We start from the raw sequence: 46,858 nt of genomic DNA on the forward strand, positions 1-46,858 counted from the left end.
GCTCCGTCATAGCCCTCGACCAAGCCATCGAAACGCTACTTCCTCAGATCACCGACCACAATGCCCAGGCTTGGTTCAGACTTCGATTCGGAAAGCCACAATAACTGTGAAAATGATCTAAGGAACTTGCGATCTGGCAACGGGCCATGGAGTCTGGACTGGCAATCTACAAGCTCACGGCGGCATTTCCGGACTCTGAACGGTTTGGATTGATCAATCAATTGCGCCGCGCCACAGTTTCTGTCCCAAGCAACATCGCAGAGGGTTATGGCCGCGCCACTAAAGGGGAATATCTCCAATTTCTTGGTGTGGCAAGGGGCTCCAATTGCGAAATTGAGACTCAGCTTGCCTTTGCGAGGCGCTTAGGCTTTGAGCGAAAGCAGGAATTGGATGAAGCCGAGGCGCTCTGCGATGAAGTAGGAAGAATGCTGACGGCAACCATACGCATCCTCCGCGTATAGTGTTGAGATCGTCCTTCGTCCCTCGTCCTTCGCCCCTATGCGATATAGTCAAAACAGCATGGCAAGCCCACAAACCACCTCTAACGCTGTCCCGAAATCCTCCGCGAATCAAGGCTTCGTGTATCTGCCGCTGATTGCCGGTTGGCTGGTTCCGGGCGCGGGGCATTTTCTGCTGGGGAAGTGGGGCCGGGGCGCGCTGCTGGCCGCTTCCGTGGTGGGCATGTTCGTCATCGGCCTGGCGATGCAGGGCCAGCTCTTCTCGAATGTGCATGACATTCTGGACCTGCTGGGTTTTGTAGGCGACCTGGGCAACGGTCTGCTGTTTCTGGTAGGCAGGGTCGCGGGGCTTGGCGCCGACCAGGTGCAGATTACGTCGCAGGACTGGGGCACGCGCTTTATCGAAGTTGCCGGCCTGTTGAATGTGATTGCCGCCGTGGATGCGCACAATATCCGCACCGGGAGAAAGGCAGCCTGATGCAGATCTCGCACTTTAGCGCGCTGGCGCTCTTCTCGCTTTTCGCTTCCACGGTCTTCGGCATCACCATGCGTGACACGCCAAAGAAGATGCTGCGTTACGGCATCTACTGCTTTGCGCTGTTTGTCGGGTCGGGGATTGTGGTGAGCTGGCTGATGTACTTCATTGCGCATTGAGCGCGCGAACTCTCAGCTTGAAAAAGCATCCCTCAGGGGCTAAAGCCCGGATGTTTTTGTTTCATTTTCGGCACGACTAAAGTCGTGCCCTGTTACAGAAACTTCAAACTAAGACGTTCCTTCCTTGTCCCTCTTCTCTTATCCCTAGCTTTTCTCCCACACGCCGGCGTCAAAGGTGTGCGCTACCTGGTATCCCTCGCGTCGATAAAGGTCGACCGCAGTCGAGTTGGCTTCGGTGACGGTGAGCGAGATCTCGCGGATATCGTGCTTCATGAAGCCCTGGGCGGCAATGGCCAGCAGCATCTTTCCAAGCCCGCGCCCGCGGTCCTGGGGCCGCACGCAGAGCTGGGTAATGTGGCCGCTGTGCGTGCTGACACGCGAGCCCAGCATGAGCGCCACCGGATCTCGGCTGTCATGCTCAAAGACCAGATGCGAGACGCTCGGCGAAAAGGTTCCGCAGCCGGAGAAGCGCACGATGTTCTGCAGGAACCGAAGCGATCCGATGGGCGTGCGGTATTGATCGTTGATACGGCTGTCAGGGTGGCCCGCGTAGCACTCGCTGATGAGGCGGCTGGCCGCCTGCATGTCATCGTCGCGCCAGGAGCGCATCTCGAAGCCTGCGGGCATCTCGATCCGCGCCCACTGGTCGAATCCGTCCAGGCTGCGGAGCATGAAGAGGCGGCGATAGAGATCAAAGCCCGCCGCGCGAAAGCTGGTCTCATGCCGCCCGGAGGGATGCACCAGCAATTGTGACTCAATGCGGTTGACGTGCGGAGAGTGCTGCAGGGTTTCGAGCAGATGGCGCAGCAGATTCTCTTCGATTTCAAGCGGCGACTGGCCTGCAAAGCTGGTTGCCGGCGGCTTCCAGTGTTCTATGTCTGGATCGGCAAAGACATCGCCCACTACAGCTTTGGTGTCTTCATAGACGCAGAAGGCGTAAGCTGCTACGCGCCCCGGGCCTGGTCCCGGCGCGCTGTCCACGGCGGCGTAGCCGGGCAGCATACGGCTATCGAGATATTGCAGCAGCAGCTTGGCGGAGGGGTGGTAATCCCAGTGCAGGCGCGCGGCCCACACTCGCTCCTCGGCCTCGAGCAGCGGCCGGAGCGCGCGGCCCATGAAATGCCGCAGATCGAGAACCTCGTAGGAAACCCCAGATGTCACGCCCACCACCACATTTCGCACGGCCCTTCCGGTTACTGTGCCATGACTGGATCGGGAGTGCAAGATTTCTAAGACGTAAATCCATTACGTGCTGCCGGACTACGGTTTCGAAAGGGGAAACTCAGGGCCCTGATTCTGTGGCGCGGCAGGCGATTTTGCCCCAGGCACCGCGTCCAGACGGGGACTTTCAGCTTCCCCTACAAGATAGACCTCAAGCCCTTGCTCGGGCCAGCTAAAGAGGGCTTCATAGTGGCGGCCCTCGAGAAATTCTTCCAGCGCGGCTCGGGTATGCAGATCGGCGTCGTGGCTTCCGGTGACGCGCGCCACCAGCAGATGCTGTCCAGCGGGGACGCCGCTCTCCTGATAGTTCACTACTTCATGATTGCGGTAGAAGCCGAGGCCATATTCCACATCGCGGCGCACCTGATAGACAGCCACGGTTTCGCTCTCCGGCGCATAGCCGGTCAGCTTTTCCGCCAGCGGGCGGGCGGAGTAGGTCCTGTCCAGTTCATGAATCACATGCTTGGTGCGCGCCCACGCGGGAATCACGACGAACGGACCGATGCCGTAGAAGAAGAGCAAAAGAACAACGAGCACGCACGAAGTGGCCAGCCGCAACCGCGCCACGCCGAAACCATTGACCACAATGACGATGAGCAACGCAGCGCCGATGGCGGCCAACAGCGCTACGATGAGCGGCCGCGATGGAGGCATCTCCGCACCATGCGCCACGAACCACGGCAACAAGAAACCGACGAAGGCGAGAAGTCCGGTGAGAGCGGCATGTCCGGCCAGCACCCATCGGTTCAGGCCCGGGCCGCGCCTCCGGAAGAGATAGTCGCCGGTGAGGATGGTAATGGGCGGAATCGAGGGAAGGACATAGCCTGGCAGCTTGGACCTTGAGAGCGAAAAGAAGACAACGGGGATGATGGCCCAGAGGACCAGGAACTCAGGGAAGCCGTCGCCGGGCCGCGAAACCTTCAGTTTGGGATTCTTTGAGTGCCGTAACCGCCACTCCGCCACGGAGGTCTGGATGCCATCGATAAACGCCCGCACGGAGATAACCGTCCAGGGCATGGTCGCAAGTATGACCACCGGCAGGTAATACCAGAAGGGCTGCATGTGCTGGTATTTATTGGTGGCAAAGCGCTGTAGGTTCTGTTCGAGGAAGAATTCCCGGAAGAAGGTCGGGTTCTGGTGCTGCACGGCAATGAACCACGGCAGCACAATGGCGAAGTACAGCCCCACGCCGGGCCACCAGAGGGATTTTCTCAGGATGGACCATTCTTTGCGCAGGAAGGCGAAGGCGGCGAGGATAACCAGCGCCAGAAACGGCGCTACCGGTCCCTTGGCCAGAGTGGCAACGCCGGTGAAGAAATAAATATCGAAGAGCCAGAATTTGGAGCCGGTCTCATACCAGGCGTACCAGCCGAGCAGCCCGATACAGAGCGGCGCGGCCATCTGCATGTCTGTCGAAGCGCCGCGGGCGAAGCTGATCACGCCAGCGCAGGCCACGGTAATGAGCGCGGCATCCAGATGGCCTCCGGCGCGGAAGCGGCGCATGTGCAGATAAATGAGCGCGGCCATGATGAAGGCGAAGCTCACCGAAGGCAGCCGCGCGCTCCAGTCATGCACGCCGAACTCCTGAAAGATGAACATGGCGCGCCAGTAATAGAGGGCAGGCTTTTCCAGCCACGGCTGGCCATACAGAAAGGGTGTGACGCAGGCGCTGAGGCGCTCCTTAATAGTGTGCGCGGCGTCAAAGCGGCCCAGCATCTCATGGGCTACCTGCGCATAGCGCGGCTCGTCGGCGCCCACAAGGCCCAGGCCGTCTCCGCCCAGCATGGGTGTGACGCCATAGAGCAGAAAAAAAACTGTAAACGCAAGAAAAACAGTTGCTTCGCAGACTGTGGACCACTTTGGGAGCCGCTTATGCAGCGGCTCGGGCTCCACAAGTTCATGCTCAACCGGGTCGGAGGGGTTCTGGAACGCTTCCACGTTCAGTAATTCTCCAGAAGTGCGGGGTTCTACAACGGACAAAATCGAGAACATCCTTGTTCACCGGGCTGGTCTTGCTGCGCGTCATTACGCGGAGCGCAGTCCAGACGGTATGTGTGCGGCAACCGGGGTGGGGGAGCCGTCCGAGGCCGCATCAGGGACAAGGCTAACATGCCAGCCCGGTTTCTCAAGCCCTGGGTAGTGGGTCAGTTTGAATCCACAGGGTTAAATCGGTAGTTTCCGGATTGGCGGTGATATAGCCAGAACCCAGAAATGTTCGCCTGGAGGCTCGATGAGCCCCTCGGCGATTTCCCGTTACGTTGTAGCATGATCATCGAGATGTTGCCGCCAGAACACCCGAAGCGCAGGGAGGGAAAAACGCGTCCGAAGGTCGTCGGCCAGCGAGGATGGTGCATGGTTTTGCCGTTTTCGAGTCCGAACGGGAAATTCCGGATTATGAGCCTGAAGGTCATGGCGGCGGTTCTGACCGCCGGTATCCTCGCAGCTCCCGGAGGCTCTTCAAAGGTGAATCCCAAGGATGGTCTGACCTACCAATGGATACCGCCCGGCAGCTACTTTACGGGTTGCCTGCCGGGAGACACGGAATGCTATGGCCTCGAACGGCACCGGGAGAAAATCATCGTTGCCAGCGGCTTTTGGATCGGCCGCACCGAGGTGACCCAGGCGGCATACATGCGGGTCATGAATGCCGATCCCTCGTACTACAAAGGCGCGGATCTTCCAGCGGAGCGGGTCGGCTGGACGGACGCGACAACCTACTGCAGTCGGATCGGCATGCGGCTGCCCACGGAGTCGGAGTGGGAATATGCCGCTTACGGAGGAACTGCAGAACTGCCGAAAGAGCCGCTGGCATCCCTGGCGTGGTATGACCCAAACAGCAAGGACAGTACGCATCCCGTGGCTACAAAGCTGCCCAACGGCTATGGACTGTGGGACATGCTGGGAAATGTCTGGGAATGGGTCCAGGATGCCGGCAAAGGGCCCGGCGAGCACATCCTGAAGGGCGGTTCGTTCTATAACATTTCGCGGGATGTGCGAGTCTCAGGCCGGCTCAGCGCGCCACCCGATCTTCGCCATCGCGATATTGGCTTCCGTTGCGCCTCATCCGCATGGCCGGAGGAGGAATCTGCAAGTCGTAGCGTGACGCGCCGATGAGGGCACCGCTTTTTCAATGCTGAATCAGGCCGGTATTGCGTAGCCGCAGCTACGCGGCCTGTGCTTTAACGGATGCGCTCATTGAGCGTTCCGCTGCCGTCCCATTTCCGGTCAGATTGTTCGCCTGCTCGGAAATTGACACGTCTCCAATTTTGATTTGATTTGTGGATTCAAACTGCCCACTACCCAGCGCTGTCGTTCCTGGCTTTCTCATCTGCAATGCGTAAGACGCCAAGAATCTGCTCGATAGCGCGATCCATGGGGCCATCGAGCGTGACGCCTGCGGCGTTCTCGTGGCCGCCGCCGCCGAGGCCGACGGCGATAGCGGCCACGCCGAGGCGGCCTTTGCTGCGAAGGCTGAGCCGGATGCGTCCTTCGGGCAATTCGCGGAGAAAGGCAGCCGCATCCACGCCGGCAATGCCGACAGCGTAGTTCACAATACCTTCGCAGTCTTCTTCTGTGGCTGCGGCCCGCACCATGTCTTCCTGTGTGACCCAAAGCCAGGCCAGCGGTCCCTCGCGGTGCAGCGTGCTCAGGGCCGTGCCCAGCAGGCGCAGCCGGGATTCAGCCGTGGAGAAGTAAATCTCGCGCGCTATCGCGATGGGATCCGCGCCGGCATGAGCCATCTCCGCTGCCAGCGTAAAGGTGGACTCCCGCACCGCGCCGAAGATGAAGCCGCCGGTATCCGTAAGTATGGTGGTGTAGAGGCAGCGAGCCATCTCCGGCGTAACCGTGGCTCCAACGGCTTTGACCAGCCGATGCACCAGCTCGCCCACGCTTGTGGCGTCGCGGTCAATCCAGTTAAGATGCGCAAAATTGCGGCCGGTGGAGTGGTGGTCGATATTGATGTGGAAGTACGGTTCGAGGCCACGAACCCGCGAGCGCTCCAGGCTGTCGCACTCCAGCAGGATGGCCGCGTCGTAAAGCCCGTGCATACGCAGTACATGCCGGATTTTATCCGCGCCGGGCAGGGAGCGGTAGATGGCGGGCACGCGGTCGGAGGCGACGAGATCGGCGCGCTTGCCCATCTGTTCGAGAAGCATTCCCATGGCCAGCATGGAGCCGACGGCGTCGCCGTCCGGCCGCGTGTGAGAGCAGACCAGGAATCGCTCGCCCTGCCGCAGCACGTCCAGAATGGCGGCAATCGGATCCTGCGGCGTGGAACCGACCGGATATGCGGCGGGATTAAAGCCCTCCCTGGGCTCCTGTCCGGTACCGGCTGCAGATGCCTGCTTGTGCGGGGCGTCATCCATGCGGGTTTATTGGGCCTGCGCCTTCTGCCGCTTGCGGCCACGGGTCATGAGCTCGTCAATGCGCGCGGTGAGGCGGCCGGAGCGGTCGGCCAGGAATGTCAGCTCCGGCACGTGGCGCTTGCCCATCCGCTCTTTGAGCTGAAAGCGAATGTAGCCCTTGGCAGCCTCAAGGCCTGCGACGGTCTCAATCTCGGCCTTGTCGATCTCCGGCGTGGTCTTGTCCAGTTCCACGTAGACGCGGGCCGATTTTCCGCCGGGATTGAGCACGACTTCGCTTATGTGGCAGGAGGCGATGCGGGGGTCAGTGAGCTCGCCGCCGATCATGGCGCCGATCTCCTCGCGCAGCGTTTCGGCTACGCGGTCCTGATGATGTTTTCTTGCCCTGTCCTCCGGCATCGGCTCGAACCTCCTCATCCCGCATCCGGTGCGGCTGGCGTTCTATGCACATGCCGCCGGGAGCGTGGGTAAACCACTTAGGATAGCAGGGCCGGCGCGGCCTGGCAGCGCGCAAATGTGGCTCTACCGCGCCAACGGGCGGACCATAAGAGTTAAGAACATGGAGAATTTGCAATGAAGGCGCCGTTCGCGGCATGTATAACGCCTGCTATGCTGAAAGTGAAGACCGTGGCACCCTCCAATAAAGCTGTTTTTTTTGTCTCCGCCGGGCTGATATTCAGCCTTGCTTTCTCCGCCTGCGGCAAGCAGGAGCAGGAGGTGGCGGGCGCTGCCGCCAATGCGGCGCACTCCGCGCAGCAGGCCGCTGTGCATGCCGCCCAAAGCGCTGAAACCCGGGCCCAGCTCGCCCGCGCGGCAGCCAGCGAGTCCGCTGGTGAGCGCACGGCGCTGGAGCACATTCCGCTGCCCACCAAGAGCCTCTATGTCAACGTGCATGAGCCGGCCGAGTGGAAAAATCCCTTCCTGACGGTGGCAGCAAACCAGATTGACCTGCGCGTCATCATGGTGGACGCCAATCCCAGCGAGGCGGGCACCGGTACGATGCTTCGCCCGGAGGCCGCCCGGAGGCAGGAGTTACAGATTCGTCCGGCCGATCTGCCGAAGGCGCTGATTGCGTTGCCCGAAGGCGCGTGGCGCTATGGCCGGGTGGTGGCGATTGCCGAGGCTCCGGAGGCCGCGCGCAAGGATCGCCCCGCGATTCGCCGCAACATGGAAGCAGCTATCCAGAAGCTCAACGACATGGGCGTCGTGGTCGAGGAATGGCCGACGCGGTAAGCGCGCACCGCCTGGGACTTTCAGCTTCTGGTAGCCGGTGAATTTGAGCATTGACACGAGATCGGGCGGCTCTGCGAACATTCGCTTTTGACCGTCCGGCGCAATCTGAAAATACTTACGGGGAGGGATACCCATGATGCGAGACATCCGGCTCGCCTTTCGCCTGTTCAGGCGAACTCCTGGTCCTACGGGGATTGCCCTCCTGTCGATCGCATTGAGCGTAGGAGCAACAGCGGTGGTCTTCACGGCGTTCAGAGCCGTGCTCCTTACGCCTTTGCCGTACGCTCATCCCTCTGAACTTGTACAGATCAGAACAGAGTTTCCCAAGTTTGGGCCGTCGCATTCCGACTGGGCCCTTTGGAGCGACGCTCAGGAGATCGCTCAACGAACCCGCACCCTTGCTTCGGTTGCTGTTTACCGCAACGAAATGTTCAACCTCGCAGGCAACGGTCCTACACCTCCCGAAGCCCTGTACGGCTTGCGCATAACCGCAAATCTCTTTCCCGCTCTGGGTGTCTCGCCGATGCTCGGGCGCAACATACTTCCAGATGAAGATCAGCCCGGCCATGCCAACGAGATCATCCTCAGCTATGGCCTTTGGGTTCGACGGTTTAATGCAGACCCATCGATTGTGGGACACAGCGTCTCGATTGACGGCCAGAGTTGCCTCATCCTCGGTGTCATGCCGCGCGGATTTGATTTCCCATTGCGTCGCGCAGCCGTTCACACTCCTTCTCCCTACGTTGACTTCTGGGCGCCGTATCGCAGCGGCAAGTCTCAAGCGCCGTACGCGGCAGTTGGCGTGGTGGCCAGATTGCAATCCGGTGTCTCGCTAAACGACGCTCAGCAAGACCTGGCAACGATCAGCGCCGATCTCAGCCGTGAGCTTCCGGCAACGAATCGAGACCACATCCTCCATATAGGGCTTCTGCGCGACCGGATGCTGGGAAACGCCAAAGATGCTCTTTGGGTCCTGATGGCGGCAGCCGTCATGTTTCTGCTTATCGGTTGTGCGAACGTCGCGAACCTTTTGCTGGCGCGTGGTCTGGCGCGCCAGCGGGAGATTACGGTTCGCATGGCGCTGGGCGCAAGCAGGTGGCGTATTATTCGCCAGTTGCTGACGGAGAGCTGTGTGCTCGCGGCGCTCGGCGGAGTGGGAGGCTATATTTTTACGGTCGTTGCCTGGAGAGCTTTGCCGGGCATCGCGCCGGTAAATGTTCCTCGCCTGGGCGCGGCACACGCCGACTGGCAGATTCTTGTTTTCTCGCTTGTTGTTGCACTCGCCAACGGTCTTTTGTTCGGGATGGTTCCCGCCATGAGAGCAGGTTGGACGCAAGCCAATGCGAATCAGGGCCTTCGCTCGCACGGTGGAATTGTCACAAGCAATCGAGTTCGCGGCGCTCTGGTTGCCATAGAGGTCGCGTTGGCGTTGGCTCTGGTTGTGGTCGGAGGGCAGCTTCTGGCAAGTTTTGCCACCCTGCTCAGAACCGATCCCGGCTTCGACGCGAAGCGCGTTACTGCGTTCATCATTGTTCGGGACTCTGTGCGGTACCAGACTCCTGAAGAGTGGGGAACGTTTTATCGCCGCGCCCTGGATTCGGTTCGTGCGCTTCCTGGCATCGAGAGCGCAGGAACGAACGATGCTCTGCCGTTTAGCGGAGAGAATACCGGCGGACTGGTCGGCAGAAACGCGGGCGGAGCGTCGCAAGGCGGCCAGATAGCTGCGGAAATCGATGACGTGAGCGCAGGCTATTTGCAGACTATGGGGATTCGATTACTGCAGGGGCGATTATTGAATGAAGAAGACATGAGTGACGCTAGTGACGCTGCCATAGTCAGTGACTTCGTTGCAAAGCGTCTCTGGCCTGGCGAGAGCGCAATCGGCAAACCCGTCTGCGTCTTTTGTTCCCCTGAAGATCCGAATCATTGGAAACGTGTCGTCGGTGTGGTATCGAGCAGCCGGCATGCGTCGATGGATGGTCCGCAGCAGCAGGCAACGGTCTATCTTGCCGCGAGCGCGTTGCCCAAGGCCGCATTCCTGGTGGTGAGAAGCGACCGGCCTGGGATCGAGGTCCAAAGGGCGGTTCGTCAGGCCATCGCCGGCATCGATTCCAATCAGCCGATCTTCCTGAGCGCAACGATGCAAGCCCTCATTGACGACTCCCTGGCGGACCGGCGGTTCATCATGCTCCTCCTGGCTCTGACCGGCTGCCTTGCCCTTGCAATGGCTGCCGCCGGCGTCTATGGGGTGGCAACGTATGTTACCTCGCGCCGCACGCAGGAAATCGGGATTCGCATTGCGTTGGGAGCCACGCGCGGCAGCGTTGAGGCGTTGATCTTTCGCCAGGGCTTTGTCACAGCCATGATTGGGCTGGCCTCCGGGCTCGGAATAACGCTCGCTCTGATGAGGATTCTGCGCGGGATGCTCCCGGGGCTCGAATCTGGACAGTCAGGCGGCGTCTGGATCGAGGTCGCACTGGTCGCTCTCACTGCGGCAGTCGGCTGTTGGCTTCCAGCTCGGCGCGCAGCGAAGATTGACCCGATGCTGGCCATCCGGCAGGAATGACTCGTACCGCCGCGGCATTCAAACTGACCCACTACTCAATTTCGGCGCTTATTGTCCCCGTCCCCTCCCCGTATCTATACTGGTTCCACGCCGATATTGAACGCCTGTTTTTCCACCGTTTACCGCGCTTTCACGTCGATTCTTGAAAATGAATGAGGATTAAGCGCTAGCAAATACTGGATTAAGGAGAAGAAATGGCCCAATCGACCGTTTCCTATCTTTGGCGTGACCGCAAGGCCGCCGATGGATACCGCGCAGGCGTTTCGCTGCACAGCCACACGAATCAATCTAAGGAAACGCTTGATTTTCTGGCGAACTTCGGCAATCAGTATCCGATCATCCGCCCAATTATTTCGGGCATGGAGCGCCGGTCGAAGGACAACCATAGCATGGCCGTCAATTACGCCGCCAGCTACTGGACTCCGCCGATGACCCCCAAGCTGGCCTTCGATCTGGAGAGCAAGCAGATCGAGGACCTGAATGTGGCGTCGATGGTCTCGATCTCCGACCACGACAACATCAAAGCGCCCATGCTGCTGCGCACTGTGGCCAGCGCGCGGCAGATTCCGGTCTCGGTGGAGTGGAGCGCGCCCTACGGCGGCGAGCAGGACTTCCACCTGGGCATTCACAACCTGCCCAGCGCCAGGGCCGCTGAGTGGATGGCGACGCTTGAGGATTACACGAAGCACCCCAGCGACGAGCGCCTTGGCGAGATTCTGGCCGCGCTCAACGATGAGCCGAATGTGCTCGTCGTCTTCAACCACCCGCTCTGGGATCTCTTCCTCATCGGTCGCGAGAAGCACAAGTTTCTGGTCAATGAGTTCCTGCTCAAGTACGGCAACTTTATGCACGCGCTGGAGCTGAACGGCCTGCGTAACTGGGAAGAGAATCGCGATGTGCGCCGTCTGGCTGAGAAGTGGAACATGCTGCTGATCTCCGGCGGCGATCGCCACGGTGTAGAGCCGAACGCGAACATCAACCTGACCAACGCCGCCAGCTTCACCGAGTTTGTGCATGAAATTCGCAAAGAGAAGCGCTCGGATGTGCTTTTTATGCCGCAGTATGCGAATCCCTGGAAGCACCGCATTTTGCAGTCGACGCTCGATGCGGTCCGCCACTATCCGGATTTTCCCGTAGGCTCACAACGTTGGGATGAGCGCGTCTACCATCCAGACGTCAAAGGAAATGCTCGTCCGCTATGCGAGTTGTGGCCGGATGGCTCCGCGCCGGCGGTGATGCGCTATGGCATTGCGCTGGTGCTGCTGATGGGCACCGCGCCTGTGTCCAAGAGCCTGCGCTTCGCCTGGAGCGAGTCGCGCCAGCTTCGCCTGGCACTGGGCGAACAGGAAGGCTAACTCGGAAGCGGGGCCGGCTTTTCCGGCCTTGCAAGGGATCATGATCGATTTCACGCCACGCATCGCGTATTTTCCCGACTCCTTCCATGAGATCAACGGAGTGGCGCACACCAGCCGTCATTTTGAGGCCTTTGCCCGCAGGCGAAACCTGCCGTTTCTCTGCGTGCGCGCCGGCGACCGCGAAGAGAATCTGATTCAGGATGGCAATGTCTGGACGCTGGAGCTGCCGCGCGGCATCTTGTCCTTCGGGCTTGAAAAAGACCTTCGCTTCGACCCGGCTTTTCCGCGTCACGTTCCGCTGATTGAGGAGACGCTGACGCGCTTTTCGCCGGACCTGATTCACATTACCGGCCCCAGCGAGGTAGGCATGCTGGGCGCGGGCCTTGCGCATCATCTTGGCCTGCCTCTGGCCGCAAGCTGGCATACCAACGTGCATGAGTATGCCGCGCGCCGCGCCGACTGGTTTCTGCGGATGCTGCCCAAGGAGCGCGCCGAAGCTACGGAACAGAAGATTGAAGAGCTGACGCTGACTGCGGCAGCCAAATTCTATTCCGTCGCTCGCATTCTTTTTGCGCCCAATCGTAATTTGTGCAAACTGCTTGAGCGCACCACGGGCCGCGAATGCCGCCTGATGCCCCGCGGTGTGGATGCGGAGCTCTTTCATCCGGCAAAACGCGGGCGGTGTGCAGATGACACTGAGTTTGTGCTTGGTTTTGTGGGCCGGCTTTCCATTGAGAAGAATGTTGCGCAGCTTGTTACCATTCAGGATGAGCTTGAGCGCATGGGCATTTCGAACTTCCGCTTCCTGATTGTGGGCCACGGCGCAGAGCAGAACTGGCTGCGCGAGCGGCTGCATCGCGCGGAGTTTCCAGGCGTGTTGCGCGGCGAGGCGCTTTCAGCCGCCTATGCGAGCATGGACCTGTTCGTGTTTCCGTCGCATACGGATACGTTCGGTAACGTGATTCTGGAGGCGATGGCCAGCGGCGTCCCCGCAGTCGTCACGCCGGATGGTGGACCGTGCACGATTGTGCGCGATGGCCAGACGGGGCGCATTGTTCCGGATGAGCGGTTTTCTGCGGCGGTGGCTGAGATTCTTATGGATCCGGCAAAGCACGAAGCGATGCGCAATGCTGCCCGCGCCTACGCGCTTACGGCAAGCTGGGATGCGGTCTTCGATGGTGTCTATGATGCGTATGAAACGCTGGTGCCGCAGGAAGTGCCGTTGAGCGCGTAAATTCAAAGTGCCTGAGCGCACGGTTTGTTCTAACGTTTCGTTGTAACAGCTGCTTTTCGGCTTCGCTTGAGTGACAAAGATCTATCAGACTTGCATGGAACGAGAAACAACTTTCCGTTTGCTTCTTTGAAATAGACTTTTGTTCCGGCAGTCAAACCATACATCCTGCGGAAAATGGCGGGAATCGTCACTTGACCCTTCGAGTTGACAATTGCGATGCGACGCATGGCTCTATGCTTTATCGGCAACCTCTTAGCCGTTCATTAAAACGTTCACGGATTGGTATTTCAATCTGTCTTGCCAAGCCCCAGCGTTGTGACTCCGCTTGAATCGCCATGAAGCAGCGAGGCAGGGCTACGATCAATCTCTCCAATTTCAGGAAACTTTCTAGCAATGGCATCGCGTATGGAGACAGCCTGTTCTCGGCTGATGCCTGGCAATACGCAGGTGCTTGACCAGCCGCGCCTCACATAGAGACCGCTCGGCTCATGTTCGCCTCCGACGGCATAGTCAATGGATTTCACTTCTGTAGTCAGAATTTTGATTTCGGAATCGAAGGTTTCATGAAGATTGCCGTCTGCGATGATTTGATTCGGAGTGACGCGCAGCCGCGTGGACGGATCTTGAACCCAGTTCACGATTAATGCTCACCCGCCGCAGAGACCACATAAAAATGCGAATAGTTGGTATCCTTGCACCCATGCCACGACCGCAATACCTATGCAGAGCGGCACCGCGAAATAATCAGCCCAGCCCCGTTGGCGAGTAACGATGAAGTTTAACTCGCCATCCGAGTCGAAGGTTTGAATTTCGGTCTGGCCGAGGATGCGCATGGCTTCGCCAATATCGTATCGCAGATCGTGCGCGCCTTCAGGAGCGAATTGGATTACCGGTCTTTACATCCAGCGCAAACTCTGTTTCCTTATCCGTCATCATCTGCCAGCCTGTGCCGCGCAGGATGCTGTCCTCGACGCCCGTAATCGTTACGCCCTCATCCGAGAGCTTGCCGCTCTGCCAGGCAAGGCCTTCGCTGCCCCACGCCAGAATGCTGTGATGCCCGGCGAAGAGCAATAAACCGGCCTCGAGCGCGGGCCACATCTGCATCACTGGCCGCAGCGGGAGCATTGTAAAGCGCTCGGGAGCGGTTGTGTCGATCAGGTAGGCATATCCGCCCGAGACTGCACAGATTTCATTTGGATTTGGCACGGACCACAAACCGGTTGGAACAGAAGGATCGCGAAATCCCAGCGCACACGTGGCCAGAAACGGCTGCGCGGCCTCACCGGCTGGCCGGATTAGAACTTCGAGCGCGCCGCGCTCTACCTCTTCGGCAGCCTGTGGATAGATATAAGTCCGCTGCGGCAAAATCAGCGGCCTCGCAGGCAAAATCTCCGCTACCCACGTATGCGGAAACAGGAGAATTGATTCCGGAGCTGGCGTATGGGCGCTCATGCAGTCGCCTCATAACGCAAGATCCATGCTGTTTGCTCAAACGTATCGGGTACGGGCACTCCACGTGCTTTCTCAATTGCCATGAGAGCAGCCTGCGGCCTCCAGCCAAGATGAATTAACGTACATGCGCCAGCGATTGTGGCTCTTCCGATACTGGCGCGGCAATGTATGCCAATGTGCTCACTGCTCTTCAGCCTCTCTGCAAGATTCGAAACGAATTCGCGGAACTCCGCCATGTTGGGAGGCAAATTGCGATCTGGAATGGGAAAGGAAACAAACTGTAAGCCCGCGCCGCGTGCCTTTTCGGCTTCTTCTGCAAGTCCTAGCGACGCGGCCTCCTGCGGTTCGATCATCGAGACAATAGTGTCGATGCCGTTCTGCTTCAATCGGCGCAATTCGTCTTCAAGCCAGTCCTCGCCACGTGGACGCAACACGATTGCTAACGGAGGAGCATCATCGCCGCCAATCCAGAAGACGTCTTGCACTGTGTTCACGCCCCCACAAATTGCTGCATTCGCTCCTGCACGCTCTGGATGCCGAGGCCTAGCGATGAACCCTCTTCAATCAGCGGCAGCAACTTGTCGAATTCAGGCCCCGAGTGCGCGCCGGTCAGAGCGATCCGCACCGGATGAAAGAGATCCTTGCCTTTGACGCCCGTTGCCGCCTTGATCTCGTTCATCCACTCCTTGAAAAGCTCCGGCGTGATTGGACCCATGTGCGCTCGCGTGCGGTGCGCAAACTCCGCCAGCACAATGCCGGCCGAGTCTGTATTCAGAAGCGACTCATTCTCAGGATTGGTGCGCGCGGCCTCGGCATCGTAATCAAAGATCGACGCGGCCTTGACGGGGAGCTGATCAAGATGATCCACGCTGGGCAGAATCATCGCCAGCAGACGCAGAAACCACGCCTCTGGCGGGGCTGTTGCCTGTGCAAGCCTTTCGGAAAAATACGGAAGTGCAAGCGCGGCGAGACGTTGCGGATCAGCCAACTTGATGTAATGCCGGTTGAGCCAATTCAGCTTGTCGAAGTCAAAGACCGCAGGAGAAGGCGTTACGCGTTCGAGCGAAAATATGTGCGTCAACTCGTCGAGTGTGAAGGTCTCCGTCTTGCCATCTTCCGCGCCCCAGCCAAGCAGCGCCAGATAATTTACCAGCGCCTCGGGCAAGTATCCCATCTCGCGGAAGCTGGCGATGGACGTAGCTCCGTGGCGCTTGGAGAGCCGCTCGCGGTCCGCGCCGAGAATCGTGGAGAGATGCGCGAACTCCGGCACCGGCCAGCCGAAGGCCTCATAAATGGCCACCTGCTTGGGCGTGTTCGAGATGTGGTCATCGCCGCGGATTACATGCGTGATGCCCATGAGCGCGTCATCGACGGTGACCACGTAGTTGTATACCGGAACACCCTGCGAAGCGCCGCCGATGGCGGAGCGAACAAGGATCGGGTCACTCACCGTCTCCGGCGCGAACTCCACTTCGCCGCGAACAAGGTCATGAAACTTCAGCGGATGATTCTCGATCCTGAGCCGCACAGCATAAGCCCTGCGGGCCGCAAGGTTTTGGTCAATGGTTTCTTGAGACAGGCAGCGGCACCTGCCGGAGTACACCTGCTGCCTGTGCTCCGCCGCAGCCTGCTTGCGCTCAGCCTCCAGCTCCTCCGGCGTGCAGAAGCAGCGGTAGGCTTTGCCCTCGGCCAGCAACTGCTCGGTGTGCTTTGCGTAAATCTCCAGCCGCTCGCTCTGCCTATACGGCCCAAAAGGACCCTCCGGAGCGTTGCCTGTCCGGCCAGGACCCTCATCCCAGTCCAGGCCCAGCCAGTGCAGGTCTTCAATGAGCTGCGTCTCGTAGCGAGCCTCGCTGCGCTCGAGATCGGTATCTTCAATACGCAGCAGAAACTCACCGCCTGTGCGGCGCGCAAAGAGCCAGTTGTAGAGCGCCGTCCGCGCATTACCCACATGCACCATTCCGGTTGGCGAGGGCGCAAAGCGCACGCGAATCTTCTTCTCGGTCGTCACAGCATTCATGATAGCCGCTTGGTATCATCCTCCTGCACGCGAAAATATGCGAGACGGGCAGCGAGACTGCCGCATCCGATGGCACGGGAGAAAGATCATGAAAGTTGTTCTGTTTGGAGCCTCCGGCATGATTGGCAGCCGGGTGTTACAGGAGCTTGTGAGCCGCGGACACACGGTTGTCGCAGCGGCGCGGAACCCGGAAAAGATTGCCAAGGGTGCCGGCATCACGGCGGTTGAGGCAGATGCGGACGATCCGCAGAGCGTGGCAGCCGCCGCCGATGGCGCGGACGCAGCCGTCTGCGCGCTAGCCCCACCTCAGGAAAATCCCGGCGCGCTTGCAGGCATCGTCTTATCGCTGATGGATGGGCTGGCGCGCGCCGGAGTGAAGCGGTTGATCGTGGTGGGCGGCGCGGGCAGTCTGGAGGTGGCAACCGGAATTCAGCTGGTGGATACACCCGAGTTTCCGGCCGAATGGCTTGCCATCGCGCGGGCGCACCGGGAGATTCTGCCGCTGCTGAAGGCTTCGCGGTTCGATTGGGGCTACTTCAGCCCAGCGGGACTAATCCAGCCCGGCGAGCGGACAGGGCAGTTCCGCATGGGCGGCAAGGAGTTTCTGACGGACGCAAACGGCGAAAGCCGGATTTCCGCCGAGGACTATGCCGTTGCGCTGGTGGATGAGCTGGAGCGGCCACGGCGGCTGAATCAGCAATTCACGATCGCGTACTAAGGGGCGAGACAGCTTGCGATTGCAGGTAAGGAGGGCTATCCTTACAGTAAGGAGCATAAGTAAGGATGCTGTCCGCCACCGTCACCAGCAAAGGCCAGATCACGCTGCCCATCGAGGTACGTCGCCGCCTTGGGCTTAAAAAAGGCGATAAGGTGGAGTTTGTCTATGACGAAGATGGCCGCACGATAGTGCGCCCGGAGATCACGGACGAAGACCCGCTGGCAAAAATGGTTGGAGCATTTCCCGCGTTCAAGACACACGAGGAAAATATTGCCTTCTGGCGCGAAATGCGCGGCCACGATGAACTGGATGCCAAGCTCTTCGGGTACGAGGACACGCCCTGATCACTGCCATCGATACAAATATCATCTCGGCGCTGTGGTCGAATGAGCCAACTGCACCGGTTCTGCATTCAAAGTTGAGCCGTGCCTTGCAGGACGGCCCGCTGCTCATAGGGCCAGCGGTTTTTGGAGAGTTACACGCTCATCCAAAAGTTATGCCTGCGGCCATCAGGGCAAATCTCCATGCAGCGGGAATTCTTATCGATTTCCATATCGAGGAACGTGCCTGGTCGCTTGCCGGGCAGCGCTATGCGGCGTATGCAAATGCACGCCGTGCGTCAGGCAGCGAATCTCCACGCCGCATATTGACCGACTTCCTCATAGGCGCGCATGCACTTATCCACGCGGATCGACTGGTGACGCAGGATGAAGGCATCTACCGGTGCTATTTTCCGGAACTGCGTCTGCTCTAGCTCAGGCAAAATGCTGCCAGCCGCGCGGGTGGATTGCTGTTTTGCCGGATGGTGCGCTTAAAGCCACCTGTGGCTTACCTGCGCTGCGCTTTACGATGTGGCCAATCCTCGTAATGCCTACGCCGGCGATGCTGCGGGGCAGCTTTGTGCCAGGTCTGGCGGTAAACAGCAGCTCATAGTCTTCGCCGCCGTGCAGTGCGTCGTCTACCGTCGCTCCCGGAGCTGCGGGGAGTGCAACTTCGTCGATCTCCGCGGCTACGCCGGATTCCTCGCAGAGCCGCGCCAGGTCGATGGAAAGTCCATCGCTCAGATCCATTGCAGCGGTCGCCGCGCCGTGACGAGCCAGCCAAAGCCCCTGTGCGATCCGCGGTTCAGGAAAAAGATGTGGTTTCAGCGTCTGTACCAGTCGTGCCGGGGCTTTTTTTCCGCCCAATGCCTCCAGCGCTCTCAACCCGACTGCCGCGCCGCCCAGCGCACCGGTCACATAGATTTCGTCGCCTGCGCGAGCTCCGGAGCGTAATAGCGCACGGCCCTGCCGCACCGCTCCTACGAGCACAATATCTGCCAGAACCTGCGGAAACTCGGCCAGGTCACCTCCGGCAAGCGGAACTCCGTGCTCTTCAGCCAGCGCAAGCAATCCATCGTAAAACCTATCTACCCAAGTGCTTACGCCGCGCCGCGCCGCGGCGAGCTTCTTTGGCGCGGCCAGCGAGAGAAACGCTGCCACGGGCCGCGCTCCCATTGCCGCCAGGTCGCTGAGCCCCCGCGCCAGCGCGCGATGTCCCACGGCCTCCGGCGCGTGCCAGTCCAGCCGGAAGTGCCGGCCCTCCAGGCTCAGGTCCGTGGTGACAACCATCTCCTCGCCGCGCCGGAGCCGCAGCACGGCGCAGTCGTCCCCAATGCCCACGCGCACGCCGCCCCGGCCAATTCCTGCCCCCATGCCCGCTGCACGGTGGCGAATCCACCTCAGCAGCTCCAATTCGCCGCTCCCGATTCCTGTCCCCGCTCCCGGTTTTTCTTTATCAGGCCGCATCTCAAGCAGGATAGCGTGGCAGGCCGATGCGGAAAGTCCGCTCCTGGCTGCCGCTTTCCTGTGGAAAACCTGATTTTTCGGCTTCTCTTTCATTGACCAGCCAAAAGCCCTTTGATAGCCTGAATTAGCGTCTCCAGAATGTCCTGGCTGCCATTGGGCGAAAACAATTCGCCACCATGTCTGGCGGCTCGACGTTTGACGCCGCAGTTTCGTCTTACATTCAGGACGGTAATTTGCAATTTTCCCCCGCGGGCAAGCTCAAAAGCGTACGGGAAGGATGTGTGGGTCAACGATGTTCGGTAAACGCTACTACATTCTCTTTGTTGCACGGGATGAAGATGGCCGGGTCCGCAAGATTCCGATCCCTCTGCACTATGCGTACGGGTTTGTAGCTGCGGCAGTCGTTGGCGCATTCACCATTGCCGGTCTCGCCGGGTCTTATACCCGCATGCTGCTCAAGACCGAGAGCTACAACCAGGTTCGCGAGGAACGCGAAACCCTCCGCAAAAATTACCAGCAGATGGCCCGCATTGCACACGACAAGGATGTGCAGGTAGCCTCGCTGGGCGCGCTTGCCAATGAAGTCACTGCGCTTTACGGCCTGCGCCAGAACCACGCTTCCGCACATGGGAATGCCGCCAAGGCCGCTGCCGCGCCGACGCCGGCCACGCTGGCCGTCTCAGAAGATCCAAGCCCGCAGAACGTCAAGCTTTCGATCGACCAGCTCTATGCGCTGCGCAACGACGCTATGAGCGGTCGCGTCTCCCGCGCGCTTTCAGGCGGTCTCACACCGAGCTTCGCCGGCGACTGGACGCAGTATTCCGATGCGCCCTCGCTCTGGCCCATTGAAGGCCGCGTGACTTCCGGCTTCGGCGAGCGCCAGGATCCGTTCAATGGTGAAGGCGCATTCCACGCCGGCATCGATATTGCAGCGGCGTACGGCACAGCCGTGCGTGCTGCTGCGGACGGTGACATCGACAAGGCTGGTTTCGGCACAGGCTACGGGCGCGAGATCACCATCGATCACGGCCATAGTCTTGAAACTCTCTACGGACATCTCTCCTCCATTGCCGTGGTAGAAGGCGAGCATGTTTCACGCGGCCAGATTATCGGTTACGTCGGCCAGTCAGGCCGCTCCACCGGCCCGCACCTCCACTACGAGGTACGTGTGCATGATGTGCCGGTGAATCCGCATAAGTACCTGCGCGATACCTTCGAGCAACTGGCCGATGCCGCCACGGCTGCTTCGTCCAAAGCTTCGGGCCGCTAGGTCGATAAACCCGGACTGCAGCGCAACGAATCGGCTCGGCATAGTATTGTTATTCCCGGATTCAATTCCTGTATTCGGGAGCCTTCCAGATGCGTTTTCTGCGCGCCTGTTGCGATTTTCGCGCCATTTTTTGCACTCTTCTCCTATTCGCCTCCCTGCCTGCATTTGCTCAAACCCGCGAAGCGGATGTGAAAACCGCTTTTGCGCGCGCGCAGCATCTCCGCCACGGAATTAACGCTTCGATATGGTTTGCGCAACATGCCTTCGACTATTCGGCGCACCACACCGACACGGAGACGACGCCCGAAGACATCGCCATCATGGCGAAGCTCGGCTTCGATAACGTGCGTGTCAGCGTGGATCCGGTGCCGCTTGAGCAATCGATGGAAGGCCACAGCGATTTTCTCGCGCGGCTCGATAGAGCTGTCGATACCATCCTGGCCAACGGCATGGCCGTGGAGCTCGATATTCATCCCGAGCCGCCTTTCAAGCAGGCTGTCAAGACCACCGGAGACGGCGTCGATCGCTTTGTGGCGGTCTGGCGTCAACTGGCCGCGCACTACGCTGACCGCGATCCCGAGCGCATTTTCTTTGAAGTGGAGAACGAACCCGAGGTCAGCGATACCTACCGCTGGGCCGGCATCCAGGCTCGCGTTGCAGCCGCCATCCGCGAGTCCGCGCCGAAGCAGACCATCATTGCCACCGGCGCCAACTGGAGCGACATCCAGGACCTGCTCGCCGTGGAGCCGCTGGCCGACGGCAACGTGATCTACAACTTCCACTACTACGATCCGCATGAGTTCACGCATCAGGGAGCAAGCTGGGGATCGGTTTACTGGACCTACGAGAAGAAGATTCCCTACCCGTCGGATGAGGCGGTCATGGAGAATCGCCTGAATCAGATTCCCGACGCCGTTTCGCGCTACAAGCTCAAGAGCTACTGGTACGAGCGCTGGGACGCGCACCACATCCGGCTCATGATTGACTCAGCAGGCGAGTGGGCGCGCGCCAATCACGTGCCGCTCATCTGCAATGAGTTCGGCGTCTACCGCCAAGTGGTGGAACCCGCAGACCGTCTGCGCTGGATTCACGACGTTCGCACCGCGCTTGAAGCGAACTCGATCGGCTGGACGATGTGGGATTACCACAACGGCTTCGGTGTCGCGACCAAGGATGCGAATGGGAAGTCGGTCGTCGATCCGGGAACAGTAGAGGCGCTGGGGCTGAAGAAGTAGTAAGCAACTGGCAATTCTTCCGTTCTCGCCGAAAAATACGGCAAAGATTGAGGGCTCCGATAGGCCGATCAATGATGGATTCAGAGCAAATTTGGTGGGCGATCCAGATACCGTAGAAACAGCGATTTGCTTCGTTGAAGTCCGACCATATTATTTCCGTTCGGGGTACATGTTTGAGGACATTCTGCGCAAACTAGAACGCGCCCCGCTCTCTTCCGAGCAAAGGGATTGTCTCAACTCGGTCCTGGAGCGTTTTGAAGAATGGCGTAAGCAAAAGAACAGAACCGAGGTATCATCGTAAGCATGGCGATGGTTCGCATCTCGGAAGACGAAGCAATCCGCGACATCGCGGGGCTGCTGGCTCGCGCTTATCGGGGCGAAGAGATCGTCATCGAAAAAGACTCCAATGCCGCCGTGGTGCTGCGCAAAGCCGCTGCGCGCCCCGTGCGGAAGCTCTCGGAATCGCTTCGGCTTGCAAGAGAGCATGGCTCCACGGTCACGCTGGACGATGAGTTTTCTCGCGATCTGGAAGCGATTGTCAACAGCCATCCTGAGCCACTCCACAATCCATGGGACTGATTCTCGACTCCAGCGTCGTCATCGCCGCCGAGCGACACGGAGATAGCGTTCAAAAGCTGATCGAACAGGTTATCGCCGAGACTGGCGATGAAGACGCGGCGCTTTCCTCGGTGGGTTTGACCGAGCTTGCGCATGGAATCTACCGGGCACGGACTACGGAGAGACGGTTGCGCCGGCAGGCCTTCATCGACGAGTTGCTACGTGATTTTCTGGTCTATCCCTACACGAAGGACACAGCCTTGCTTGCCGCGAAGGTCGACGGAGAGCAGCAGGCAAAGGGAGTGACAATCCCTTTTGATGATCTGTTGATTGGCGCTACTGCGCTGGAGCTTGGTTACGCAGTAGCCGCCATCAACATTCGCCATTTCCGGCTGATTCCCGATCTCCAGATTATCCAGCTCTGACCTCTGCTCCTGACGACAGGTTACTTACCCGTATACGTCACGTGCCAGATTGATCCCGAGCCGTCATCGGACACAAACAGCGAGCCATCCTTCGCCACCGTCACTCCTACGGGCCGGCCCCACACCGTGCCGTCAGCGTTCACAAAGCCGGTGAGAAAGTCCTCGTACTCGCCTGTGGCGTGGCCGTTTTTCATCGGCAGCCGGATCACCTCATACCCTGAGCGCTGCGCGCGGTTCCACGAGCCGTGTTCGGCTGCAAAACCATCCCCGCGATACTCCTTCGGGAACTGCTGTCCTTCGTAAAACAGCATCTCGAGAGACGCAAAGTGCGGGTTCACCAGAATATCCGGCGTGATCACCTTCGACTGCAGCTCCGGGTGCTTGCCGGGATGGCGCGGGTCCTGCACTCCGCCTCCAGCCTGGCCTGCGGTTCCGTGGAAGTAGAACCAGGGCCAGCCGTAAAAGCCGTCTTCCTGCACGTGCGTCACATAATCCGGCACAAGATTGTTGCCCAGGCCATCGCGCTCATTGGTGGAGCACCACAGCTCGCCGGTCGTGGGATTGATCGTCTCACCTACGCAGTTGCGCAGGCCGCTGGCATACACCTTTACAAAGTTGCCCGTCGGCGTAAACTCCAGCACATCGGCGCGATGAGTCTCCTCCGGATGCGTATCCATATCATCCACGTTGGAGTGCGATCCAACGGAGGCAAAGAGCTTCGTGCCATCCTTGGAAAAGACCACATCGCGTGTCCAGTGGCCGCCGCCGCGCAACCTGCCGCCGCCGGGCAGCTCGGCAATGTTCACCATCTCGCCCGTCGCCTTCAGATCGCCATTGTGATACGGAAAGCGCACAATCTGGTCGGTATCGCCAACGTAGAGATACTCCGGGTTCGGCCCCAACGGATAAAACGCAAGCCCGAAGGGCTGATGCAGCCCCGTGGCGAAGACGTTCATCGTCTTAGCCTTTCCGTCCGAGCCCACGCCGCGAAAGACCACGATCTTTCCCGTCTCGCTCTCGGCCAGAAAAATGTCGCCATTCGGCGCGGTGCGGATCAGCCGCGGATTGTCCAGGTCGGTAGCATAGAGCTCCACCTTAAAGCCCGCCGGAGCCTTGGGCCACGCATCACTGGGGCGCGGAACAATCTTCGGCCCATTGTCCACCGATTGTTCCGGCGCAGGTCCGGGCAGGTCCGCTGTGGTCAGGTGCCGGCGAATTCCGGGCGACTCATGCAGCGCATCCGTAAATGCGGCCTGGCCGGTAAGTACGGTCTGATTCTGAGCGGTTGCGCTGCCCGTGATCCCAATAACAGTTGCGGCAAGAGCAGAAAGCACACGATAGTGGCGCATGAAAAACCTCGCGACAGTTTTTGCCTACGTTGTAAGGACGAGTGGAGCTGCCAGGAAGTCAGAAAAAATTCTGTTACTTCGATGCGCTCCCTTGTGCCGGAGATGCCGCATCCTCTGCGGTAAAAGCCGACAGTGCGGATTGAGTCAGTGTTGCCTTTACCATCACGCGCGTTCGATCCTGGCTTATCTGCGCGGTTTTAAGCAGCTCCTTCAAGCCGTGGTTGGCCTGCGTCTCACCCAGAGGAGCGGTTAAGATGCGGGCCACATCCACAAGCTGCTTCAGATCCGCGTACTGTCTGGCCGCAACGGTCTCTGTCGGCGCAATCTCTTCCACGCGCAGATGCAGCAGTCCCGGCGAAATCGGCAGCCCCGGCGTCACGCTGGCAATAATCGTGGAGTCCGAGGCCAGCGGCAGCTCAAAGCCCAGCACATGAATTGCGCCGCTCTCGTTAAATGGCAGCCCAATCTGCCCCACGCCCCACGCCAGTGAGAGCAGCGGCACGTCATGGTAGTGCGCGGCCAGCAGCGTGGAATTGGCAAAAGGCAGCGCGGCTGTGCGGTGCCGGTCAATCATCGAGTGGATTTTCTCAGCCGTCGGATAATTCGACACCGCCATCGTGTCATAGCCAATCTGCGTTACGCGCACGGTGCGCCCGTCGGAAGGAATGCTGTAGATCGTGTGGCCGGCGTAGCTCTCCTGCGCCGCCGCGTGGCTCTCAAGCCAGCTTTTCAGCTTTGGCCCGGTGAGTTTGCCCACCAGCACCATGGAATACGCCACAGGGCCATTTGGACCGTGTGGATCTTCCATGCGGTGCAGAGCCACTGCGGCCTGGTCCAGATCCTGCTCCCAGTCAATGCCTGTTGCGTCAATGAACTGCTGATATTCGGGGTCGCGCGTCGGCGGTTTCAGCTCCGCGTGCCTGTCGCGGTGCAGAAAGGCGCGCATCGGCTGCAGATTCACATACACAATGCCGTCGGCCTCGGGCAGCAGCCGCGCAGCCTCCGGCGGAGCTTTGGAGCGCAGAAAGATGGCCAGGGCAAGCATAAGCAAGACCGCGGCCACTGCAACATTCGGGGCTCATTGCGCGGGGGCAAGACAAGTTCAGGGTTAATTGCTATTTCCCTTTTTCGATGTATTCTTTCAGATGTTTTGCACACGATTCGGCGATTGATTGCTGGCCCCGAGCGCCAAAAGTGCCGAAAAGCAAAGAGCCATGGCTATTTTTATGAACTTCATATGCCCAAATAACATCCTTTGATCCTGCATCAATCAGCATGATGCTGGCCTCAAGTCCGCGGGTCGAGCTTGCGGAAGCACCTGAAGCCGCTGTTCCCCCGCTTCGATTCCAGCTTGCTGATCCTCCGGCACCGAAAACAAAACCTTGCCATTCAGTATTAGTGGATACGACAAAATATTGCGCGGAAGTCTTGTCAAGGGTGAGAGTAATTGGCACCTGCTTCTCTCTAACTGCTGCTGCGAAGTAGGTCTCAAATCCTCCCATTGGAGCGATCACGATGCGGGCTCCGGCATGGATCGGTCCGAATGCTTTGACTGTTCCAGGATCCGCCTCGGGTACAGGTGCAGGAGGCACGGTGTTATTTGGCATTGCACTGGGACCCGGAGAGGTTGCTGGAGTTGCTGAGGACGGTGCAGAAGCCCCCGACGCTTTGGCTATAATCGCCGCGATCGCCTTGTCACTGGCACCCGCATTTTTCAGCGCAACGATTGCATCGGCGGATATGTCGTAGTTGCCGGGAGCGCCGTTAATAGTTGTGACGATTAGATCGTCGGACAATCCGGCCTTAATAAGCTTGATGACGCCATCGTTATTCAGCGCCTGCTGTGCGATGAGAACCGGGCAAAGAAATGCCAAACCAAGTTTCAAGAGGATATTGCGCATGACTTCTCCTTTGGACTTTCAGAGCTGAGGAATTGAGCCCAGTGAGTGTGTAGGAATGATTTAACGAATCAGTAATATTTGCAATGAATTTCTGGCGAATCCTTATCCCTGTCGCCCTCTGTATATAGCGTCTGAAGAGTCCATACCGTTGTCCCTGTTCTCTGCATTTGCTACCATGATCTTGACGATATGTCCCGCCTCTATCCATCCCGCGCGTGTTGTCGGTCGAATCACTTCGGCGGGTGGTCCCTCTAGTCTCCGATTCCCTCTGGAAGACAATTCCGGAACAATCGACTCCTGAAGAATGACGCCCGCGTAGCCGTCTGAGGCTGTGCGATTCTTCGTCCGCATCCAGCCTCCATCCATCCGCAAAACTTCATGGAGGCCCCAATGCCGGTCGCAGAACATCTCGTCTCATCACGTCTCGCCCCAACACATTCAGAAACCGTGCCGGGTCCGGTCACGTCCATCGAGCGCCAGGCGCACTGGCGCCATCGCGGCGGCGTGCTGGAATTGTCCGGTCCAGCCGCACTCATCCATGCCGTCGAGCGCTCGCTCCTGCTGGCGGGCGCGGCCACCGTGCGCATCGATCTGGACAGACTTGATCTGGACGGAGTTGATTTGAACAGCGGCGAGTTCGTCTTGCATCCGCAGCTTCTCGATACCATCGCCACGCTGCAGACCCGCTCCGGCCTGCTCACGCTGCTGGTCCGCACGCAGCAGGATGCCGCGCTCACCGCGCACACGGCAGATCAGTCCATCCTTCTCGACGTTTCTCAGCCGAACTTTGCGCCAGCCACCGCTGTCGCTGCCGTATATCGGCTCTTGTACGAGGCAAACATTCTCATCTCCCCGGAATGGCTGGGGGAAGGATCGGGCATCTGACGAGAGCAGCCACATTCTTAGACCGCGCTGTAATACCATGTCTTTCCTGCATCCGCGCGCGGCTCACAGCATCCAAGCAGCCATGGAATACCGTCTTCTTGGAGGCTCCGGCCTCAAGGTTTCAGTCCTAAGTTTCGGCGCTGCTACTTTTGGCGGCACCAATGAGTTCTTTCGCGCATGGGGCAACACAGACGTTGCCGAAGCTACGAAGATCGTCGATATCTGCCTCGAAGCCGGCATCAATCTCTTCGACACGGCCAACGGCTATTCGGACGGCGCATCGGAAACCATCCTCGGCAAGGCTCTTGAGGGCCGTCGCGATCAGGTTCTCATCTCCACGAAGGCCTTTTTCCCCACGGGCTCCGGACCGAACGACTCCGGCTCCTCGCGCTACCACCTGCGTCGCGCGCTCGAAGATTCGCTTCGCCGCCTCGGCACGGAAACCATCGACATCTACCACATGCACGGCTTTGACGCGCTCACGCCCATCGAAGAAGTGCAGGACACGCTGAACACATTTGTCCGCGAGGGCAAAGTTCGCTATATCGCAGCCTCCAACTTCACCGGCTGGCAGCTCATGAAGTCTCTCGCCACAGCGGAGAAATATGGTTGGACGCGTTTCGTCGCCCATCAGGTTTACTACTCGCTCGTCGGACGCGATTATGAGTGGGAGCTGATGCCGCTCGGCCTCGACGAGAAAGTCGGCGCGCTCATCTGGAGCCCGCTCGGCTGGGGTCGTCTCACCGGCAAGCTCCGCCGCGGCGCAAAGATTCCAGACGAGAGCCGCCTGCACAAGACCGCCCAGGCCGGTCCCACTATTGCCAACGAGTATCTCTACAAAGTTGTCGATGCCATCGATGAGGTCGCTAAGGAAACCGGGAAATCCGTTCCGCAGATCTCGCTTAACTGGCTTCTCCAGCGGCCCACGGTTAGCTCCATCATCCTCGGCGCGCGCAACGACGAGCAGCTCAAGCATAACCTCAGCGCAATCGGCTGGAATCTGACGCCGGAGCAGGTTGCCAGACTCGACGCCGCCTCCGCCGTGGAGCCTGCATACCCGTACTGGTGGCAGCGCAAGAGCAACGCCGAGCGCAACCCGCCTGCGGTGTAAAAGCCGGTATAAAAATATGGCCCGTCTGCAAGAGGCGGGCCTTTAGAGCATTTCTCCTCTTGCTGTAGAGCGACCTCTGGCCGCAAAAACAAATACACGGCGAGGGTGGGGCGCACGAACTTTATATCTTCGGGAGAGATGCTCTGATGTTGCGGCCTGGGGCTGCGGCGTCTGAGGATTTTTCCGGAACAACTTTCGCTTTTTGTTTTCCCTGTCGGGCTGTTTTCCGAGGGGTGGAAGATTATGGCTCTATGTGATTGTTTTTGTGTAATTTACCGTTGATTTATGGTGTTTACTAATTGATTATCATGAGTGGTTACTTTTGAGGGGACACCCTCGAAAAAAAAATTTCTGGGCTGCCTTGAAAGAACTACGGCCCGAATCCTTTTTTTGGGATTCGGGCCATGGCTCTTTCTTCTGCTGATTCTGAGTAAAGCATAAATGGGGTTAATTGCATGCAAAGTTTCTGAAGGATGTGGGGTTACGAAAGGGTGGTGGACTTTGGTAATGGGGAAAGAAAGGGAAAAGGGACAAGGGATATAGGGACAAGAGTATTTCTCCTCTTGCTGTGGAGCGATCCCTGCCTGGCCGCTAAAACAAATACGCGGCCAGGTGGGGCGTCCGAACTTTATACCTTCAGGAGAGATGCTCTAATTTTTCAATCAGTCTGGTTATATCGCTCCGTCCAGCGCGCCTTCCGCAGACGGGTCCACTGTTTTAAAGCCCTCGGTCCGCGCCGCTTCCAGCATCTGCGCGGAAGCCGACACAAACACAATCTCCGTGCCGGGAAACATCTCCCGCGCCACTTGCGCGGCTGCAATCTGCAGCGCATCGGGCCAGCGCAGAGCGCTTTTGTCCAGCAACTGCCGCGCCGCTTCCAACACGGCCGGGTTCAGAGGCTCCTGCACTGTCCGCGCAGCCTCTGTCCGCAGGCTTTCGAGCGCCGCGCCAGCGTCTTCGTGGCTGATGCCGCCGGCGCGCTCCCGCCGCCGAATAGCCGCATATACCTCCAGCGGCGTCGAGGCGGCGATCAGCTTGCGGTTATCCTCAACGGACTCCACCAGCCGGATCAGCGCTTCCGTGCCTGACTCCCGCACAAACAACTTGGCAAAGGCCGTGGCCTCCAGAAAATAGCAGGTCACAGTACCCCTCGTTCTTCATCCATCACCGCGGTCAGCGTCTCACCTTGTACTGAAACCGGATGGAAGCGGTGTGCCTCTTCCGGAATCCCTGCCTCGGAGCGGTTCAGCCGGATCGTTGTCGTCGGATACGCCGGCGTCTTCGGGTTGGCAATCTTGCTTGTCAGCACCATGCCCCGCTGAATCGCCTCGGCCAGTACCGTCTGCCGCATCTCCGGGTTCTGATTCCACCGGAAGCTCTTGCGCGGCAGAAACGAGTCGCGGAACCACTTCAGCGCAATAAACGCGTGCCCGCCGCGCTCCGCCTCAGCCAGAGATCCGCACAGCTCCTTCACGCGGCTGTCCATGTCCGCCGGCAAAATGATCTCTTCACCGGCGTCGTCATCCTCGTAATGCACCTCATGCACAGGCGCGCTCGTCCGGACCGGTCTCGCTGGAGCCTCTTCGCCGTCCACGCGCTCAAAATAAATTCGCAGCTCATCCTCTTCCGGCGACCACGAATCCGCCGAAGCATTGCGGCGCTTGCTTCGCCCGCTTTCGCTGCATAATTCCACGATTGCCTGGTACCCCGGCGGCGCTAGAAAATGCAGCGCACGGGACAAACCAGGATCCTGCGAGTATCCAAGCTCAGCCAGCGCTTCCTCAACAATCTCCTCTGCGTCCGGAATGCTTAAACTGCTCACATCTACGTTTACATTGGCCTGATATGCCCTGTTCGGCTTCATCGCTGATTCTCCGTATTCGCCTAACTATTCTTCTCGCAAGGAATTTCAACGCACGGCCTGGCGGCCCGCTGTCTGTTATATGTGCGCCCCGTATCATGGAGCGTTGCTTGTGGTTGCGCAACTTTGCCCCGATGGCCCCCCGGCAGCTCCATGCCGTTGCGAGCGTTTTTATATGCCGGTATATCTGAAAAAAAGGACCTTAACTTAAATAAGGTCAAGATAGGATTTACCTAAAGTTGTTCCTGAAACTACCCCGGTAGTATATATGAATTTCGGAAAGACAGGCACCCCTCGAAAGCGCGTCTACCTTCATTGCCTGCTGGAATGGACGTATCATCACACTGCCAGGATTCGGTGTTTGATTCGGATTGTAACCTGATTTCCACCCAACTCAGTCAGAAATCTGCCGAATTTCCATCCTGTCGAACGCTCCTGCTCTTGTTTTCCGGTCTCCGCTCCTGCCCGTCCGGCTAATCCCTCGTACAATAGGGCTATGCGCCGCTGTTTGTTGCTGGTAGCCGGGCTTCTTCTGATCTCCCCCCGGTTTGTCCATGCTGACAACCCCGCCTTCGATCTAGCCGGACCGAAAGTCGATCTCCGCGTCAAGCGTGGGGATGTGACTCTTCCTATCTCCCAGACTCCTAACCTGCTCCCGGGCGACAGGCTCTGGGTCCACGCCGATCTGCCCGAGACCCAGCTCAATCACTTCGTGCTCATCGTCGCCTTTCTGCGCGGAGTCACCAATCAGCCGCCCAACGACTGGTTCACACGCGTAGAGACCTGGAATCCCAAGGTACGCAGCGAAGGTGTCTTTATTACGGTACCCGACGGAGCCGAGCAGGCACTGCTGTTTCTCGCTCCGGAGACCGGAGGCGATTTCACCACCCTCCGCAAGGCCGTCCACGACCGCCCCGGAGTCTTCGTCCGCGCCGCGCAGGACCTCGTCCTTGCAAGCTGGGAGCGCATGCGCCTCGATACCTATCTGGATGATGTCCGCGAAACCAACCAGATTGACGCCAAGGACCTGAAGGATCGCATGCAGTTGTCGGCCCGTTCGCTCGGCATCAAGCTCGATCAGCAGTGTTTCGATCACCCCGTCGATCAGCAGGCCACCTGCCTCACCCAGCACACCGAAGGCGTGGTGCTCGACGACGCCAACGCGCAGTCCCTGGTAACGCAACTCGCAAATGGTTCCGCTGCTGACCTGATGAATCAGCTCAGCTACTCCAATATGGGCGGCGCAGGCCTGTACAGCCCATACGTCGGCGCCATTATCGATACGGTCAGGATTCTCTCCTCACTCCATACCGCGCACTTCCAGTACATTCCCGCTCTCGCGCTGCCGGCGAAAGACACCATGAATCTCCGGCTCAATGTCCCGCCCTCTTTCCGCGATCCCAAATCCGTCGTTGTAGTAGCCCTGCCGCCCATTGGTCCCTCCAAGCCGCCGCCGGTGCGCGCCATGAGCCCCATGGACGCCCAGTGCATCGAGAAACCCGACCTCGCTCTGCCCATCGATAACGCGCCGCTGATTTTCGGCACGGATATGGCGCACGATCTCAAGCTGCACATCGAGAGTTCGCAGTCTTATACGGATTTGCCGGTCCGGGCCGAGTCCAGCCGCGGCGGCCTGATTCTAACCGGCTCTCTTCCTCCGTTGCCTACGGGCTCCTTCACCGCTTCGCTGCGCGGCAAATGGGGTTTTGAGGATTGGGAGGGCCCGCGCTTCCGCCTGGTCACAGCCGTCTCCGGCAAATGGCAGGTGGTTCCCGCGGACCAGTCCGCGCTCGTGGTGGGCCGCGAGGACAAGCTGCACATTCAGGGCGAAACGGCGCAATGCGTCTTCAGCGTGGCGCTTCAGGAAGGAGCGAACTCCGAGAAGGCGATTCACTTCAAGTCTTCCGGATCCGATCAGCTTGAGGTCTCCGTGCCGCTCGAAAAGGCATCTCCCGGCCAGGTAACCCTTGAAATTCACCAGTTTGGAACGGACAAGCCCGATACAGTCTCCGTGAACTCCTACGCCGAAGCCGCCGCTCTGGACCGGCTCACCCTCTCGATCGGTGACCGCACGGCCACGCTCAAGGGAACGCGCCTTGACGAAGTAGCCAAGGCCGAGTTTGAAAACATCGCCTGGACCCCCGACGGCCTGGCCCGCGTGGAAGACTTTGACCGGCTCACTCTCAAGACCGACGGTGCCACGGATGGGCTCTCCACCACCGGAGATTACACCGCCAGGGTAAAGCTCCGGGATGGCCGCGAGCTTAAGGTTCCCGTCACAGTTCGGCCGTCCCGTCCCCAGGTAAGCCTGCTCAACAAGGGTTCGCAGCTGGACGGCGCAGACCCGGTACATCTGGGTAGCACAGAGGACTTCGCTCTCGATGGCAAGCTTGTTTTCTTCCTCAAGTCGGAGATTCCACAGAGCTTCCCGCGCAATGAGAATGTGGAGGTCGCGGCGGCGGACGGCAGCTTCCATACCACGCTCTCCATCTCCGATGGTTCCCTGGTCCTCGAAGACGCTCGCACGGCTCTCGGCACCGTCGAGCCGCTTGCCAAGTTCGGTCCCTCAGCCTTTGGCCCCCTGCGCGCCCGCGCCATCTCAGCCGATGGCGTGCCCGGTGAGTGGATGCCTCTTGGCACACTTGTCCGCATACCTGCCTTTAAGGAATTGCGCTGCCCCCACGCCATAGCCAAACCATGTACGCTGACCGGCAGTAATCTCTTCCTGGCCCAGACCATCGGCGCCACGCAGGATCTCTCGGCTGGCGTCGAGGTTCCCCCGGACTTCACCAGCGGCCAGCTCATCGTGCCCCATCCGGTCAACGGCCAGCTCTTTCTCAAGCTCCGCGACGATCCAGCGACCGTACAAACCCTGACACTCCCCGTCACGTTAGCGCCGCCAGGAACCCAAACCGCTGCCGGCGTGGCTCCGCTTCCGGCCCCGGCATCTCCGGCTCCAACCCCGGCGCCAGCCCAGCCCCTCAATCCGGCTGATACTCAGCAAAAGCCCGAGTAGATTTTTAGAGTTTCCGCAGCCGCGCGCAGGCCTCGTCCAGGTCAGCGTCTTTCTTCGCAAAGCAGAACCGCAGCAGATTTTCGCCGCGTCCTTTCGAGAAGAACGCGCTGCCTGCCACTGCCGCTACACCTGTCGCCTTGAGCAGCTCGCGAGCCTTCTCAGCAGCCGTCGCGCCCGGCAGATTGGCGGCATCCGCCAGCACATAATAAGCACCCGCCGGAACGCTCGGTGTCATCCCCGCATCCCGCAGAGCCGAGACAATCCGCTCCCGCTTTGACTGGTGATCCGCCGCAACCTGCGTGTAGAAGCTCGCCGGAAGCTGTTCCAGCCCCGCCGCGGCTCCATGCTGCAACGCCGATGCCGCGCAGACATACGTCAGATCGTGGAAGTACGACATTGCGCCCAGCCACTGCGCCGGTGCTGTCACGTATCCGAGCCGCCAGCCGGTCACTGAAAAGGTCTTTGAGAAGCCGGAGATGACAATCGTCCGCTCCTTCATTTCCGGCAGTGTCGCCGGCGCTATGTGCCGTTGCCCGTCGTAGACAAAGTATTCGTAAATCTCATCGGTAAAGAGAAACAGGTCGTGTTCGAGGCAGACTTCCGCCACCGCCTCGGTCTCAGCCAGCGTAAACACCTTGCCGCTCGGATTCGCCGGCGTATTCACAATGATCGCCCGCGTCTTCGCCGTCACCGCGGCCTTGAGCGCGTCCACATCCAGCGCAAAATCGCCGTCTGCCAGCGGCACGAAAACCGGCTTCACGCGCATCGACTTCAGAGTCGCCACGTGATAGCCGTAAAACGGCTCAAAAAGCAGAACTTCGTCGCCCGGATTCAACAGCGCCATCACGGCGGCGTGCAGGCCGGCCGTTGCGCCGGAGGCCACAAGGACTTCGCTCTCCGGGTCGTAGCTCAGCCCGTAATCGCGCTCCTGCTTGGCGGCAATCGCAGTCCGCAGCCGACCAATTCCGTCCAGCCGCGTGTAAATGTTATGCCCCTCGCGGATCGCCGCAATCGCTGTTTCTTCCACCGCTGCCGGAACCGGCGTGTCGCAGATGCCCTGCGCCAGGTTGATGCCGCCCATCGCGTCGCAGGCCATGCTCATGGCGCGGATCTCGGACTGCACCGCGCCGGGTGCAAGCTCGCTCAAATACAGCCGTGACGAAACAGGCGCAATCGTTTCACTCATGTGGGGCGCTCCAACTACATCTTATCGTTAGCACAGGTTGCCCACATTGTGTAGGGTTTCCGGACGTACGTAACGCCTTTTAAGTACCCCCGTGACGGAGGCCAATGCAGTTTTGCATTCATGTTTTTCCGATCACCGCTACATTAGAACCAGTTAAGAACGGCGGCGCACACCGGACTCAATACCTGCCGCCAGAAACTCTCCCGAAAGGAAGAGAACTCATCTTGAATAATCTGAGATTCTCTCTAGCCGGAGCGCTTGCGCTCGCGGTCACAGCCTACTCTGCGGTTTTTTTCGCTCCCGCAGCAGTCTCCCAGGGCGCTCCACAGCGGTTCGACATTGCGCGGCCTGATCCTCAGCCCTCGGCGTTTCCCGTCGGGTTTGGCGCCGGTCGAGATCTAGGGCCCATCCCTGGCAACACGCGGCTCGACCGCATGACGCTGCTCATGAAGCCCACGGCCAGCCAGCAGGCAGACCTTAACACGTTGCTCCCGGCGCAGCAGAATCCGCACTCGCAGCAGTATCACAAGTGGCTCACGCCCGCACAGTTCGGTACACGCTTCGGCGCGAGCGCCGCAAATCTCGCGCAAGCCTCCGCGTGGCTCCGTTCTAACGGCTTTACTGTAGATGAAATTCCCGCGGGCCACGGCCTCATTTACTTCTCCGGGGATGCCTCGCAGGTTGAGGAAGCATTTCACTCATCCATTCATCGCTTCGTATCCGCGGATGGCGAACGCATTGCCAATGTGGCCCCGCCGGAGATTCCCTCGTCTCTCTCCGGCTTTGTCGCAGGCGTGGTCTCGCTGCACAATCTGCGCCGCCAACCGGCGATCCGTGTGCATCAGCCGCTCACCGCCCGCCCGCAGCTCAGCCTCGACGGATCGCACTACATTTTCCCCGGCGATCTGGCTGCCATCTACGACATCGACTCGCTTTATGCCAGCGGAACCACGGGCGCAGGCGTATCCATCGCCATTGCAGGCCGCAGCAATGTCCTCGCCTCAGATGTGGCTGCCTTCCGCGCTGCTGCCGCGCTTGCCGCCAATCAGCCCACAGTAGTGCTGCCCGCGGGCAATTTCATTCCCTCGCCCGGCGACCAGACCGAAGCCACGCTCGATGTCGAGTGGGCCGGAGCCATCGCTCCCGCCGCCAGTGTGACGCTCGTCTCTGAGGCTTCGACAGCCACCACCGACGGTGTCGATCTTGCCGCCTCCTACATTGTCAACAATGCTATTGCGCCGGTTGTCAGCCTCAGCTTCACCTCCTGCGAGCAGGATATGGACGCATCGGAACTTGCCTTCTACAACAATCTCTGGCAGCAGGCTGCGGCACAAGGCATGAGCGTCTTTGTCGCCTCTGGAGACTCGGGCGCGTCTGGCTGCGATCTTAGCTCTGCAGCAGCGGGAACCCAGGCTGCGGTCAACGGCCTGTGCTCTTCGCCTTACGCCACGTGCGTCGGCGGAACGGAATTTTCGGAGGGCTCAAACCCCAACCAGTATTGGTCAGGCGCGAATGGACCAGGCAGCGTCTCCGCTCTCGGCTACATTCCTGAAACCGTGTGGAACGAAAGCGCCGTCAATGGAGGTACCGGCCTTTGGGCCAGCGGAGGCGGCATCAGTACCATCTATCCGCAACCGTCCTGGCAACAGGGCATAAACGGAGCAGCAGCCGCAAACGGCATGCGCGCCGTGCCGGATGTCTCGCTCACCGCCGCCGGTCATGACGGCTACGTCATCGTGGAGGACGGAATCAGTTGGATCGTCAGTGGTACCTCCGCATCCACGCCATCCTTTGCCGCACTGATGGCGCTCGTCGTGCAGTCGCAGGGCGCAAGCCAGGGCAATGTGAATCCGGCTCTCTATGCGCTTGCCGAATCCAGCTCCAGCACATCGCAGTATCCCTTCCATCCAACTCCCTCGGGAAACAACGATGTTCCCAGACTGCAGGGCTACTCCGCTAATGGCGATACCTACAACCTTGCCACCGGATTGGGCTCGGTCGATGCCGGTTTGCTGGTACCAGGCTGGGAATCGCTGCAGCCTCAGCCGCCGTCGCTGACCGTAACGCCACAAACCCGTTTCATTACAGTTCTGATCGGCACCAGCACTTCATTTAACGTTGCCGTAGCAACGGGCGGCTCATTCACGGGCAACATAACACTGAGTGTCACTGGCCTGCCCGAAGGTGCAACCGCATCCTTGAGCCAGACCCAACTGTCGGCTGCGGGATCGGTAACGCTGACCTTAGCCGCCGGAGTGAGTGCGTCCCCCGGATCGTACCAGGTCACCATTCAAGCACAAGGCGATGGAGTCACCGCCACGCAGCAACTATCCCTCTCGATCGACGAGCCCATGCTGGATGCCCGCGCAACGCCAATATCCGGAGGAGTTCACACCTCTCAGTGAGCGGCTGCGCCGGTCAGTTTCTCAAAGCCCGCGCGAATCTTATCCGGCACGGACGCGGGCTCGTCGTTGAGCGAATAGCTGATCTCAAGCACGGCAGCCGGAAGAGTGGGCAGGGACTGTAGCAGGCCGGCAGTCTTTGTCCAGTCGATCGTGCCGTCTCCCGGCCACAGATGTTCATCGCGCACACCGTGGTTGTCATGCACGTGCGCAGATACAATCCGCTTGCCGAGCTTGGAAACCGTCTCTTCGATACCCACCGTTGCATGCGCGTGGCCCAGGTCCAGGCACACGCCCACCGAATCCAGGTGCCCAAGATCGAGAATCGTCACCAGGTGTTCCGGCGTAGTCGGCTCGCTCATCAGGTTTTCCACCAGCACCTTCACCCCCAGCGGCCGCGCAAATGCTCCCAGATGCTCCAGTGCTGTCAGCGCGTATTCCATGCTGCGGGGCGACCACATATCCGTGCGCTCACCCAGATGCACCACCAGGTGACGCAACGGAATGTGCTCCGCGGCTTCGAGCGCGCGCTTGATCTCGTCCATTCCATCAATGCGGCGCGCCTTGTCCGGATGAAGAACATTCACACCCGGCGCCCCGGCCCGGCCCATCTCGCGATCCGGAAAGAGCGGCGCGTGCATTGAGAATGGCTCCAGAGTATTTGAGCGAAACCAGTCGGCCAGCTCCATCACATGATCGCGGCTCGTATAGTCGAAATGCTGGCGGGCGGCAAAAATCTCCACCGCCTGCGCGCCTGCGCGCCCGGCCAGCTCCAGCAGCCCCGGATGCAGGCGCTGATTCAGAAACAAGTGCGTGGAGAGAACCCGCAGCATCAAATCGAATACCCCTGGCCGAATCTGCCAAAGTGCGGAGAGTCTGCCAACCTTGCTCCCTATTGTCGCATTGTTTGAATAACTTACGCCGTATATCCGGCTAAAGTTCATGGTTACTCAACTGGCAACCGTTGAAGCCGCGGGCGCAGCCTGCGAAATGGACCTGGATTCGGCCTCTACAATAAAAAGGTGCTGGACCCCGTCACGAATCCCGTCTTCGATCTGGTGCAGATTCAGCCGCTGCGCAGAACGCCTGCGCCCAAGCCGGACTGGCTCAAGGCGCGCGCCCCGCTCGGCGAGAACTACCACAGCCTCAAGCAGTTGGCCCGTTCGCTCGGCCTCAATACCGTCTGCGAGAGCGCCCAATGCCCCAACATCGGCGAGTGCTGGAACCATCGCACCGCCACCTTCATGATGCTGGGTAATCTCTGCACGCGCCGCTGCGGATTCTGCGCCGTGCCCAAAGGCAGGCCGGAGCCCATCGACCTGGACGAGCCGCGCCGCGTGGCTGAGGCCGTTGCCGCTCTCAAGCTGAAATTCGCCGTCATCACCAGCGTCAACCGCGATGACGATCTCGTCGGCGGCGCACGCGCCTTCGCCCTGGTCATCGATGAAATCCGCCGCCAATCCCCAGGCTGCGGCGTTGAAGTTCTCATTCCCGACTTTCAGGGCAACCGCGAAGCCATTCGCATCGTCGTCGAAGCCCGCCCCGAGATCCTGAACCACAATACCGAGACCGTGCCGCGCCTCTATCGCGTCGTCCGCTCCGGCGCGCGCTACGAGCGCACGCTTGAGCTGCTGCGCTACTCCAAAGAGTTACGGCCCACAGGGCTGACCAAGTCCGGCGTCATGGTTGGCCTCGGCGAAGAGACCCATGAGCTACTCAATGTATTCCGCGATCTCGCCGCGGCGCACTGCGACATCCTCACCATCGGCCAGTACCTGCGCCCCTCGCGCAATCATCTGCCCATGGCGCGCCTCTACACGCCGCGTGAGTTTGCGGAGCTGAAGACGGAAGCACTCAAGATGGGCTTCCGCCACGTCGAATCCGGCCCACTTGTCCGCAGCTCGTATCACGCGCACGAACAGGCCGAAAGCGCCGTCACCTGTCTATAACATCGCTGGTTTGTACGGAACATCGCTATAAAAAGGGCCAGTGGTTCCACTCTTGACGAACCACACCAACCTTCTCGTGATCGCGTCTAACGTTTTCCAATAGCTTCGATCTCGACCGGAACGCCCATCGCGATCCAGCGAAAGCGGTACGTCATGCCCTTACGAACATTCGTAACCAGCGCGGGCCGGAAGCAAGCGATGCAGACCCCGTTATGATCGCGCACACTGGGATAGATGAGCCCCAGCGACCTTTGCGCGAACAGGTTCTCAGCCAGCTTCTGAGAGCCCTTGTAGCTGGACGGACTTAGAATGGAACTCTTCGCGCTTAATTCGCGTAAATCGTGAAGATCGCAACGAAAATCTGCAAGGTACTCGTCGTATGTGACTTCCTGTGTAACCTTGCCCATTTCATGCAATTCAATGGTTTTGTGGAAGATAACCTCGGCTTGCGAAGTTGCAAGTTCAAGCCCTGCGTACCAGGCGTTACGGCCATAGACGCTGAAGCGATTCCCTTCTTCAGTGTAGTGAGCGTAGGCGGCATTGATAACGCTGGCATAAGGGATGCCATGTACGAACTCGCGCTCGTCAATGCTGTCAAACTCCGGACGGAAACCAGCCTCCAGGAGCAAGCGGTCATTGGTTGCATTGTCGAAATCAAAAGCCTTCCGGAGATCCTCACCACGCGCAACATCCGCCAGAACGCTTGACTCGTTCGGGCTGTATTGGGAAGGAATGAGGCGCGCAGTGTTAAACGCCTCCACAAACGAAAGGGGCGGAGTATTTCCGCCCCTAGAAGGTGTCTTTTTGAGGCTCACAGCCTAGATGCCTCCACGGCGCGCATCGAGAAGGCGCCGAACACTTTGCATTGCCAGCAGCCCTCCCTTCTTCATGTACTCAAGGGGAGTGCGGCCACCAAACAAACGGTTGCTGTTGGGCAGGTGAACATAGCCATCCGCAGTCTCCTTGTCGTAAAGGATGCGGAGCGCCTTGTAAATGCCGACAATGTAAGAGATTCGCTGTAAGCGCTCGGAATCGAGCACCTTGCCTTCGGCGTTCTTCTTGAACTCGTAGAAGGGGCCATTTCCTATGGAGCGCAGCAGCTCGCGCGCATCCGCATCCTTCACCTTCCACTCGTCCATGATATTGAGGAAGATGCGGAAGCCTGCCGGTGTATATTCTTCGCGAACCTTCTCGTCGCTGAAGTCCAGTATCTTTGGCGCCTCGTAGCGGGTTGCCGGATAGCTAAGCAGGGTAGCCATAGAAACTCCTTTCAGGAGTATATTTCCACACTTTTAGGAGAATTGCAAACCGAGTGCGGAGCAGCAGCATCGAATGCTTTATAAATGGTCTTCCGTTACGAAAGAGAGGATTACTGTGAACCAGCACGCGTAAAGCTCCTGGAATGCTGGATCGGCGAGAGGGTCGTCATGGGGCGGCCAGTATCCGCCAATGTCGGTAGTCCAATATGGAGCTCCGGACAGGGCGAAATTGAGACCGGCGGGGATCTGATGGCTCAAGCCCCAGTAGGTGCCGCAGACGTCTCCCGACAAGACGGTGGCACCGACGCACTGCTGGTCGAGGAACGCCGAGCGCGTGAGCGAAAAAACGCGCTTACCCGGATTTTGGGCTTTCCAGCGATCCTGCACTCCAGGGGACATGCGGATCGGTATTGCCGGTGAAGGTTATCTCTTGCCCTCCAGGATCGATCAAGTGCAAGGCGGCGAAGATCCATGCCAGAGGTGGAAGACGAACCCACAGTTTGAGCGCTACCGGCCCGGTGAACTCGGCGTCTTCGTTGAATGATTTCGTTTTGAAGGTCAGGCCGTGGCTCATTGCCGCATACGCCTTCTCGGTTGCGGCCGATCCATTTTTGTCTGGGTCCATTTGGCCATCGCCAGAGTCATGTTTCAGACATCGCCATCTAAAATTCCGGCATCCCTCAGCAAACTCACCTCTGCACTGCGTCGAAGAAACCCGGCGCAGCTTGCGCCCGCGGTGTAGTCTGCTTCCCGCGCTCCCTGATTTTTTACTTGCAAACTGTTCGTCTTTCCGTGAAAGTAGAAACCCGGCTCCCTAGCAATCGAAAGGCAAGGTCGAAAGATGGCCACAATCAAGTTAAGTGATACTTCATCAGCCTCCGTGAATGCGACGGTCCTGGATAACTCCGTTCTTGGAAAGACCACCGGATCGGAAATCCACTTTCTGCGCTCGGATGCAATCGGCGCATTAAGCCAGACCCTCGACCAGGTTCAGATCAATTGCCTGTCGATCGGCTTTAACTGCGAGCCCTCATTTTCTCTAGCCGGCGGCACGGCCAACTTTACAGCGGGCGGCGGCCCCACCGGAGAGATCGATCTCTACAAGCCGGCTGCCGGCGGAGCCTCATGCCCGCTCTTCAAGACCGATCAATTCGGAACCAAAATCGAAATGGGGCGCAACTACTACCTGGCGCTCTCGTTTCAGCTCGGCGTGAAAGCGGGAGGCGCCGCTACGGATGGCGCATATACTTTCACGCCATCCAGCTCCGCTACCGGAAGCGCAAAGCTGTATCTGCCCTTTGGCCCCGGCGTAAACGGAGCCTATCACACCCTGCAGGGCGCGCTTGAAACGTTATTCGGAGCGTTTGCCCTTCCGTCCTCAAAGGATGACCTCCTCGACAACGGCAAGCTTCCCGTAGGGTCCGTCTTCGCCTACGACGCTCAGGGCACGGTTGCATTCAAGACCAAGCTCAACTTTCTGACAGCGATCAATCCCACGGCAACGCCCGGAGTGAGCACCAGCTTTGGACCCATCAGCGTCACCGCGGGACCGAGTGTGGCCATTTGCGGGGGCTTTACGCTCTGCGGGGAAATTGAAACACGCATCTGGAAGAAATCAGCCAGCGTGGTGCAGATCGGCTATTACAAGAAGCAGGGCGCCAGCTTCAACGTTTCTTTTGATGTAAGCGCCGCAGCGGATGTGACCGTCGGAGGATTCGACGTGGTCGCGCAGATATACGGGCTTCTCGGCGATGCGGGAAAGCTCGATCCCGCGTGGCTGAAGGCTCATGTGCCGGCTTCGCTGGCGACGGACGTACAGAACGCCTACAAAGCGGCAGTCGAAACAAAGCTTTCCATTGCCATCGACGAAGAGTGCGATACCGCGGTCACTGACCAGGCGGCATTTTCGTGGAACTTCGATCTTGCTGCTCTCGATGCCGCAGGACAGAGCGCGCTGTCCGATCTGCTCAACGGCGATCTCACCGCCCTGCTGAACGGAGCGGCCCTGCCCGCAGGCATCACAAAAGCCGGAAGCATTCTGGATCGAACGACGGACGTCAAACATACCTTCTCGTTCAACTTTCTCGGCCTCTTCGATCACGCTTCGGTCAACGATGCCACGCTCGATATGTCGGCCAAAGTCTCCGAGGACGGGCAGCTCATCCTCACCGATACCGCGCACCTCACGCGCCTGTCGGCAACAGCCACTCCGCTCGATAAAGTCAAAGCCGATCAGTTGCGCAAGGTCTATGTGGAGGATTGCGTTGCAACCATCGGCTATTCGGCTTCCTTTGGCAACTTTGTTCCCACGCTCAAGGTTGGCTATAACTATTTCTCGTACAAGAGCAACGCGCATCAGGCCGATCTGCAGTTATTTGTGGATACTGCCACGCAGCTCGGTGAGACCAACGCCGCGGGCGACTGGGCCGCGACGCTCCAATCCAATTCCGTCAGCCAGGCAGCCTCTTTATTTGCATCGTTGGGCTACGACGGAGTTTCCGGCAGAAATCTCTTTCTCGATGCGGTTCAAAATCCGCGCAGCATCGCGGACTATCAGCAGGTGGGCCGCAAAGCTCTGCTGAATACGTCGGGTCTTGGATTAAGTCCGCAGTTTGTCGCCGGCATGAACAACCCCGTAATGTGGCCGCAGCTTCTCGATGCGGGCTCATCGCAGAATTTCTATCAGATTCTCGGAGTCGATCTGGCCAACCCACCGCAGTGGGCGGTGGGTTCCTTCACATGGACGCTGCATGTTGTCTTCTGGGCATCCGCCATGCACTCCACGGCTCTCGCGCTTCAGTCTGTGCTGCAATATCTCGCGAAAAATCCGGGCATCTATCCGCTGCATGACGCCGGATTTCTGAGCAAACGCAAAACCTTCGCGAGTCAGTTGCAGAGCGCCATTCAAAAAGCGCCATTGTTTGACGATGCGCTGGGACTCATGACGATCTTCGGCGCGGCAACGCCTCTGAGCAAGTCAGTGACGATCACCTACGCAAGCATCACAAAGACCTACGCATAAGCGCAGCAAATAAAAGAGGGCCGTTGGCGTTATGGTGAAAATACGCACGCGGCTCTCGGCTTATACACTGCAATCCATGAAACATCTCCGCCTTCTCATAGGTCTCCTTGTGGGAGCAACCGGAACTCTGGCTCTCCCGGCACAGGTTACAACTGCCCAAGCCGGAGTATTCGTGCATTCCACGCAGATGATCGTCGTTACTACATCCAGTTGGAACGCAGTCGATGGCCGGCTGCAGCGCTTCGAGCGCAACACATCTCATGAGAAATGGGAGCCCGTAGGCAAGCCGATTTCCATCGTGGTTGGCAGGAACGGAATGGGATGGGGTATTGGTCTACTTGCGCCCGCTGCTTCAGGCATTCGTGCCGCCGCCGATCCTGTAAAGAGAGAAGGCGATGGGAGGTCCCCCGCAGGCATCTTCACACTGGGGACCGCATTCGGCTACGCGTCCCAGCCATTGCCGGGACTCAAGCTCCCCTATCTGAGCCTGACGGCGTCGACGGAATGCGTAGATGATGTGCATTCCAAACACTACAACCGCATCGTGGACCGCTCCACAGTCTCTTCCGACTGGAACAGCTCCGAACACATGCGAGACGCAGGGCGCGCGTATCAATGGGGCGTTGTCATTGATCACAACAGCATCGTGAAGGAAGGCGGCGGCCATCCGCCCGTGCCCGCAGGCGGCTCATGTGTCTTCATGCATATCTGGTCAGGCCCAGGCCAGGGCACGGCAGGATGCACCGCCATGCCGCAAAGCGAGCTGGAAGGCGTGCTTCTCTGGCTCGACTCAGCACGCAAGCCGTTGCTCGTACAACTGCCCGCAGCGGACTACGCAAGGCTCAGTCCTGGTTGGGAATTGCCATTGATTTCTGGCCAGCCTCATCGCTGAAAATCGCAGCAATCAGCTAAATATCCAGGTTCTTCACATCCAGCGCATTGTCCTCGATGAACTTGCGCCGCGCCTCAACATCCTCGCCCATCAGCGTGGTAAAGATCGTCTCCGTCTCCGCAATATCCTCAAGCTTCACCTGCAGCAGCGTCCGCTTCTCCGGATCCATCGTCGTCTCCCACAGTTGCGTGGAAGTCATCTCGCCCAGACCCTTGTAGCGCTGCACCTGGTAGTCCTTCTTGCCCTGATCCACGATGTACTCAAAGAGCTCACGCGCCGTCTGCTTCTCCACCGCCTCGCGTGGAATGCGCGAGGCGCGTGCCGCCTTCGGCTCTGTTTGCGCTTCGGCGCCCTCGGCTTCTTCATCTTCCGCAGCGGCTTCTGAAGCCGCACCGCCCTTGCCCGCAAACTCAATCAGGAACGGCGGCTCCATATACTCCTTGATCAGCGAGTACTTCGCCATCATCTGCCGGTACTCCGGGCTTGAAACCAGCGTCCAGTCAATGCAACGCCTCGCCCCCTGCGAATCCGTAAAGCACACCGACCACGTCCTGTGCTCTTCATCCTGCACCGGCTGCGCCAGCTTGATCTGGAACTCCTCGGCGTGCTTCTCCAGCGCCGCATACAGCCCAGCAATCTTCGCCGGAAGCGCATCCCCCTCCGCCGAAAAGTCCGCGCGATGCGTCAACTCCGCACGCGCCAGCAGCTCCACCAGCGCCTCATTGCGGATGCGCTTGTCCACCTTCTCCACAAAACTGAGATACTCGCCCAGCGTGCTCATAAACCGCGTGCGGTCCGCGCCCTCAATCTTCTGCGCGTTCTCCCCATGGCGAATCGTCGTGCCTTCGCTCGCCCGCTTCACCATCACCTTCACAAACTCGCGGTCGTCCTTGATGTACTGCTCAAAGCGCCCCTTCTTGATCTTGTACAGCGGCGGCTGCGCAATATACACGTTGTCGCGCTTGATCAGCTCCGTCATGTGCCGAAAGAAGAACGTCAGCAGCAGCGTGCGAATGTGCGAGCCGTCCACGTCGGCATCGGTCATCAGAATAATCTTGCCGTAGCGCAGCTTCGCCGGGTCAAAATCATCCTTGCCAATGCCCGTGCCCAGCGCCGTAATCATCGCGCGGATTTCCTCATGGCCCAGCATCTTGTCGTAGCGGGCCTTCTCCACGTTCAAAATCTTGCCCTTCAGCGGCAAAATCGCCTGGAACTTCCGGTCGCGGCCCTGCTTGGCCGTGCCGCCTGCGCTCTCACCCTCCACCAGGTACAGCTCGCAGCGGTCCGGATTCCTCTCGCTGCAATCGGCCAGCTTGCCCGGCAACCCGCCGCCATCCAGCGCGCCCTTGCGCCGCGTCAGGTCACGCGCCTTGCGCGCAGCCTCGCGCGCCCGTGCCGCTTCAATCGCCTTGTTGATGATGCGCTTGGCAATCGGCGGATTCTGTTCGAGAAACGCACCCAGCCGCTCATTGACGAAAGCCTGAACAATGCCGGCAATGTCCGAATTCAGCTTGCCCTTTGTCTGACCCTCAAACTGCGGCTGCGAAAGCTTCACGCTCACCACCGCCACCAGGCCCTCGCGAACGTCGTCGCCGCTCAGGCTTTCCTTCATGTCCTTGAAGAGCCCAAGCTGCTGGCCAATCGCATTGATCGTGCGCGTCAGCGCCGAGCGAAATCCGGAAAGGTGCGAGCCGCCATCCACCGTGTTGATGTTGTTCGCAAAGCTGAACAAAGTATCCGAGTAGCTGTCGTTGTACTGCAGCGCAATCTCAATGTCCACGTTATTGCGCAGCGCTTCCATCGTGATCGGCTTTTCATGCAGCACCTGCTTGCCGCGGTTCAGGTGCTTCACAAACTCGGCAATGCCGCCCGCATACCGGAACTCCGTGCGCTTGGCCTCGCCCGTCTTCGCGTCCGCCGTCCGCTCATCGGTCAGCGTAATCTCCAGGCCCTTGTTCAAAAAAGCCAGTTCGCGCAGCCGCTGCGCCAGCGTGTCGTAGTTGTACTCGGTCGCGGTAAAAATCGTCCTGTCGGGCAAAAAGTGAACCTTCGTGCCGCGCTTCTTGCTCGTGCCGCTCTGGCGCAGATCGCTCACCGGATCGCCGCAGCTAAAGTCCATCTCCCAGGTGTGCCCGTCGCGCCAGATTTCTATGTTGAACTCCTGGCTCAGCGCATTCACGCAGCTCACGCCCACGCCATGCAGACCGCCTGAAACCTTGTAAGTCGAGGAGTCGAACTTGCCGCCCGCATGCAGCTTCGTCAGCACCACCTCCACCGCCGACATCCGCTCGCCGTTCGGAAGCGTCTTCATGTCCACCGGAATGCCGCGGCCGTCATCCACCACCGTGATCGAGTTGTCCACGTGGATGATCACTTCGATCTTGGTGGCAAAGCCCGCCAGCGCCTCGTCCACCGAGTTGTCTACCACCTCGTAGACCAGGTGATGCAGGCCCATCTCGCCCGTCGAGCCAATGTACATGGCCGGGCGCAGGCGCACTGCCTCTAAACCTTCCAGAATTTTGATGCTATCGCCGGTATAGCTGCCGGCCGAGCTCTGGGTTGGGTTCGGAACCTGATTTGTATCGGAGGGCAGAGGAGTGCTTTCAGTCGCCATAAAATTCCATCTCGGCATTCGTTCCGGCAGTCCTACCCAACGCCGCTTGCCGACACGCTTTCCGGCGTTGCGGTTTTGGGCTTAATCGCTTGAAAAAACGAGGACTTTTGGACGACTTTGCCTTTATTAATTTTACCATGCTGAAAGGGAAAAATCCGTCATTTTACCCGTGCTTTAAGAGGTAACCAATCACTATCAGGCAGGTCATCTGCATGAGGCCGAAACAAGCCATTCCCAGGATGGAGAAAAGGAGCAGTGCAGCCCAAAAATTATGCTGAGCTGAACAGCACCTAGGTTACCATCTTATAGTAACAAGCAGTTCTTTTCGCACTGCGATTTCCATTTCCATTCAGGAGAATAATCACATGAAACTTGCCATCCGTATCGCCGCTTTGACCGTTGTTCTCGCCGGTGCCGCTGCCGCCTCGGTTTCTTCGTCCACTTCGCATGTTGTCCCCAGCCATCTGGCCGTCTCCGCTGCTATGCCCGGCCCCGTCTGCACACCCAGCCTGCCTACATGCCAGCAGCCGAAAGCCACAGGAAACTAAGCCCTTAGATCTGATCAAGTCCTGCTGTTCCTATAACCCAAACCCGTATCGAATTTTTTGCCAGGAGAATTATTCCAATGAAACTCGCCCTCCGAATTGCCGCTTTGACCGTAGTTCTTGCCGGTGCTGCAGCAGCTTCTGTCTCGTCGTCTTCCTCGCATATTACCCCCAGCCATCAGGCGGTCTCCGCAGCCATGCCCGGTCCCGTCTGCACACCCAGCCTGCCTACTTGCCAAGTGCCAAAAGCAGCCAGAAACTAAGTGTAATCAATCGAGTTCGTAAGCGTTCGAATGGCGCATGTGGGTAACTCGAA

The 46,858-nt window shown here is 59.2% G+C and carries 46 protein-coding genes; 23 read left to right on the forward strand and 23 right to left on the reverse strand.

What is annotated here, in order from left to right; translation table 11 throughout:
* The first annotated feature begins 131 nt into the window (after positions 1-131).
* The 3 genes from ABSG47_RS13060 to ABSG47_RS13070 are packed head-to-tail and all read left to right on the forward strand — an operon-like array spanning position 132 to position 1,112.
* On the forward strand, positions 132-461 hold the full coding sequence (locus tag ABSG47_RS13060; protein WP_424170176.1) for a four helix bundle protein: 330 nt from the start codon (positions 132-134) through the stop codon (positions 459-461).
* 58 nt (positions 462-519) lie between these two features.
* Positions 520-936, forward strand: a complete 417-nt coding sequence (locus tag ABSG47_RS13065) for a DUF6677 family protein (RefSeq protein ID WP_424170133.1) — start codon at positions 520-522, stop codon at positions 934-936.
* The gene (locus tag ABSG47_RS13070) at positions 936-1,112 is read left to right on the forward strand and encodes a hypothetical protein (protein ID WP_424170134.1); all 177 of its coding nucleotides are present in this window, start codon (positions 936-938) and stop codon (positions 1,110-1,112) included. The genes ABSG47_RS13065 and ABSG47_RS13070 overlap by 1 nt, the downstream gene beginning before the upstream one ends.
* Positions 1,113-1,256: 144 nt before the next feature.
* Here the strand turns inward: ABSG47_RS13070 and ABSG47_RS13075 are convergent, their stop codons facing one another.
* Both ABSG47_RS13075 and ABSG47_RS13080 read right to left on the reverse strand, forming a co-directional pair.
* On the reverse strand, positions 1,257-2,294 hold the full coding sequence (locus ABSG47_RS13075) for a GNAT family N-acetyltransferase (protein WP_424170135.1): 1,038 nt from the start codon (positions 2,292-2,294) through the stop codon (positions 1,257-1,259).
* Positions 2,295-2,372: 78 nt separating this feature from the next.
* Positions 2,373-4,271, reverse strand: a complete 1,899-nt coding sequence (locus tag ABSG47_RS13080) for an ArnT family glycosyltransferase (protein WP_424170136.1) — start codon at positions 4,269-4,271, stop codon at positions 2,373-2,375.
* Between the two features lie 456 nt (positions 4,272-4,727).
* Here ABSG47_RS13080 and ABSG47_RS13085 point away from each other — a divergent pair, with 456 nt between their 5' ends.
* Positions 4,728-5,447, forward strand: a complete 720-nt coding sequence (locus ABSG47_RS13085; RefSeq protein ID WP_424170137.1) for a formylglycine-generating enzyme family protein — start codon at positions 4,728-4,730, stop codon at positions 5,445-5,447.
* A gap of 182 nt (positions 5,448-5,629) precedes the next feature.
* Here ABSG47_RS13085 and ABSG47_RS13090 read toward each other — a convergent pair whose 3' ends face one another.
* Together ABSG47_RS13090 and rbfA are read right to left on the reverse strand one after the other, a co-directional pair.
* Complete coding sequence (locus ABSG47_RS13090; RefSeq protein ID WP_424170138.1) at positions 5,630-6,700, reverse strand: DHH family phosphoesterase; 1,071 nt, start codon at positions 6,698-6,700, stop codon at positions 5,630-5,632.
* A 6-nt stretch (positions 6,701-6,706) separates the two neighbouring features.
* Positions 6,707-7,096 carry a 30S ribosome-binding factor RbfA gene (gene rbfA / locus ABSG47_RS13095; protein ID WP_424170139.1) on the reverse strand — a complete coding sequence of 130 codons (390 nt, stop codon included), beginning with the start codon at positions 7,094-7,096 and terminating at the stop codon, positions 6,707-6,709.
* Between the two features lie 219 nt (positions 7,097-7,315).
* Between rbfA and ABSG47_RS13100 the strand changes: the two genes are divergently transcribed.
* The 4 genes from ABSG47_RS13100 to ABSG47_RS13115 all read left to right on the forward strand — a co-directional run bounded on the left by ABSG47_RS13100 (position 7,316) and on the right by ABSG47_RS13115 (position 13,085).
* The gene (locus ABSG47_RS13100; protein WP_424170140.1) at positions 7,316-7,930 is read left to right on the forward strand and encodes a hypothetical protein; all 615 of its coding nucleotides are present in this window, start codon (positions 7,316-7,318) and stop codon (positions 7,928-7,930) included.
* Between the two features lie 133 nt (positions 7,931-8,063).
* A complete protein-coding gene (locus ABSG47_RS13105; protein WP_424170141.1) occupies positions 8,064-10,496 on the forward strand; it encodes an ABC transporter permease in 2,433 nt (810 codons plus the stop codon).
* A 194-nt stretch (positions 10,497-10,690) separates the two neighbouring features.
* Positions 10,691-11,851, forward strand: coding sequence for a hypothetical protein (locus ABSG47_RS13110; protein ID WP_424170142.1), 1,161 nt, complete (start codon positions 10,691-10,693; stop codon positions 11,849-11,851).
* A gap of 40 nt (positions 11,852-11,891) precedes the next feature.
* A complete protein-coding gene (locus ABSG47_RS13115) occupies positions 11,892-13,085 on the forward strand; it encodes a glycosyltransferase (RefSeq protein WP_424170143.1) in 1,194 nt (397 codons plus the stop codon).
* Positions 13,086-13,114: 29 nt separating this feature from the next.
* Here the strand turns inward: ABSG47_RS13115 and ABSG47_RS13120 are convergent, their stop codons facing one another.
* The 6 genes from ABSG47_RS13120 to gltX are packed head-to-tail and all read right to left on the reverse strand — an operon-like array spanning position 13,115 to position 16,557.
* A complete protein-coding gene (locus ABSG47_RS13120) occupies positions 13,115-13,312 on the reverse strand; it encodes an AbrB/MazE/SpoVT family DNA-binding domain-containing protein (RefSeq protein ID WP_424170144.1) in 198 nt (65 codons plus the stop codon).
* Positions 13,313-13,372: 60 nt separating this feature from the next.
* The gene (locus ABSG47_RS13125; RefSeq protein WP_424170145.1) at positions 13,373-13,723 is read right to left on the reverse strand and encodes a hypothetical protein; all 351 of its coding nucleotides are present in this window, start codon (positions 13,721-13,723) and stop codon (positions 13,373-13,375) included.
* 9 nt (positions 13,724-13,732) lie between these two features.
* Positions 13,733-13,918 carry a hypothetical protein gene (locus ABSG47_RS13130; RefSeq protein ID WP_424170146.1) on the reverse strand — a complete coding sequence of 62 codons (186 nt, stop codon included), beginning with the start codon at positions 13,916-13,918 and terminating at the stop codon, positions 13,733-13,735.
* Positions 13,919-13,955: 37 nt separating this feature from the next.
* Positions 13,956-14,537, reverse strand: coding sequence for a hypothetical protein (locus ABSG47_RS13135; protein WP_424170147.1), 582 nt, complete (start codon positions 14,535-14,537; stop codon positions 13,956-13,958).
* Positions 14,534-15,031 carry a phosphatase domain-containing putative toxin gene (locus ABSG47_RS13140; RefSeq protein WP_424170148.1) on the reverse strand — a complete coding sequence of 166 codons (498 nt, stop codon included), beginning with the start codon at positions 15,029-15,031 and terminating at the stop codon, positions 14,534-14,536. Before ABSG47_RS13140 ends, ABSG47_RS13135 begins: the two co-directional genes overlap by 4 nt.
* Positions 15,028-16,557 (reverse strand): glutamate--tRNA ligase, encoded by a 1,530-nt coding sequence (gene gltX / locus ABSG47_RS13145; protein WP_424170149.1) that lies wholly within the window; start codon positions 16,555-16,557, stop codon positions 15,028-15,030. The genes ABSG47_RS13140 and gltX overlap by 4 nt, the downstream gene beginning before the upstream one ends.
* A gap of 88 nt (positions 16,558-16,645) precedes the next feature.
* Between gltX and ABSG47_RS13150 the strand changes: the two genes are divergently transcribed.
* The 3 genes from ABSG47_RS13150 to ABSG47_RS13160 all read left to right on the forward strand — a co-directional run bounded on the left by ABSG47_RS13150 (position 16,646) and on the right by ABSG47_RS13160 (position 18,029).
* Positions 16,646-17,275 carry an NAD(P)-dependent oxidoreductase gene (locus ABSG47_RS13150; protein ID WP_424170150.1) on the forward strand — a complete coding sequence of 210 codons (630 nt, stop codon included), beginning with the start codon at positions 16,646-16,648 and terminating at the stop codon, positions 17,273-17,275.
* Positions 17,276-17,340: 65 nt separating this feature from the next.
* On the forward strand, positions 17,341-17,619 hold the full coding sequence (locus tag ABSG47_RS13155; protein WP_424170151.1) for an AbrB/MazE/SpoVT family DNA-binding domain-containing protein: 279 nt from the start codon (positions 17,341-17,343) through the stop codon (positions 17,617-17,619).
* A 20-nt stretch (positions 17,620-17,639) separates the two neighbouring features.
* The gene (locus ABSG47_RS13160) at positions 17,640-18,029 is read left to right on the forward strand and encodes a hypothetical protein (RefSeq protein WP_424170177.1); all 390 of its coding nucleotides are present in this window, start codon (positions 17,640-17,642) and stop codon (positions 18,027-18,029) included.
* 1 nt (position 18,030) lies between these two features.
* Here ABSG47_RS13160 and thiL read toward each other — a convergent pair whose 3' ends face one another.
* Entirely contained in the window at positions 18,031-19,008 is a 978-nt protein-coding gene (gene thiL / locus ABSG47_RS13165) for a thiamine-phosphate kinase (protein ID WP_424170152.1), read from the reverse strand.
* 346 nt (positions 19,009-19,354) lie between these two features.
* On the opposite strand from thiL, the gene ABSG47_RS13170 reads away from it, so the two are divergent.
* The 4 genes from ABSG47_RS13170 to ABSG47_RS13185 all read left to right on the forward strand — a co-directional run bounded on the left by ABSG47_RS13170 (position 19,355) and on the right by ABSG47_RS13185 (position 22,550).
* Positions 19,355-20,332 (forward strand): M23 family metallopeptidase, encoded by a 978-nt coding sequence (locus ABSG47_RS13170; RefSeq protein ID WP_424170153.1) that lies wholly within the window; start codon positions 19,355-19,357, stop codon positions 20,330-20,332.
* A 188-nt stretch (positions 20,333-20,520) separates the two neighbouring features.
* Positions 20,521-21,567: a glycoside hydrolase family 5 protein gene (locus ABSG47_RS13175; protein ID WP_424170154.1), complete on the forward strand. Its 1,047-nt coding sequence runs from the start codon at positions 20,521-20,523 to the stop codon at positions 21,565-21,567.
* 303 nt (positions 21,568-21,870) lie between these two features.
* On the forward strand, positions 21,871-22,146 hold the full coding sequence (locus ABSG47_RS13180) for a hypothetical protein (protein ID WP_424170155.1): 276 nt from the start codon (positions 21,871-21,873) through the stop codon (positions 22,144-22,146).
* Positions 22,137-22,550 (forward strand): PIN domain-containing protein, encoded by a 414-nt coding sequence (locus tag ABSG47_RS13185; protein ID WP_424170156.1) that lies wholly within the window; start codon positions 22,137-22,139, stop codon positions 22,548-22,550. Before ABSG47_RS13180 ends, ABSG47_RS13185 begins: the two co-directional genes overlap by 10 nt.
* Positions 22,551-22,570: 20 nt before the next feature.
* Here the strand turns inward: ABSG47_RS13185 and ABSG47_RS13190 are convergent, their stop codons facing one another.
* The 3 genes from ABSG47_RS13190 to ABSG47_RS13200 form a co-directional block, all read right to left on the reverse strand.
* On the reverse strand, positions 22,571-23,899 hold the full coding sequence (locus ABSG47_RS13190; RefSeq protein ID WP_424170157.1) for a PQQ-dependent sugar dehydrogenase: 1,329 nt from the start codon (positions 23,897-23,899) through the stop codon (positions 22,571-22,573).
* A gap of 73 nt (positions 23,900-23,972) precedes the next feature.
* A complete protein-coding gene (locus ABSG47_RS13195; protein ID WP_424170158.1) occupies positions 23,973-24,962 on the reverse strand; it encodes a hypothetical protein in 990 nt (329 codons plus the stop codon).
* 52 nt (positions 24,963-25,014) lie between these two features.
* The gene (locus ABSG47_RS13200) at positions 25,015-25,800 is read right to left on the reverse strand and encodes a hypothetical protein (protein ID WP_424170159.1); all 786 of its coding nucleotides are present in this window, start codon (positions 25,798-25,800) and stop codon (positions 25,015-25,017) included.
* A 390-nt stretch (positions 25,801-26,190) separates the two neighbouring features.
* Here ABSG47_RS13200 and ABSG47_RS13205 point away from each other — a divergent pair, with 390 nt between their 5' ends.
* Both ABSG47_RS13205 and ABSG47_RS13210 read left to right on the forward strand, forming a co-directional pair.
* Positions 26,191-26,685, forward strand: a complete 495-nt coding sequence (locus ABSG47_RS13205) for a hypothetical protein (protein WP_424170160.1) — start codon at positions 26,191-26,193, stop codon at positions 26,683-26,685.
* An 82-nt stretch (positions 26,686-26,767) separates the two neighbouring features.
* Positions 26,768-27,796 carry an aldo/keto reductase gene (locus ABSG47_RS13210; protein ID WP_424170161.1) on the forward strand — a complete coding sequence of 343 codons (1,029 nt, stop codon included), beginning with the start codon at positions 26,768-26,770 and terminating at the stop codon, positions 27,794-27,796.
* Positions 27,797-28,467: 671 nt separating this feature from the next.
* Here ABSG47_RS13210 and ABSG47_RS13215 read toward each other — a convergent pair.
* Both ABSG47_RS13215 and ABSG47_RS13220 read right to left on the reverse strand, forming a co-directional pair.
* Positions 28,468-28,938: a type II toxin-antitoxin system VapC family toxin gene (locus ABSG47_RS13215; RefSeq protein ID WP_424170162.1), complete on the reverse strand. Its 471-nt coding sequence runs from the start codon at positions 28,936-28,938 to the stop codon at positions 28,468-28,470.
* Complete coding sequence (locus ABSG47_RS13220; protein ID WP_424170163.1) at positions 28,935-29,660, reverse strand: hypothetical protein; 726 nt, start codon at positions 29,658-29,660, stop codon at positions 28,935-28,937. Before ABSG47_RS13220 ends, ABSG47_RS13215 begins: the two co-directional genes overlap by 4 nt.
* A gap of 493 nt (positions 29,661-30,153) precedes the next feature.
* Here ABSG47_RS13220 and ABSG47_RS13225 point away from each other — a divergent pair, with 493 nt between their 5' ends.
* Entirely contained in the window at positions 30,154-32,673 is a 2,520-nt protein-coding gene (locus ABSG47_RS13225; protein ID WP_424170164.1) for a hypothetical protein, read from the forward strand.
* A 4-nt stretch (positions 32,674-32,677) separates the two neighbouring features.
* Here the strand turns inward: ABSG47_RS13225 and ABSG47_RS13230 are convergent, their stop codons facing one another.
* A complete protein-coding gene (locus tag ABSG47_RS13230; RefSeq protein ID WP_424170165.1) occupies positions 32,678-33,859 on the reverse strand; it encodes a pyridoxal phosphate-dependent aminotransferase in 1,182 nt (393 codons plus the stop codon).
* A gap of 224 nt (positions 33,860-34,083) precedes the next feature.
* Here ABSG47_RS13230 and ABSG47_RS13235 point away from each other — a divergent pair, with 224 nt between their 5' ends.
* On the forward strand, positions 34,084-36,264 hold the full coding sequence (locus tag ABSG47_RS13235; RefSeq protein ID WP_424170166.1) for a protease pro-enzyme activation domain-containing protein: 2,181 nt from the start codon (positions 34,084-34,086) through the stop codon (positions 36,262-36,264).
* Here the strand turns inward: ABSG47_RS13235 and ABSG47_RS13240 are convergent.
* The gene (locus ABSG47_RS13240; RefSeq protein ID WP_424170167.1) at positions 36,258-37,094 is read right to left on the reverse strand and encodes a sugar phosphate isomerase/epimerase family protein; all 837 of its coding nucleotides are present in this window, start codon (positions 37,092-37,094) and stop codon (positions 36,258-36,260) included. The two genes, ABSG47_RS13235 and ABSG47_RS13240, sit on opposite strands and share 7 nt — an antisense overlap.
* Before the next feature lie 189 nt (positions 37,095-37,283).
* Here ABSG47_RS13240 and lipA point away from each other — a divergent pair, with 189 nt between their 5' ends.
* Complete coding sequence (lipA, locus tag ABSG47_RS13245; protein ID WP_481133036.1) at positions 37,284-38,210, forward strand: lipoyl synthase; 927 nt, start codon at positions 37,284-37,286, stop codon at positions 38,208-38,210.
* Between the two features lie 86 nt (positions 38,211-38,296).
* Here the strand turns inward: lipA and ABSG47_RS13250 are convergent, their stop codons facing one another.
* From ABSG47_RS13250 to ABSG47_RS13265, 4 genes are all read right to left on the reverse strand, one after another.
* Entirely contained in the window at positions 38,297-39,025 is a 729-nt protein-coding gene (locus ABSG47_RS13250) for an RES family NAD+ phosphorylase (protein ID WP_424170168.1), read from the reverse strand.
* 3 nt (positions 39,026-39,028) lie between these two features.
* Positions 39,029-39,469: an antitoxin Xre/MbcA/ParS toxin-binding domain-containing protein gene (locus ABSG47_RS13255; RefSeq protein WP_424170169.1), complete on the reverse strand. Its 441-nt coding sequence runs from the start codon at positions 39,467-39,469 to the stop codon at positions 39,029-39,031.
* A gap of 78 nt (positions 39,470-39,547) precedes the next feature.
* Positions 39,548-39,868, reverse strand: a complete 321-nt coding sequence (locus tag ABSG47_RS13260) for a TIM-barrel domain-containing protein (RefSeq protein WP_424170170.1) — start codon at positions 39,866-39,868, stop codon at positions 39,548-39,550.
* The gene (locus ABSG47_RS13265) at positions 39,822-40,094 is read right to left on the reverse strand and encodes a hypothetical protein (RefSeq protein WP_424170171.1); all 273 of its coding nucleotides are present in this window, start codon (positions 40,092-40,094) and stop codon (positions 39,822-39,824) included. The genes ABSG47_RS13260 and ABSG47_RS13265 overlap by 47 nt, the downstream gene beginning before the upstream one ends.
* Before the next feature lie 255 nt (positions 40,095-40,349).
* Here ABSG47_RS13265 and ABSG47_RS13270 point away from each other — a divergent pair, with 255 nt between their 5' ends.
* Positions 40,350-42,491 carry a hypothetical protein gene (locus tag ABSG47_RS13270; protein WP_424170172.1) on the forward strand — a complete coding sequence of 714 codons (2,142 nt, stop codon included), beginning with the start codon at positions 40,350-40,352 and terminating at the stop codon, positions 42,489-42,491.
* Between the two features lie 172 nt (positions 42,492-42,663).
* Positions 42,664-43,383, forward strand: coding sequence for a L,D-transpeptidase family protein (locus tag ABSG47_RS13275; RefSeq protein WP_424170173.1), 720 nt, complete (start codon positions 42,664-42,666; stop codon positions 43,381-43,383).
* A 16-nt stretch (positions 43,384-43,399) separates the two neighbouring features.
* Here ABSG47_RS13275 and gyrB read toward each other — a convergent pair whose 3' ends face one another.
* Positions 43,400-45,997, reverse strand: a complete 2,598-nt coding sequence (gyrB, locus tag ABSG47_RS13280) for a DNA topoisomerase (ATP-hydrolyzing) subunit B (RefSeq protein WP_424170174.1) — start codon at positions 45,995-45,997, stop codon at positions 43,400-43,402.
* A 365-nt stretch (positions 45,998-46,362) separates the two neighbouring features.
* Here gyrB and ABSG47_RS13285 point away from each other — a divergent pair, with 365 nt between their 5' ends.
* On the forward strand, positions 46,363-46,545 hold the full coding sequence (locus ABSG47_RS13285; RefSeq protein WP_424170175.1) for a hypothetical protein: 183 nt from the start codon (positions 46,363-46,365) through the stop codon (positions 46,543-46,545).
* Positions 46,546-46,858 lie beyond the last annotated feature (313 nt).

It is taken from the genome of Occallatibacter sp. (assembly GCF_049510455.1).
In the GTDB taxonomy this organism is placed as follows: Bacteria; Acidobacteriota; Terriglobia; order Terriglobales; family Acidobacteriaceae; genus Telmatobacter.

Excerpts from the sequence above, each read along its gene's own strand:
- ABSG47_RS13065 (WP_424170133.1), top strand. The coding sequence starts at position 520 with ATGGCAAGCCCACAAACCACCTCTAACGCTGTCCCGAAATCCTCCGCG.
- ABSG47_RS13070 (WP_424170134.1), top strand. The coding sequence starts at position 936 with ATGCAGATCTCGCACTTTAGCGCGCTGGCGCTCTTCTCGCTTTTCGCT.
- ABSG47_RS13085 (WP_424170137.1), top strand. The coding sequence starts at position 4,728 with ATGAGCCTGAAGGTCATGGCGGCGGTTCTGACCGCCGGTATCCTCGCA.
- ABSG47_RS13090 (WP_424170138.1), bottom strand. The coding sequence starts at position 6,700 with ATGGATGACGCCCCGCACAAGCAGGCATCTGCAGCCGGTACCGGACAG.
- rbfA (WP_424170139.1), bottom strand. The coding sequence starts at position 7,096 with ATGCCGGAGGACAGGGCAAGAAAACATCATCAGGACCGCGTAGCCGAA.
- ABSG47_RS13105 (WP_424170141.1), top strand. The coding sequence starts at position 8,064 with ATGATGCGAGACATCCGGCTCGCCTTTCGCCTGTTCAGGCGAACTCCT.
- ABSG47_RS13110 (WP_424170142.1), top strand. The coding sequence starts at position 10,691 with ATGGCCCAATCGACCGTTTCCTATCTTTGGCGTGACCGCAAGGCCGCC.
- ABSG47_RS13115 (WP_424170143.1), top strand. The coding sequence starts at position 11,892 with ATGATCGATTTCACGCCACGCATCGCGTATTTTCCCGACTCCTTCCAT.
- ABSG47_RS13120 (WP_424170144.1), bottom strand. The coding sequence starts at position 13,312 with ATGCGTCGCATCGCAATTGTCAACTCGAAGGGTCAAGTGACGATTCCC.
- ABSG47_RS13130 (WP_424170146.1), bottom strand. The coding sequence starts at position 13,918 with ATGCGCATCCTCGGCCAGACCGAAATTCAAACCTTCGACTCGGATGGC.
- ABSG47_RS13135 (WP_424170147.1), bottom strand. The coding sequence starts at position 14,537 with ATGAGCGCCCATACGCCAGCTCCGGAATCAATTCTCCTGTTTCCGCAT.
- gltX (WP_424170149.1), bottom strand. The coding sequence starts at position 16,557 with ATGAATGCTGTGACGACCGAGAAGAAGATTCGCGTGCGCTTTGCGCCC.
- ABSG47_RS13150 (WP_424170150.1), top strand. The coding sequence starts at position 16,646 with ATGAAAGTTGTTCTGTTTGGAGCCTCCGGCATGATTGGCAGCCGGGTG.
- ABSG47_RS13155 (WP_424170151.1), top strand. The coding sequence starts at position 17,341 with ATGCTGTCCGCCACCGTCACCAGCAAAGGCCAGATCACGCTGCCCATC.
- ABSG47_RS13170 (WP_424170153.1), top strand. The coding sequence starts at position 19,355 with ATGTTCGGTAAACGCTACTACATTCTCTTTGTTGCACGGGATGAAGAT.
- ABSG47_RS13180 (WP_424170155.1), top strand. The coding sequence starts at position 21,871 with ATGGCGATGGTTCGCATCTCGGAAGACGAAGCAATCCGCGACATCGCG.
- ABSG47_RS13185 (WP_424170156.1), top strand. The coding sequence starts at position 22,137 with ATGGGACTGATTCTCGACTCCAGCGTCGTCATCGCCGCCGAGCGACAC.
- ABSG47_RS13190 (WP_424170157.1), bottom strand. The coding sequence starts at position 23,899 with ATGCGCCACTATCGTGTGCTTTCTGCTCTTGCCGCAACTGTTATTGGG.
- ABSG47_RS13200 (WP_424170159.1), bottom strand. The coding sequence starts at position 25,800 with ATGCGCAATATCCTCTTGAAACTTGGTTTGGCATTTCTTTGCCCGGTT.
- ABSG47_RS13205 (WP_424170160.1), top strand. The coding sequence starts at position 26,191 with ATGCCGGTCGCAGAACATCTCGTCTCATCACGTCTCGCCCCAACACAT.
- ABSG47_RS13210 (WP_424170161.1), top strand. The coding sequence starts at position 26,768 with ATGGAATACCGTCTTCTTGGAGGCTCCGGCCTCAAGGTTTCAGTCCTA.
- ABSG47_RS13220 (WP_424170163.1), bottom strand. The coding sequence starts at position 29,660 with ATGAAGCCGAACAGGGCATATCAGGCCAATGTAAACGTAGATGTGAGC.
- ABSG47_RS13225 (WP_424170164.1), top strand. The coding sequence starts at position 30,154 with ATGCGCCGCTGTTTGTTGCTGGTAGCCGGGCTTCTTCTGATCTCCCCC.
- ABSG47_RS13230 (WP_424170165.1), bottom strand. The coding sequence starts at position 33,859 with ATGAGTGAAACGATTGCGCCTGTTTCGTCACGGCTGTATTTGAGCGAG.
- ABSG47_RS13240 (WP_424170167.1), bottom strand. The coding sequence starts at position 37,094 with ATGCTGCGGGTTCTCTCCACGCACTTGTTTCTGAATCAGCGCCTGCAT.
- ABSG47_RS13255 (WP_424170169.1), bottom strand. The coding sequence starts at position 39,469 with ATGGCTACCCTGCTTAGCTATCCGGCAACCCGCTACGAGGCGCCAAAG.
- ABSG47_RS13260 (WP_424170170.1), bottom strand. The coding sequence starts at position 39,868 with ATGTCCCCTGGAGTGCAGGATCGCTGGAAAGCCCAAAATCCGGGTAAG.
- ABSG47_RS13265 (WP_424170171.1), bottom strand. The coding sequence starts at position 40,094 with ATGGACCCAGACAAAAATGGATCGGCCGCAACCGAGAAGGCGTATGCG.
- gyrB (WP_424170174.1), bottom strand. The coding sequence starts at position 45,997 with ATGGCGACTGAAAGCACTCCTCTGCCCTCCGATACAAATCAGGTTCCG.
- ABSG47_RS13285 (WP_424170175.1), top strand. The coding sequence starts at position 46,363 with ATGAAACTTGCCATCCGTATCGCCGCTTTGACCGTTGTTCTCGCCGGT.